Annotated in this window: 50 protein-coding genes and 1 pseudogene (2 of these 51 running past the window's edge); 27 read left to right on the plus strand and 24 right to left on the minus strand. The window is 60.3% G+C overall.

What is annotated here, in order from left to right:
• Positions 1 to 307 carry the 5' portion of a paraquat-inducible protein A gene (locus RHEC894_RS17025; RefSeq protein WP_085739026.1) on the minus strand. 161 nt of this gene lie to the left of the window's left edge, so 307 of the gene's 468 nt are visible here — the first part of the coding sequence; it begins with the start codon at positions 305 to 307; the stop codon falls past the left edge of the window.
• Between the two features lie 135 nt (positions 308 to 442).
• Here RHEC894_RS17025 and RHEC894_RS17030 point away from each other — a divergent pair, with 135 nt between their 5' ends.
• Positions 443 to 721 (plus strand): GNAT family N-acetyltransferase, encoded by a 279-nt coding sequence (locus tag RHEC894_RS17030; RefSeq protein ID WP_010067926.1) that lies wholly within the window; start codon positions 443 to 445, stop codon positions 719 to 721.
• 153 nt (positions 722 to 874) lie between these two features.
• Here RHEC894_RS17030 and RHEC894_RS17035 read toward each other — a convergent pair whose 3' ends face one another.
• Positions 875 to 1,225, minus strand: a complete 351-nt coding sequence (locus tag RHEC894_RS17035) for a flagellar export protein FliJ (RefSeq protein WP_085738151.1) — start codon at positions 1,223 to 1,225, stop codon at positions 875 to 877.
• Positions 1,226 to 1,660: 435 nt separating this feature from the next.
• On the opposite strand from RHEC894_RS17035, the gene ctrA reads away from it, so the two are divergent.
• Complete coding sequence (gene ctrA / locus RHEC894_RS17040) at positions 1,661 to 2,362, plus strand: cell cycle two-component system response regulator CtrA (RefSeq protein ID WP_007533606.1); 702 nt, start codon at positions 1,661 to 1,663, stop codon at positions 2,360 to 2,362.
• Between the two features lie 205 nt (positions 2,363 to 2,567).
• Here the strand turns inward: ctrA and RHEC894_RS17045 are convergent, their stop codons facing one another.
• Positions 2,568 to 2,930 (minus strand): response regulator, encoded by a 363-nt coding sequence (locus tag RHEC894_RS17045; RefSeq protein WP_010069020.1) that lies wholly within the window; start codon positions 2,928 to 2,930, stop codon positions 2,568 to 2,570.
• Between the two features lie 121 nt (positions 2,931 to 3,051).
• Positions 3,052 to 3,699: a histidine phosphotransferase family protein gene (locus RHEC894_RS17050; RefSeq protein WP_085739027.1), complete on the minus strand. Its 648-nt coding sequence runs from the start codon at positions 3,697 to 3,699 to the stop codon at positions 3,052 to 3,054.
• A gap of 195 nt (positions 3,700 to 3,894) precedes the next feature.
• On the opposite strand from RHEC894_RS17050, the gene RHEC894_RS17055 reads away from it, so the two are divergent.
• A complete protein-coding gene (locus RHEC894_RS17055) occupies positions 3,895 to 4,482 on the plus strand; it encodes an EipA family protein (RefSeq protein WP_085738152.1) in 588 nt (195 codons plus the stop codon).
• Positions 4,483 to 4,599: 117 nt separating this feature from the next.
• Positions 4,600 to 5,760 (plus strand): hypothetical protein, encoded by a 1,161-nt coding sequence (locus RHEC894_RS17060; protein WP_085738153.1) that lies wholly within the window; start codon positions 4,600 to 4,602, stop codon positions 5,758 to 5,760.
• 4 nt (positions 5,761 to 5,764) lie between these two features.
• Here RHEC894_RS17060 and RHEC894_RS17065 read toward each other — a convergent pair whose 3' ends face one another.
• Both RHEC894_RS17065 and RHEC894_RS17070 read right to left on the minus strand, forming a co-directional pair.
• A complete protein-coding gene (locus RHEC894_RS17065) occupies positions 5,765 to 6,589 on the minus strand; it encodes an RNA methyltransferase (protein ID WP_085738154.1) in 825 nt (274 codons plus the stop codon).
• 7 nt (positions 6,590 to 6,596) lie between these two features.
• Complete coding sequence (locus tag RHEC894_RS17070; RefSeq protein ID WP_010068103.1) at positions 6,597 to 6,983, minus strand: hypothetical protein; 387 nt, start codon at positions 6,981 to 6,983, stop codon at positions 6,597 to 6,599.
• A 42-nt stretch (positions 6,984 to 7,025) separates the two neighbouring features.
• On the opposite strand from RHEC894_RS17070, the gene RHEC894_RS17075 reads away from it, so the two are divergent.
• Together RHEC894_RS17075 and rpoH are read left to right on the plus strand one after the other, a co-directional pair.
• Complete coding sequence (locus RHEC894_RS17075; RefSeq protein ID WP_085738155.1) at positions 7,026 to 8,051, plus strand: RluA family pseudouridine synthase; 1,026 nt, start codon at positions 7,026 to 7,028, stop codon at positions 8,049 to 8,051.
• A 179-nt stretch (positions 8,052 to 8,230) separates the two neighbouring features.
• Entirely contained in the window at positions 8,231 to 9,139 is a 909-nt protein-coding gene (gene rpoH, locus RHEC894_RS17080) for an RNA polymerase sigma factor RpoH (protein WP_003566040.1), read from the plus strand.
• A gap of 220 nt (positions 9,140 to 9,359) precedes the next feature.
• Here rpoH and RHEC894_RS17085 read toward each other — a convergent pair whose 3' ends face one another.
• Together RHEC894_RS17085 and RHEC894_RS17090 are read right to left on the minus strand one after the other, a co-directional pair.
• Positions 9,360 to 11,855 (minus strand): hypothetical protein, encoded by a 2,496-nt coding sequence (locus RHEC894_RS17085; RefSeq protein WP_085738156.1) that lies wholly within the window; start codon positions 11,853 to 11,855, stop codon positions 9,360 to 9,362.
• A gap of 60 nt (positions 11,856 to 11,915) precedes the next feature.
• On the minus strand, positions 11,916 to 13,214 hold the full coding sequence (locus RHEC894_RS17090) for an adenylosuccinate synthase (RefSeq protein WP_085738157.1): 1,299 nt from the start codon (positions 13,212 to 13,214) through the stop codon (positions 11,916 to 11,918).
• 191 nt (positions 13,215 to 13,405) lie between these two features.
• Here RHEC894_RS17090 and RHEC894_RS17095 point away from each other — a divergent pair, with 191 nt between their 5' ends.
• The gene (locus tag RHEC894_RS17095; protein WP_085738158.1) at positions 13,406 to 14,323 is read left to right on the plus strand and encodes a DMT family transporter; all 918 of its coding nucleotides are present in this window, start codon (positions 13,406 to 13,408) and stop codon (positions 14,321 to 14,323) included.
• A gap of 167 nt (positions 14,324 to 14,490) precedes the next feature.
• Here RHEC894_RS17095 and RHEC894_RS17100 read toward each other — a convergent pair whose 3' ends face one another.
• The 7 genes from RHEC894_RS17100 to RHEC894_RS17130 all read right to left on the minus strand — a co-directional run bounded on the left by RHEC894_RS17100 (position 14,491) and on the right by RHEC894_RS17130 (position 25,834).
• Positions 14,491 to 15,339, minus strand: a complete 849-nt coding sequence (locus RHEC894_RS17100) for a GNAT family N-acetyltransferase (RefSeq protein ID WP_085738159.1) — start codon at positions 15,337 to 15,339, stop codon at positions 14,491 to 14,493.
• A gap of 297 nt (positions 15,340 to 15,636) precedes the next feature.
• Entirely contained in the window at positions 15,637 to 17,427 is a 1,791-nt protein-coding gene (locus RHEC894_RS17105) for a GGDEF domain-containing phosphodiesterase (RefSeq protein WP_085738160.1), read from the minus strand.
• Positions 17,428 to 17,583: 156 nt separating this feature from the next.
• Positions 17,584 to 19,368, minus strand: a complete 1,785-nt coding sequence (locus tag RHEC894_RS17110) for an IlvD/Edd family dehydratase (protein WP_085738161.1) — start codon at positions 19,366 to 19,368, stop codon at positions 17,584 to 17,586.
• On the minus strand, positions 19,365 to 20,276 hold the full coding sequence (locus RHEC894_RS17115; RefSeq protein WP_010069214.1) for an NAD(P)-dependent oxidoreductase: 912 nt from the start codon (positions 20,274 to 20,276) through the stop codon (positions 19,365 to 19,367). Before RHEC894_RS17115 ends, RHEC894_RS17110 begins: the two co-directional genes overlap by 4 nt.
• A 168-nt stretch (positions 20,277 to 20,444) precedes the next feature.
• Complete coding sequence (locus RHEC894_RS17120) at positions 20,445 to 23,645, minus strand: efflux RND transporter permease subunit (RefSeq protein WP_085738162.1); 3,201 nt, start codon at positions 23,643 to 23,645, stop codon at positions 20,445 to 20,447.
• Between the two features lie 137 nt (positions 23,646 to 23,782).
• Positions 23,783 to 24,973, minus strand: coding sequence for an efflux RND transporter periplasmic adaptor subunit (locus tag RHEC894_RS17125; RefSeq protein WP_085738163.1), 1,191 nt, complete (start codon positions 24,971 to 24,973; stop codon positions 23,783 to 23,785).
• Positions 24,974 to 25,021: 48 nt separating this feature from the next.
• Entirely contained in the window at positions 25,022 to 25,834 is an 813-nt protein-coding gene (locus tag RHEC894_RS17130; RefSeq protein ID WP_085738164.1) for an alpha/beta hydrolase fold domain-containing protein, read from the minus strand.
• 165 nt (positions 25,835 to 25,999) lie between these two features.
• On the opposite strand from RHEC894_RS17130, the gene RHEC894_RS17135 reads away from it, so the two are divergent.
• From RHEC894_RS17135 to RHEC894_RS17185, 12 genes and pseudogenes are all read left to right on the plus strand, one after another.
• Positions 26,000 to 26,911, plus strand: coding sequence for a LysR family transcriptional regulator (locus RHEC894_RS17135; RefSeq protein ID WP_085738165.1), 912 nt, complete (start codon positions 26,000 to 26,002; stop codon positions 26,909 to 26,911).
• Positions 26,912 to 27,490: 579 nt separating this feature from the next.
• Complete coding sequence (locus RHEC894_RS17140; protein ID WP_010066662.1) at positions 27,491 to 28,066, plus strand: hypothetical protein; 576 nt, start codon at positions 27,491 to 27,493, stop codon at positions 28,064 to 28,066.
• A gap of 203 nt (positions 28,067 to 28,269) precedes the next feature.
• Positions 28,270 to 30,045 carry a di-heme-cytochrome C peroxidase gene (locus RHEC894_RS17145; RefSeq protein WP_245339478.1) on the plus strand — a complete coding sequence of 592 codons (1,776 nt, stop codon included), beginning with the start codon at positions 28,270 to 28,272 and terminating at the stop codon, positions 30,043 to 30,045.
• Positions 30,046 to 30,495: 450 nt separating this feature from the next.
• Positions 30,496 to 31,497 carry a DUF3616 domain-containing protein gene (locus RHEC894_RS17150; protein ID WP_164517694.1) on the plus strand — a complete coding sequence of 334 codons (1,002 nt, stop codon included), beginning with the start codon at positions 30,496 to 30,498 and terminating at the stop codon, positions 31,495 to 31,497.
• 226 nt (positions 31,498 to 31,723) lie between these two features.
• Positions 31,724 to 31,909, plus strand: a pseudogene (locus RHEC894_RS33415) (IS66 family transposase); the annotation flags it as partial.
• A gap of 222 nt (positions 31,910 to 32,131) precedes the next feature.
• A complete protein-coding gene (locus RHEC894_RS32510) occupies positions 32,132 to 32,485 on the plus strand; it encodes a hypothetical protein (protein ID WP_125460975.1) in 354 nt (117 codons plus the stop codon).
• A gap of 14 nt (positions 32,486 to 32,499) precedes the next feature.
• A complete protein-coding gene (locus RHEC894_RS17160; RefSeq protein WP_085738169.1) occupies positions 32,500 to 33,168 on the plus strand; it encodes a hypothetical protein in 669 nt (222 codons plus the stop codon).
• A complete protein-coding gene (locus RHEC894_RS17165; protein WP_085738170.1) occupies positions 33,168 to 34,664 on the plus strand; it encodes a M23 family metallopeptidase in 1,497 nt (498 codons plus the stop codon). Before RHEC894_RS17160 ends, RHEC894_RS17165 begins: the two co-directional genes overlap by 1 nt.
• A 19-nt stretch (positions 34,665 to 34,683) precedes the next feature.
• Complete coding sequence (locus tag RHEC894_RS17170; protein ID WP_125460976.1) at positions 34,684 to 35,559, plus strand: hypothetical protein; 876 nt, start codon at positions 34,684 to 34,686, stop codon at positions 35,557 to 35,559.
• 11 nt (positions 35,560 to 35,570) lie between these two features.
• Positions 35,571 to 37,661, plus strand: a complete 2,091-nt coding sequence (locus RHEC894_RS17175) for a S8 family serine peptidase (RefSeq protein ID WP_085738172.1) — start codon at positions 35,571 to 35,573, stop codon at positions 37,659 to 37,661.
• Positions 37,652 to 38,851: a serine protease gene (locus RHEC894_RS17180; RefSeq protein ID WP_085738173.1), complete on the plus strand. Its 1,200-nt coding sequence runs from the start codon at positions 37,652 to 37,654 to the stop codon at positions 38,849 to 38,851. The genes RHEC894_RS17175 and RHEC894_RS17180 overlap by 10 nt, the downstream gene beginning before the upstream one ends.
• 332 nt (positions 38,852 to 39,183) lie before the next feature.
• Entirely contained in the window at positions 39,184 to 39,759 is a 576-nt protein-coding gene (locus RHEC894_RS17185) for a dual specificity protein phosphatase family protein (RefSeq protein ID WP_085738174.1), read from the plus strand.
• A gap of 267 nt (positions 39,760 to 40,026) precedes the next feature.
• Here the strand turns inward: RHEC894_RS17185 and RHEC894_RS17190 are convergent, their stop codons facing one another.
• A complete protein-coding gene (locus tag RHEC894_RS17190; protein WP_085738175.1) occupies positions 40,027 to 40,980 on the minus strand; it encodes an IS630 family transposase in 954 nt (317 codons plus the stop codon).
• A 103-nt stretch (positions 40,981 to 41,083) separates the two neighbouring features.
• Entirely contained in the window at positions 41,084 to 41,827 is a 744-nt protein-coding gene (locus RHEC894_RS17195; RefSeq protein WP_010067644.1) for an SDR family oxidoreductase, read from the minus strand.
• Positions 41,828 to 41,933: 106 nt separating this feature from the next.
• Between RHEC894_RS17195 and RHEC894_RS17200 the strand changes: the two genes are divergently transcribed.
• Genes RHEC894_RS17200 through RHEC894_RS17210 form a run of 3 tightly spaced genes read left to right on the plus strand, consistent with a single transcriptional unit; the run spans position 41,934 to position 43,852 of the window.
• The gene (locus RHEC894_RS17200; protein WP_085738176.1) at positions 41,934 to 42,842 is read left to right on the plus strand and encodes a LysR family transcriptional regulator; all 909 of its coding nucleotides are present in this window, start codon (positions 41,934 to 41,936) and stop codon (positions 42,840 to 42,842) included.
• Positions 42,843 to 42,866: 24 nt separating this feature from the next.
• Positions 42,867 to 43,181 (plus strand): hypothetical protein, encoded by a 315-nt coding sequence (locus RHEC894_RS17205; protein ID WP_085738177.1) that lies wholly within the window; start codon positions 42,867 to 42,869, stop codon positions 43,179 to 43,181.
• 53 nt (positions 43,182 to 43,234) lie between these two features.
• Positions 43,235 to 43,852 carry a DNA-3-methyladenine glycosylase gene (locus RHEC894_RS17210; RefSeq protein WP_085739028.1) on the plus strand — a complete coding sequence of 206 codons (618 nt, stop codon included), beginning with the start codon at positions 43,235 to 43,237 and terminating at the stop codon, positions 43,850 to 43,852.
• Between the two features lie 57 nt (positions 43,853 to 43,909).
• Here RHEC894_RS17210 and RHEC894_RS17215 read toward each other — a convergent pair whose 3' ends face one another.
• Genes RHEC894_RS17215 through RHEC894_RS17225 form a run of 3 tightly spaced genes read right to left on the minus strand, consistent with a single transcriptional unit; the run spans position 43,910 to position 47,124 of the window.
• On the minus strand, positions 43,910 to 45,451 hold the full coding sequence (locus tag RHEC894_RS17215) for a DHA2 family efflux MFS transporter permease subunit (RefSeq protein WP_085738178.1): 1,542 nt from the start codon (positions 45,449 to 45,451) through the stop codon (positions 43,910 to 43,912).
• Positions 45,444 to 46,667 (minus strand): HlyD family secretion protein, encoded by a 1,224-nt coding sequence (locus RHEC894_RS17220; RefSeq protein WP_085738179.1) that lies wholly within the window; start codon positions 46,665 to 46,667, stop codon positions 45,444 to 45,446. Before RHEC894_RS17220 ends, RHEC894_RS17215 begins: the two co-directional genes overlap by 8 nt.
• Positions 46,660 to 47,124, minus strand: coding sequence for a MarR family transcriptional regulator (locus RHEC894_RS17225; protein WP_085738180.1), 465 nt, complete (start codon positions 47,122 to 47,124; stop codon positions 46,660 to 46,662). The genes RHEC894_RS17220 and RHEC894_RS17225 overlap by 8 nt, the downstream gene beginning before the upstream one ends.
• A 525-nt stretch (positions 47,125 to 47,649) precedes the next feature.
• On the opposite strand from RHEC894_RS17225, the gene RHEC894_RS33420 reads away from it, so the two are divergent.
• From RHEC894_RS33420 to RHEC894_RS17240, 3 genes are all read left to right on the plus strand, one after another.
• Positions 47,650 to 47,943, plus strand: a complete 294-nt coding sequence (locus RHEC894_RS33420) for a hypothetical protein (protein ID WP_245339479.1) — start codon at positions 47,650 to 47,652, stop codon at positions 47,941 to 47,943.
• Between the two features lie 258 nt (positions 47,944 to 48,201).
• Positions 48,202 to 49,380, plus strand: coding sequence for an efflux RND transporter periplasmic adaptor subunit (locus tag RHEC894_RS17235; RefSeq protein ID WP_085738181.1), 1,179 nt, complete (start codon positions 48,202 to 48,204; stop codon positions 49,378 to 49,380).
• Complete coding sequence (locus tag RHEC894_RS17240; protein WP_085738182.1) at positions 49,377 to 52,562, plus strand: multidrug efflux RND transporter permease subunit; 3,186 nt, start codon at positions 49,377 to 49,379, stop codon at positions 52,560 to 52,562. Before RHEC894_RS17235 ends, RHEC894_RS17240 begins: the two co-directional genes overlap by 4 nt.
• 6 nt (positions 52,563 to 52,568) lie before the next feature.
• On the opposite strand, the gene RHEC894_RS17245 is transcribed toward RHEC894_RS17240, so the two are convergent.
• Entirely contained in the window at positions 52,569 to 53,345 is a 777-nt protein-coding gene (locus RHEC894_RS17245; protein ID WP_206427869.1) for a metallophosphoesterase family protein, read from the minus strand.
• Between the two features lie 216 nt (positions 53,346 to 53,561).
• On the opposite strand from RHEC894_RS17245, the gene RHEC894_RS17250 reads away from it, so the two are divergent.
• The gene (locus tag RHEC894_RS17250) at positions 53,562 to 54,686 is read left to right on the plus strand and encodes an acyl-CoA dehydrogenase family protein (protein WP_085738183.1); all 1,125 of its coding nucleotides are present in this window, start codon (positions 53,562 to 53,564) and stop codon (positions 54,684 to 54,686) included.
• A 1-nt stretch (position 54,687) separates the two neighbouring features.
• Here RHEC894_RS17250 and RHEC894_RS17255 read toward each other — a convergent pair whose 3' ends face one another.
• Both RHEC894_RS17255 and RHEC894_RS17260 read right to left on the minus strand, forming a co-directional pair.
• Complete coding sequence (locus RHEC894_RS17255; protein WP_085739030.1) at positions 54,688 to 55,152, minus strand: Rrf2 family transcriptional regulator; 465 nt, start codon at positions 55,150 to 55,152, stop codon at positions 54,688 to 54,690.
• Positions 55,153 to 55,327: 175 nt separating this feature from the next.
• Positions 55,328 to 56,116 carry an SDR family oxidoreductase gene (locus tag RHEC894_RS17260; RefSeq protein WP_085738184.1) on the minus strand — a complete coding sequence of 263 codons (789 nt, stop codon included), beginning with the start codon at positions 56,114 to 56,116 and terminating at the stop codon, positions 55,328 to 55,330.
• Positions 56,117 to 56,256: 140 nt separating this feature from the next.
• Here RHEC894_RS17260 and RHEC894_RS17265 point away from each other — a divergent pair, with 140 nt between their 5' ends.
• The gene (locus RHEC894_RS17265) at positions 56,257 to 57,027 is read left to right on the plus strand and encodes a TIM barrel protein (RefSeq protein ID WP_085738185.1); all 771 of its coding nucleotides are present in this window, start codon (positions 56,257 to 56,259) and stop codon (positions 57,025 to 57,027) included.
• Here the strand turns inward: RHEC894_RS17265 and RHEC894_RS17270 are convergent.
• Positions 57,024 to 57,416: the 3' portion of a hypothetical protein gene (locus RHEC894_RS17270; RefSeq protein WP_010066508.1), read on the minus strand. It continues 144 nt past the right edge of the window; only the last 393 of its 537 coding nucleotides appear in the window; its start codon lies off the right edge, out of view; it ends in the stop codon at positions 57,024 to 57,026. The genes RHEC894_RS17265 and RHEC894_RS17270 overlap by 4 nt on opposite strands.

The following is a 57,416-nucleotide window of genomic DNA, read 5'->3' on the forward strand; positions in this document are numbered from 1 at the left end:
ACCACTTGGACAGATGCGGCACGACGCGACGATAAAACAGGCTGCCGGCACCGCCGCCGGCAGCCGTCGCTTCTGCGGCAATCCCGCTCATCTTCAGAAACGGCAGCACGATCGAGACCAGCGCGACGATCGCCGCCAGCAGTCCATCGCCGCCCTTCCAGAGGGAGGCGACGATTTCGATGAGCGACGGGGTCTGATCGAAAAAATACAGCGTCTCGAAACGGACCAGCGGCAAGATGAGGCCGAGCGCCAGGAGGAAGGGCGCTGCCACGAGAAGAGCGGGGCGGATGATCGAAAGCGGGCTCATTGCTGCGAACCTCGCGCCCATCCGGCATTTTTCATGAACACTGCGTCTCCCCCGGGAATTGTTCCATCGGCTTGGCACGACGGCGCCGCCGTGTCACCGTCGGCTGTGATAAATATCTGTGCACTGGGAAAGACAATGGACATTCGAAATGAGGAAGGCGCCTCCGGCGGCCGTTATACCGCAGAAGTCGAGGGGCACCAGGCGGAGATGACCTATTCGCGCACCTCGCCGAAGCTCGTCATCATCGATCATACGGCGGTTCCCGATGCCTTGCGCGGCAAGGGCGTCGGCCAGGCATTGGCGCTTCACGCGGTGGAATCGGCCCGCGCAGGCGGTTGGAAGATCATTCCGCTCTGCCCGTTCTTCAAAGCGCAGGCGCAGCGCCATCCCGAATGGCACGATGTCGTGAACTGATCCGCCTGCCTGAGGTGTCTCGACTTCGGGACGGTGACATGCAAACGCAAAAATGAAACACCAAAAGCCATGTATGAAGGACAGCACGCCCGTCATACATGGCTTCTCTGAGGCGATCCCCGCGGCGCCGAAGCCGGCGCCCGGCGTTTTCTCTTATGCCCGTGCGCGAGCGCTGGTGTCACGCTCTTCCAGCGCCGTCGCCCTTGCATATTCCGCCTGCATTTCTTCGAGCGCCATTTCCAGCGTCTCTTCCTGCATTTTCAGTTCCTTGATCGAAACCTGCAGGTTGTCGGCCCGCTGACGCGCAGCCTTGGCGAAGGTCGGATAAGCAAAGTGATTCGGGTCTGATATTCCGGACTTCTTTTCCTCGACGACGATCTGGCTCTCCAGATCCTTCGTCATCCGTTCAAATTCGGACATCATCATCTGCAACTGCTGCAATTGACGTCGTTTTTCGTTCACCTGAAATTCCTTCAGGCGAACGAGACTCTCTCGCGACTTCATACGCATTACTCCCGTGATGCGAGACCCCGGCTCAACTTGAAACCGCCCTGCGCGCCGCTTTGACACGGTTTGCTAAAAAATTTCCGGCGATATTAACAAATACCTACCGCTGGTAACCTTTCGTTTACGGGCATCGTTAATGATAGGCCCGATGATTTAAGGGTCGGTAAATGCCGCGGCATGAAGTTCGAACCTTTTCATTGGCGAGTCGGATGAATCACTTAGCGTCTTTTCCTAATGTTAAAGTTTAGGAAAGCCTTTTTGAGATTCCTATTGGAAAACAGAGAAATGGAAAAATTATTTAATAAATTCGATACTCCTTGCCAGAGTGAATTAGAATTTGTTAACCATTTCGTGGCAGCTTCCAAATCACGTAGCGTGTTCGGTATCGTGTAGGGGCCAGACCACCTTTCGGCGGCGGTAAAGGGGATAATTATGCGGGTACTTCTCATCGAGGATGATAGCGCTACGGCGCAGAGCATCGAGTTGATGCTGAAATCAGAAAGTTTTAATGTTTATACCACCGATCTCGGTGAAGAAGGCGTCGATCTGGGCAAGCTGTATGATTATGATATCATCCTTCTCGATCTGAACCTGCCCGACATGTCCGGATATGAAGTGCTTCGCACGCTCCGGCTGTCCAAGGTCAAGACACCGATCCTCATTCTGTCGGGCATGGCCGGCATCGAAGACAAGGTTCGCGGCCTCGGTTTCGGCGCCGACGACTACATGACCAAGCCCTTCCACAAGGATGAGCTCGTCGCCCGTATCCACGCCATCGTCCGCCGCTCCAAGGGCCACGCCCAGTCGGTCATCATGACCGGCGAACTGATCGTCAACCTCGATGCCAAGACCGTCGAAGTCGGCGGCCAGCGTGTCCACCTGACGGGCAAGGAATACCAGATGCTGGAGCTGCTTTCGCTCCGCAAAGGCACCACCCTCACCAAGGAAATGTTCCTCAACCACCTTTACGGCGGCATGGACGAGCCGGAACTGAAGATCATCGACGTCTTCATCTGCAAGCTCCGCAAGAAGCTCGCCAACGCCGCCGGCGGCGCCAACTACATCGAGACCGTCTGGGGCCGCGGCTACGTGCTGCGCGAGCCGGATGGCACCGAATACGCCGAAACCGCCTGATTTTCCGATCCCCCCTTATCGGATAACGAAGATCCCGCCCTTCTGGCGGGATTTTTCGTTGGCCGGCCATCGGAAGCGGCCCCGAGATGAGGACCTCCGGCTGGATCGGTTCAAAATCCTCTCTATCTCGATCAAGGAAACAGAATATCGGCGGCCGGAAGCGCCTGCACTTTCGGCCTCATGCTGCAGGGGAAGAGAGCTGCCGTCAGGCAGCGATCGCGCGGTTTCCGAAGACGGCGGTCAGGATCTTTCGATCGAACGGCTTCAGGAGGAAATCAGTGGCACCGGCACGCTTGCCGGCCATCAGCTTCTTCAGATCCGCCTCGACAACGCAGTAGTAGATCTTGACCTCTTTGCCACCGTCCATGGCGCGGATGGCGGCGATCAGGTCGAGAGCGCCTTCCATACCGGAATCAACGATCAGATATTCCGGCAGCTCCGCCTGGCAGCGCTGCAGCGCCTCGCCGGCATTGGAGGCCTCGCTGACGAGAAAATCGAGTTCGGAGAGAATGCGCTTGCCGACCTTGCGGACGATATCCGAATTATCGGTGATCATGAACCTTTGCATGGGCGCTCCTTTGCCCCTCGCATTCGTCGCAGCGAGAGGCCTCTTACAACCCTGGAGGATAGGTCCATCTGGCTAAGGAATCGTTACCGTCCGGGCACCGAAACCCACCCAGGCTCCAAAATCAGGCAGCGGCGGCCACCGCCGTGAACACCAGCTCTTCTGCGCTGGCGCTGTGATCGAGCGTCATTCCGCATTCCTGCGCCAGCAGAACGGTATAATAGGGCTGGATCGAATGGGCATCGATCGCCTCTTCGATCGCGCCGGTCGATATCTCGACGAATTTCGGCGGCAAGCGCATCAGCTTGCCTTTGGCCGTGAGCTTGAACCTGGCATCGAACTCGGGATTCTCAAGCGTCACTTCGAGCACGCCGCCGCGCGGGATGGCGGAATAGGCGACGAGGAAGAGGTTGAGCAGCAGCTTGACGCGGTTCTTGGCGACGATGGCGCGCGGCCCGTTCCAGATCACCTCGGTCTTCTTCTCGGCGACGGCGAAATCCTTGGCGGCCCGCTCGGCCTCGCCGGTATCGATCGAAGCGCCGACGGAGCCTGAAGCGCCGAAGGCGAGGCGCGCAAATTTCAGGCGGACGGAAGCGTTGAGCGCGCTGGTGCGGATCAGGTCCATCGCATCGGCATCGGCACCACCCTCATCGAGGAGTTCCAGCCCATTATTGATCGCACCGACCGGTGAGATGACGTCGTGGCAAACGCGGCTGCAAAGAAGCGCGGCCAGATCCGGGCCGGACAAGGTGAGATTGGGATTCTTGGACATCATCGTCTCCTGAGGGGCGGCAACTTCATCGCGCCCGGGAATATGCTTCATCAAAATTGCGCGAAGTTTGCGATCGTATTCAGTGCCATAATGACACCATATTTGGTAAACCGATTGTTAAGATCATCGGCGCAAAATGCACCAATCGCCGCGAGCGCTTGCCCGCTCCCAGCCAAACGACGAACGGATGACACCATGCGCCCTCGATTTCCGCACCGATTCATCGGCTTCTGCAGGTTGCTTTCGGCCCTCGTTTTTTCCTCGCTGATGGTTGCCGGACCCGCCTCCGCCCAGGACAACGGCCAGTATACGATGCAGGAAATCGTCGATGCCGGCCATTCCTTCTTCGGCTCCGCCAGCGGCGGCCTTGCCAAAGTCGTCGAGGGTGCCTTCCAGAAATACGGCCTGCCGAACGGCTACATCCTCGGACAAGAGGGCGGCGGCGCCTTCATCGCCGGCCTGACCTACGGCGAAGGCCAGCTGAACACCAAAAACGCCGGCGAACATAATCTCTACTGGCAAGGCCCCTCGCTCGGCCTCGATTACGGCGGCCAGGGCTCGCGCGTGATGATGCTGGTCTACGACCTGCCCACCGTCAACGGTATCTATGCCCGCTTCGGCGGCGTCAGCGGCTCGGCCTATGTGATCGCCGGCTTCGGCATGACCTTGCTCAAGAATAACGACGTGCTTGTCGTGCCGATCCGCACCGGCGTCGGCGCCCGTCTCGGCATCAATGTCGGCTATCTCAAGATCACCCAGGCGCCGACCTGGAACCCCTTCTGAGGCCGCAGAGCAACGGGGAATTGGCCGCCGACCGCATCGGCGGCCTTGCCATGCGCACCATGCGTGCTTAATCATCTCGGTTGACTCCGTATTAACCTTCGAATCGATGGCCGCGCCGTGATCGAATATGCTCTCTTGTTCGGATTGGGCTTCCTGACCGCGGCCTTCCTCGTCTTTCTGATCTCGCCCGCCGTGCACCGGCGCATCGTCTGGTATACCGAGAACCGCTTGAAGGCGACCATGCCGCTGAGCCCGCAGGAGGTTCGCGCCCAGAAGGATATGGTGCGCGCGCTCTATGCCGCTGAAAATGCCCGGACCACCCAGGACCTTCTGCGTGAGCGCGAAAAATCCCTGTCGCTCCAGCTTCGCCACGACGCGCTTGCCGTCGATGCCGGCAGGCTCGCCGCCGAGATCAGCGAATTGCAGTCGCAGATCGGCGAGATGCATGTCGAGGCCGCCGAGCAGCGCTCGCATCTGCGCAAGGACGAGAATTATATCAGCCAGTTGAAGACCAACCTGCATATTGCCGAACAGTCCGTTGCCAACAAGGAGAGCGAACTGGCGCAGATGAGGACGCGGCTGAGCAAACTCGGCGAACAGACCGATGGCCTGAGGATCGACCTCGCCGCACGCGAAACCGAGGCGGAGAGCCTGAAGTTCCGCGCCAACGCGCTGCGCGACGAACGAGACACGCTGCGCCAGGACGTCAACCTGTTGCAGAAACGCGCAAGGGATGCCGAACAGAAATTGACGCAGCAGCAGCACATGGTGATCCGTCTCGAGGACAAGGCCGCGCGCGACAGCGCTTCGGCTGCCGAGAAGGAAACCCTGCTCGCCCGCCGCCAGCAGGAGATCGCCAAATTGAAGGAGCAGGTGAAGGCCGCCAACGCCGAGATCCGCAAAGTCAACCGGTTGCTGCGCGACGCAGGCCTTGCCAAAATGGCCACGGAAGTGCCGGCCGGGGATGCGGCCGAAGACACGACCGCATCCTCGCTCGATACCGCTGCCCTGACGACAGAGATGGGCGAGGATGTCCGCAGCCGCAGCGCCGCTCTTGCCGATCGCCTTCAGAAGGCAAAGACCGTTACCGGACGCGACGGCGCGATCCGCGAAGAAATCGCCTCGATCGCCGCCAACATGGTGGCGCTGACCGCGCTCAACGAAGGTCCATCGTCGCCGATCCGCTCGCTGTTGCCGGATGCGGCGGAAAAGACCTCTGGCGATCGTGTCAGCCTCGCCGACCGGGCGGCGGCGATCATCGCCGATCCCCAGCACTGAGATCTTAAAAAAGCTTCATCGCGGAAGCCATGGAAAACAATGCAATCCCCGTCGCGGTCGCAGCATTGAGGCTGTCGAGTTCCTCCGACTGCGGAATGCGCGCGCTCTGGAAACGCGCCAACAGCGCCTCCGGCAATCCCTCCCCCTCCGTGCCGACGACGAGCGCCATGCGCGCTGAAGCCGGAATGGCACGGATATCGGTCTCGCCGTGCGGCGAAAGCGTCCAGATGGCAAAACCTCGTTCGGCAAGCGCCAGCAGCACATCCAGCGCCTTGCCGCCGCGCCGGTAGGGAACGCTCAGCACCGAACCGACCGAGACACGCAGCGCCTTGCGGTAGAGCGGGTCACAGCAGGTTTCGTCGAGCAGCACCGCATCCGCCCGGAAGGCCGCCGCATTGCGGAACATCGAGCCGGCATTGTCGTGATTGGAAATGCCGCAGCCGACGAGCACCAGCGCCCGCTCCGGCAGCGCATCGAGCAGCGCCGCCTCTCCCCGATCCTCCCGCCTGCCGAGCGCGAGAACGCCGCGATGCAGATGGAAACCGACGACGCCGTTGAGAACATCGGCCTCGGCGACATAGACCGGCACATCGGCCGGCAACCGCTCCAGGATCGGCAGAACGCCGTCGACGCGGTTGCGCAGCAGCAGGATCTTCTCGGCAGAAAAGCCGCGGTCTTGCGCATGCGCATCGGCGAGCATGCGCAGCACGACGGTGCCCTCGGCGACGAACCGGTTGTCCCGTCCCGTCAGGTCACGCTCTCTGATATCGCGGAATTCAGCGATGCGCGGATCGTCGGCGCTGTCGATGGCGATCGGAACGGCGGCCATGCAGGCCTCAATTGCCCGCGACAGTGACGTCGGCGACGGTGCGGCCGGTCCTGAGGTCGAAGACCAGCGCCTTGCCCTTGCCCTCGGCCGTTTCGCCGTAGAACAGAATCTGCCCTGCCGAAAACGAGGTGGACTGCACCTTGAAGCCGGACGGCAGGGAAACGGTCGCTCCAAGCGGTGCATCCGAGGGCACGCCGGAGGCGGCAGAGATGGCCGCCGTCTCCTTCGGCTCGCTGTGCATCGCCTTGTAGACAACCGCGCCGAAGACCGCCATAAGGCTCACGAACATGATGGCGCCGGAAACGATCTGCAGGCGGACCATCTTGCGCCGGACACTTTCCATCGCCGGATCAAGGGGCTTTTCTTCCTGCTCGTCTGGCTCGATTGCTGTCATCTGTGCGTCCCGTTCTAAAAAATACGTCGGAGAAGAAGCGTCTTGAGCGACCCCTTTAAACAAGCAGCCGGCAATAGAAAAGTCCTGACCGCCGATGAAACTGCCGAAGGCCGGCTCGATGCATGGCTGACGGCGCAGGTCGGCGAGGAATTTTCGCGCAGTCGCATCAAGACGCTGATCAAGGACGGCCAGGTTTTTCTGCGCGGCGAACCCGTCACCGACCCGCAGCGCAAGGTGCGCAAGGGCGACAGTTTCGAGATCACGCTGCCCGAGCCGGAAGACCCGACGCCGCTCGGCGAGGACATCCCACTCGATATCCTCCATGAGGACGAAGACGTCATCGTCATCTCCAAGCCTTCCGGTCTCGTCGTCCATCCCGGCGCCGGCAACTGGACGGGGACGCTAGTCAACGCGCTGATCTATCATTGCGGCGATACGCTCTCCGGTATCGGCGGCGTGCGTCGCCCCGGCATCGTCCACCGTCTGGACAAGGACACGACGGGGGTCATGGTCGTCGCCAAGAACGATATTGCCCATCGCCACCTCTCGCTGCAATTTGCCGACCATGGCCGCACCATGCCGCTGGAGCGGGCCTACCAGGCAGTCGTCTGGGGCAGGCCTCGCGCGCTGACGGGCACGATCGACGCGCCGCTCGGCCGCGCCACCGGCGATCGCACGCGCCGCGCCGTCAAGCGCCCCGACAGCCATGACGCCGATGAGGCGATCACTCATTACGAGGTGATCGAGCGCTTCCAGGAGAAGCCGGATGCAACCGCGCTTGCCTCGCTGGTCGAGTGCCACCTCGAAACCGGCCGCACCCACCAGATCCGTGTCCACATGGCCCATATCGGCCATCCGCTGCTCGGCGATACGGTTTACGGCGCCGGCTTCAAGACCAAGGCCAATCGCCTGCCCGAGGACATCCGCAAGGTCGTCAACGGTTTCGGCCGCCAGGCGCTGCATGCCTTCATGCTGCAATTCGAGCATCCCCGCACTGGCGAAATCATGCATTTCGAGGTGCCTCTGCCGGATGATATGGTGGAACTGGTCGAGGCATTGCGGGGATAGAGGCGTCTCCGCCCCTCTCACACTCGCGTGAGCGGCACCTTGAACCGCCGTTTCGCCACACTTATCTGTATATGGACTTAGTGCGGGCTCGGAATAAGAGCCGCACGTCCCGGTTTGCCTTTTTTAACGCGAGGACGCGTTTCCAACGGGAACCGGAATCCACTTTAGGAGGGTGCACTATGGCCCGAAATACCTTGCCGTCCATTACCGCCGGCGAAGCCGGTCTCAATCGTTATCTCGACGAAATCCGCAAGTTTCCGATGCTTGAGCCGCAGCAGGAATACATGCTCGCCAAGCGTTATGCCGAGCATGGCGACCGCGACGCCGCCCACAAGCTGGTCACCAGCCATCTTCGCCTGGTCGCCAAGATCGCCATGGGTTATCGCGGCTACGGCCTGCCGATCGGTGAAGTCGTTTCCGAGGGCAATGTCGGCCTGATGCAGGCCGTCAAGAAATTCGACGCCGAGCGCGGCTTCCGTCTTGCCACTTACGCCATGTGGTGGATCAAGGCCTCGATCCAGGAATATATCCTGCGTTCGTGGTCGCTGGTGAAGATGGGCACGACGGCCAACCAGAAGCGCCTGTTCTTCAATCTGCGCCGGCTGAAAGGCCGCATTCAGGCGATCGACGACGGTGATCTGAAGCCGGAGCACGTCTCCGAAATCGCCACGAAGCTGAAAGTCTCGGAGGAGGAGGTCATTTCGATGAACCGCCGCCTGTCCGGAGACGCCTCGCTGAACGCGCCGATCAAGGCGGCAGAAGGTGACAGCGGCCAGTGGCAGGATTGGCTGGTGGACGACCATGACAGCCAGGAAGACGTGCTGATCGAACAGGATGAGCTCGATACCCGTCGGCGTATGCTGGCGAAAGCGATGAGCGTGCTGAACGAACGCGAACGCCGCATCTTCGAGGCTCGCCGCCTCGCCGAGGATCCGGTGACCCTGGAAGACCTGTCGACGGAATTCGACATCAGCCGCGAACGGGTCCGCCAGATCGAGGTCCGCGCCTTCGAAAAGGTTCAGGACGCTGTCCGCAAGGAAGCCCAGGAACGCGCCAAGGCCGTCCGCGTCGTCGAAGCTACGGCCTGATTGCTCAACTTGAGAATTGGAAACGCCACCTCCCGATGGGAGGTGGCGTCTTTGTTTTGTCAATTGGAGCGTACCATGCGCCCTCATCCAACCTGTCTGCAGACGTCTTGGGATGGCAGGGCGTTACAACGAATCTCTTCTCCCCAGCGGGGAGAAGAGGGAGCAAGCGGTTAACTTCGCCCCCACAACAAATGTCTCAAGAAAAACGAAGCGTCCGCCATCACTGGCTCGTAGAAACATCCCCGAGTGCAGCCCATTCCTTGATCGCCGTATTGAAGGCCTCGGTTCCCGTGTCGCCCTTTTCCATCGTCAGCAGCGCGCGGCGGCCGTTGCGGTAAGTGACGGGGATATCGATCCAGCTGCGGGTCGACATCAGGTCGAGATTGGCCTTGCGCGCATCGGGATAGTCGTTGAGGGCGATCATGTGGAAATCGTCGGTGATCTTGGCCGGGACCGCGATCAGCGCATCACCGCGGTCCTGCTCGGTGCGCTTCATCGAGATGCGCTGGACGCTGTCGATGCTGCCGCCTTCGAAATTCGGCGGCACCGAGAAGACGATCTCGACGAGATGGCTTGCCGGCAGCGACGGGTCGGAATTGCGTTTGAAGGTGACGAGAGCCGAAAGATTGCGCTCCGGCACGGTCACGTTGCCCTGCACTGTCGCCTCCTGCCGGCCGCCCTGGCCAGCCTCGTGCTGCACACTCCAGACGACTGACCCCTCAATCGCCGTCGGCGAGCTTTGGCCGATGCGCTCCTCATAGAGGAACATCTTTTGCGACGAGCCGACGGGAGCGGTCTGCTGCGGGGAAGCCGCCGGGCCGTTCGGCGTCAGCGTTTCGGCCGGTGCCGTATCACCTTGCGCGCTCGCAGGCGGCGGCGCATCGGCGGCCGCGACATTCTGTTCGGCGACCGATTTTCCTTCCGCGGTCAGCGTTCCCGGCACTGTCGCCGGTCCGCTGTCGACCTCGGTCCCATCCGTCAGCAGCCGCTGGGTGAATTTCGAATTGGCCGCAGCGCCGTCATTGTTCACTGACGCTACCTGCGGGTTCGGGTTCGGGTTCGGCTGCGCCGGCGCCGCGGGCGTATTCTGCGCTCCCGGCGTGGTCGGCTGGGCCGGTGTTGCCGCATCCGGCTGGGCAGGCGTCGCGGAGCCTGCCGACGGCGGCGTCTCGTTCCTGGTTGCCTGCGACGGCGCCGAACTGACGAGCCCGTCGACCATCGCCACCAGCGCCTCTCTGTTCATCCAGCCGGCATAGGCGCCGCCGCCGATCAGGATGAGGGCGAAGATGAGCGTGATCACCGTGCCGATGCCGAAGCGACGGCGCTTCGGCTCCATCCGGAAGCTCTTGCCCTGCAGCTTGGAAGCGACGATCTGATCGATATCCATTCCCGGATTGGCGTCATCGTCGTCAGCGGCGACTGAGCCGCGGCGATCGTAACCGCGCAACGCCTTAGCCTCGCGCCAGTCATCGCTCGGCGCGCTGCCTGGAGCCGCCGGCTTGCCGTTGTGCACTTCCGCAAAGATATCGACATCGTCGAAATGCGAGGCGACCGGCGTCTTCTTATTGCTGCTGGCCTCGATCGGCGGCAGATCGTCGAAGGCAGCGGTCTCCCAGGAGAAACTTTCCTTGGCCGTCGGCATGACAGCTGCAGGCGCCGCATTTTCGAGGCTCGATATTACCTCCTCGAAAGCACGCGCCGAGGTATCCGGGGTGGTCGGCGCCGTCTGTGAATATTGCCGGAGTTCCTCTTCCGCCCATTCGGTCTCCGCATCCTTCGGCGCCGGGGCCGGCGCTTCGGCGGCCGGCTCGGTCCAGACGGGATCGAAATGCGCAGCCGCGTCAGCCTGCAGCGGCTCCTCGCGGCTGTGCTCGACGAACTCCTGCGGACGATCGAAATTGGCGACCGGCTCCACCAGCCGGTTGGCAGCATGGTCTATGCCACGTGTGAGCGGCTGGAGCGGCTCGACGGGCTCGTAAGCGTCCTCGGCCGACGGTGCGGCCACGGTCTCCTCGGTTTCAGCGGGATGCTGATCGTCAGCGCGATGTTCGTCGGCTTCCTCGTAAGAATGCCCGGCAGGCGGCGCCCAGCCGACATGTCCGGAGGCAACGTCTTCGGCGGCAACGCCGCGCGCCTCGCCGGCATGCCATTCCTCGGCCGGCGCTTCCTCCTCATGCGAGGGATGCCAGTATGTCTCGACGGGAGTGGATGTCTCCGGCGAAACCTCTGTCTCGGCTAAAGCAGGTATTTCCGGGGAAACCAGTGTTTCCTGGGAAAGAGGCTCTTCGGCGGCGACCTCTTCCTCTGCTTCCTCAGGCGCGGCGGCTTCGACGTGATCGGTCTCGTCGGCAGCCTCGGCCGCCTGCGGTTCCGCATCGGCTTCGTAGGCCGGCTCCTCGGCGGCTGTCTCCGGCGCAGACGCCGGTTCGCCTTCGTCCTGAACCGTTTGTTCTTCCGAGGGTTCCGGCGCGGCGACGGCGGCAGCCGACGCATCGAGCGGCAGCGCTTCGGAATGCTCGCCTTCCACCTCGCGGATGGCGGCCTCGAGCTTTTCGAGCTGGCGTTGCAGCATGGCTTCCGGCGGACGCGGCTTCATGTTCTCGAGCTGCCGCTGCACTGCGCCGCGGGCACGTTCGTAGACTTTCACCCGCATTTCGGGGGTATTTTCAGCCAGGCCGTCAACAGCCCGCCGAATAACTGCAATAAAATCCGCCATCAGTACTTTCTCAAGAAGTCCGGCACGCTACCGAACTATCCTCCACAGTGACCCGTGAGCTTAGTCCTCAAACGGATCGGTCACAAGTATCGTGTCATCCCGCTCCGGGCTGGTGGAAAGGAGCGCGACAGGCGCCCCGATCAGCTCTTCGACCTGGCGAACATATTTGATCGCCTGTGCCGGCAGGTCCGCCCAACTGCGGGCGCCGACGGTCGATTCCTTCCAGCCCTCCAGCGTGATGTAGATCGGTTCGACCCTAGCTTGCGCTCCCTGGCTTGCGGGAAGATGATCAATCTGTTCGCCGTCGAGCATGTAGCCGACGCAGATCTTCAGCTCCTCGAGACCATCGAGCACGTCAAGCTTGGTGAGCGCGATGCCGGTGATGCCGTTGGTGGCGATCGATTGGCGCACGAGCGCGGCATCGAACCAGCCGCAGCGCCGCTTGCGGCCGGTCACCACGCCGAACTCATGACCTTTTTCGCCAAGGAACTCTCCGATCGCGTCCTTCAGCTCGGTCGGGAACGGGCCTTCGCCGACGCGCGTCGTATAGGCCTTGGTGATACCGAGGATATAGCCGAGCGAACCCGGGCCCATGCCGGAACCGGCCGCGGCCTGGCCGGCCACGGTGTTCGACGAGGTCACGAAAGGATAGGTGCCGTGATCGATATCGAGCAGGCTGCCCTGCGCACCTTCGAAGAGGATGCGGGAGCCCTTGCGGCGCTCCTTGTCGAGGAAGAGCCAGACGGTGTCACGGAACGGCAGCACCCGGTCGGCGATCGAGGTCAGTTCGTCCATGATCGTCTGGTGGCTGACCTCGGCCACACCGAGACCCCGGCGAAGCGCATTGTGGTGCGTCAGGATACGGTCGACCTTGCCGGAAAGGCTGTCGAGATCGGCAAGATCCATGACCCGGATGGCACGGCGGCCGACCTTGTCTTCATAGGCCGGACCGATGCCGCGGCGTGTCGTGCCGATCTTGGTGCCGCTGTTCGACGCAGCATCTTCGCGCATCGCGTCGAGTTCGCGGTGCAGGGAAAGAATGAGCGTCGCATTGTCGGCGATGCGCAGATTGTCAGGCGTAACCGTCACGCCCTGCGCCTCCAGCCGGCCGATCTCGGCGATCAGCGCATGCGGATCGACGACGACGCCGTTACCGATGACGGCCATCTTGCCCGGACGCACGACACCGGAAGGCAGGAGCGACAGCTTGTAGCTCGTGCCGTCGATGACGAGTGTATGGCCGGCATTGTGTCCACCCTGATAGCGCACAACGATATCCGCGCGCTCCGAAAGCCAGTCGACAATCTTGCCTTTGCCCTCGTCACCCCATTGCGAACCGACCACGACTACGTTCGTCATCCAACTCTTCCTGTTACCGGCGCAGAACCGCGCACCTGCTCAAACCCGCGCATCTATAAAGCTTTGTTTTTGGGAAAGCGACCCTGTTGTCACAGGTGATTGGGCTTTTTACGTGACAAATCAGCAGCCGACAGGCTATTGCCCGTGATAAAACGTCGCTCGGCGAGCGCGAAAAGACCGGAAGAACGCTCTTGCAAGCCACCGCCTATGTATGCCTCGTCGTCGCCACCCTCTGCTGGGGCGGCAACTCCGTCGCCGGAAAGCTTGCGATCGGGCATGTCAGCCCGATGATGCTGACCTTCCTGCGCTGGTTCCTCGCCGTCGCGCTGATCGCCTTGATTTCCGTACCTCAGTTGAAGAAGGACTGGCCGGTGGCCAGGAAGAACCTGCCACTGCTCCTTTGCTACGGCGCCATCGGCTATACCCTCTTCAACGCCATGCTTTACTCGGCCGTGCAATATACGACGGCCATCAACGTCGCCATCGAGCAGGCCGGCATTCCGATGCTGATCTTCCTGCTGAATTTCGTATTTTTCCGCACCGGCATCTCGTTGGCGCAATGCCTCGGCTTCGGCATGACGCTGGTCGGCGTGGCGCTGACGGCCGCCCATGGCGACCTCGCCACGCTGTGGCAGTTGCAGCTCAACCGCGGCGACGGATTGATGCTGATCGCCATCGCCGCCTATTCGCTCTACACGATCTTCCTGCGCTGGAAACCGCCGGTTGACTGGCGCACGCTGATGGCCTTTCCGGCCTTCGCCGCCATGTTGACGTCGGTGCCGCTGCTCCTCTGGGAGCTTGGCCGAGGTGCGGCGCAATGGCCGGACCAGGCCGGCTGGGGCATCACCCTCTACACGGCGATATTCCCGTCGCTGCTGGCACAGATCTTCTATATCAAGGGTGTCGAGGCGATCGGCGCCAACCGGGCCGGCCTCTTCATCAATCTGGTGCCAGTGTTCGGCACGTTGCTATCCGTCGCCCTGATCGGCGAGACGCTTCAGTCCTTTCACGCAATCGCGCTGGCGCTGACGCTCGGCGGCATCGCGATTGCCGAAAAGGGCCGGCCAAAAGCGTCCGCCCCGACCGTACCGGCCTCGCCGGTGGATTAGAGCATGTCGCGCAAAAGTGTGCAGCGGTTTTGGGGCAACGACATGCGAAAACAAAGACCTAAAGCGCGAAGAGCGAAGAGCGAAGAGCGAATCTGAAAGATCGCGACGCGCTTTAGAACAATTCCAGCAAAAGTGTGCCGCGGTTTCGCGTCCGGAATTGCTCTGGACTAACCGAGCTCCAGCGTCGTCACCCCGAAGACATGCTTGATCTGGATGGCCGGCGCCGGCCCGCGATACATGCGCATCGTCTCGAACACCGGTTGCAGGCCGAGGCCTTCGGCAAGCGCGACCGCCTCCTGGTTCTCCGCGGGGATATCGATGAAGATTGCAGCCCCTTTTGCCTCAGGGATCAATTCGGCAAGCAGTGCTGCGGCGCTGTCGGCGTCGTTGGCAAAAAGCGGGCCGATCTTGTAGCCCTCATAGCAGCGGCGGATCGTGCCGTAACCGCGGATCTTGCCGCTTTTGCGTACCACAGCCGAGCGACGGCCCTTGCGGCCGGTACACCAGGCGGCGAGGAAAGCATCCCGCGGCTGCGGAAAGATCGCCGAATCATAACGCTGCAGGCCTTCGAGGCGCGAATCCAGCACCGGCTGCGCAACAAGCGTCGAGACCGGCAAGGAGGCGGCGACGCCGCCGTAGCGAATGGTGGAATAGGCGGGTTCGAAGCCGGCCTTGCGGTAGTTGTCCTGCTGTGCGGCCACACCGTCGAGGCCGATGGTCCGGTCTTGCGCGCTTGATATGCCCGCCTCCCAGATCGCCTTGCCGTAACCCTTGCCGCGGAAATCGGGATGGACGATGTAGAGGCCGAGGAAAGCGAAACTCTCGCCATATTTGACGACCGAGATCGAACCGACCGGGACTTCACCCATGGCGCCGACGAAGAATCCGGACGAATCGGCCTCGAGAAATGCAAGCGAATCGTCGAGGCCCGGATTCCAGCCCTCTTGGCGCGCCCATTCGAGCACGAGTTCCAGTTCGCCGGGCCGCATCGAACGAACGGCAAATTCCGAATTCATGCGACCTTCCCAGATTGAATGTCCCGCAAGTTCATCCCGGCAACGGCAAAGCAATTGCCGGGTCCCCGGCTCCCCGATTGCAGCCGAAAATGACGAAGAACCACGCGCTCATGGTCTTGGCGACGCGTATAGTCATTTTCGATGCAATGCAGAAAGCTTCGTTTCCGCATTACCATGAAACAGGACCGTTGCAAGCTCAAGAAAATTACTTGCGCGTCAATTCTCCTCCCGCCGATGGGAGCAAAACGCCGCACCGAAGAGATATCGCACGCCCGTCTTCAAAAGCGGGGAAACATCTTAACCGCCAATCACGGCCTTTTGCTTTTGGCTTCCGCTCTTCGTCGATGAAAAAAGCCGGTCCATCTCGGCCGCCGGAGCGGGATAACCGAACGCATAACCCTGCAAGCCGTCGCAGCCGAGTTCAGCCATCACGACGGCATGGGCTTCAGTCTCTATGCCTTCGGCGATCACCTCGACATCGAGTGCCTTGGCGATCTCCACGATCGAACCCACCACGCGCCGCTGTTCGGCGGCACCGACGACCTCGGCGATGAGCTGCCGGTCGATCTTCAGCCGCTTCGGCCGCAGCTTGACGAGACCGATGAGCGAGGCGTGGCCGGATCCGAAATCGTCGATCTCGATGTCGATGCCCATCTGTTTGATATCGCCGATATGATCGAGCAGTTTTTCGTCGCTGTCGTCGAGGAAAATCGTCTCGACCAGTTCGAAGACGATCACGCCGGGCGGGATATCGAGTTTCCTCAGCTTGCCGAGCAAGGTCGGGTCGGCAAGGCGGGACGCCGAGATATTGACGGCGATGCGCGGAACAGCGAGGCCCCGCAACATCCAGAACAGTCTGTCTTCCAGGACGCTTTTGAGGATCGCCGCGTCGATCTCCGCCGCCAGCCCGTGCTCGTCGGCGATCTTGAGGAATACCCCCGGGGCGAGCACGCCCTTCTCGGGATGTTTCCAGCGCGCCAGCGCCTCGAAGCCGATGACATCACGCGTCCGGGCGTCGAGCTGCACCTGATAATAGGGAACGATCTCGCCACGCTCCAGCCCGAGCTTCAGCTCTTCGACGAGGCGACGCTTGGCGCGCAGATCCTCCTGCAGCTGCCGCGTGAAGAATTCGACGCGGTTGCGCCCGAGCTTCTTGGCCTGGTAGAGCGCCAGATCGGATTCGGCAAGCAGGCTGCGCGCCCGCCGATCGCCGCTCCAGGAAACGCCGATCGAGGCGCCGGATTGCAGCATCTCCTGACCGAAGCGGATCTTTTTCCGCAGCCGGCGCTGAACGTCCTCGGTAATCAGCTTCAGCTCAGCGAGATCGCTGAAATTGATCAACACGATAACGAATTCGTCGCCGCCGACGCGGGCGACCATACCGTTTGCAGGAATGGCGGCAGTGATGCGAAGGGCTGCGGCCTTGAGAACGGCGTCGCCGGCCGCATGACCGTGACTGTCGTTGATCTGCTTGAACTGGTCGAGGTCGAGATGCAAGACGCCGAGCGTCGTAATGCTTCTGTCGGCCGGCAGCTCCGTCAGCCGCTTGTCGAGAAGGCGACGGTTCGGCAAGCCGGTGAGATAATCGTGATCGGCGACGTGCTCGATGCGGGCATTACTTTCCTCCAGCGCCAACGCCCTCGCCTCTGCCACCACCTTCTGCCGCGCGAGTTCCGCATTGAGCAGTACGTCGGCAGTCACATCCCATTCAGCGCCGATGAAGGAGGGCAGCCCCTCCGCATCCACGTAGAAATGCGCGCGTGAGCGCAGATGGCGGATTTCGCCGCTCGGCAGGACGATCCGAAATTGTGAATTATAGGCGCCCCGTGTTGCAATCGCCTCATCGAAGTCGCGTTCGGCCTGCTCGCGATCGTCGGGATGGATCGCGTTCGACCAAAGCGATGCCGGCACCAGACGGAAGCTCTCCCCAGTCTCATAAAGGCGGTGCATCTGCGCATCCCACAAGATCCCGTCCTGCTCGATGCTGTGCTCCCAGACACCGATCTGAGAGGCATCGAGAGCAAGTTCGAGCCGACGCAGAAGATCCTGAAACTCTCGTTCGGATCGTGTGGCTTTGTTCTCTGGCACGCGGTTTCAGCCTTAGCTGCTTTGCATAACTGTAATATGGTCTCAAGCCGGCATTAATGAAGCCTTGTTCCAATAACCGAATTCGTGACGAGGTGAACCGTTCGTTACGGCTTCCTCTTTTGGATCAAAGAAATTGCAGCTCCCAGCACATCACGATCAGTGGTTGTGTCTCGGCGGATTTTTCGCGATCCTGCGGAAATCCGTCGCCCCCTCCAGCACCGCACCGTCCGACAATTGCGTGACCGAGCGGCGGTAGATCTGCTGCCACGGCGTCGCATCCGCCGGCACCGGCGGAATACCTTCGCCCTTGCGCCGCTCGATCTCGGTCTCGTCGACCAGCATGTTGCAGCGTCCCTGATTGAAGTCGATGCGGATGACGTCGCCGGTGCGAAGCCAGGCGAGGCCGCCGCCGGCAGCACTTTCCGGCGAAGCGTTGAGGATCGAGGGGCTGTCGGCCGTGCCCGATTGGCGGCCATCGCCGATCGTCGGCAGGCTGCTTATGCCGCGTTTCAGCAGGTGATCCGGCGGCTGCATGTTGACGACCTCAGCCGAGCCCGGCCAGCCGAGCGGCCCGGCGCCGCGGATAACGAGGATAGTATTTTCGTCGATGCCGAGTTCAGGATCGTTGATACGCCGATGATAATCCTCCGACCCGTCGAAAACCACTGCCCGGCCCTCGAACACGCCCTCGCGCCCAGGCTCCTGGAGGTAGCGCCGGCGGAAATCCTCCGACACGACACTCATCTTCATGATCGCGAAATCGAACAGATTGCCCTTGAGGACGAGGAAGCCGGCTCGCTCCTTCAGCGGCGTCTGGAATGGCCGTATAACCTCGCGGTCGCGCGCTTCCTTGCCCTCCAGGTTCTCGGCCATCGACCGGCCCGTCACGGTGCGACAGTCGCCATCGAGCTTTCCGGCCTGCAGCAATTCCCACATGACCGCCGGCGTGCCGCCGGCACGATGAAAGCGCTCACCGAGATAGGCGCCCGCCGGCTGGACATTGGCCAGCAGCGGAATATCGAAGCCATGCACCTGCCAGTCGTCGGGATGAAGTTCGACGCCGGCGTGCCTGGCCATCGCAGCCAGATGCGGTTGCGCATTAGTCGAGCCGCCGATCGCCGAATTGGTGCGGATGGCGTTGAGGAATGCCGCGCGCGTCAGGATATCGGACGGCTTCAGATCCTCGGAGACGATCTCGACGGCACGCCGCCCGGTCCGATAAGCCATCTGGCCGCGCTCACGGTAGGCGGCCGGAATGGCGCTGCAGCCGGTCAGCGACAGGCCGAGCGCTTCGGCAAGGGCGTTCATCGTCGAAGCCGTGCCCATCGTATTGCAATGGCCGACGGATGGAGCCGAATCGAGCGCTGCCTGCAGGAATTCTTCCCGATCGATCTCGCCAGCCGCATATTTCCGCCGCATCCGCCAGATCACCGTGCCGGAGCCCGCCAGTTCCCCCTCATGCCAACCGTCGAGCATCGGGCCGCCGGAAAGCACGATCGCCGGAATATCGACGGTCGAAGCCGCCATGATCGCCGAAGGCGTGGTCTTGTCGCAGCCGGTGGTCAGCACCACGCCGTCGAGCGGATAGCCGTAGAGGATTTCGACGAGGCCGAGATAGGCGAGATTACGGTCGAGGGCGGCCGTCGGGCGCTTGCAGTTCTCGAAGATCGGATGGGTGGGAAATTCGATTGGAATGCCGCCGGCATCGCGAATGCCGTCGCGCACGCGTTTGGCAAGTTCGACATGCACCCTGTTGCAGGGTGTCAGATCGCTGCCGCTCTGGGCAATCCCGATGATCGGCTTGCCCGAGCGCAGCTCTTCCGGCGTGATGCCGTAATTCATGAAACGCTCGAGATAGAGCGCCGCCATGTCGATGTGGTCGGGATTGTCGAACCAGTCCTGCGAACGCAGACGCCGCTTCGGAGAATGGCTGTCCGTCACTGTTTTCCTCCCGGCCGACCATTCTTCTCTTCGAGATGGAGGAGCAGACCGCTGTGGTCCTTCTCACCATTGCCGTTGGCGACGAATTCACTGAATTCGGCGTGCACGGCCGCCGTCAGCGGCAGGGTCAACGACAGGGACTTCGCCGTCTCCATGGCGGCGTTCAGATCCTTCAGCTGGTTGCTGGACGAACCGCCTGGAGTAAACTGCCGCTCGACCATGCGCTTGCCGTGGAGTTCGAGGATGCGGCTCTCGGCGAAGCCGCCGCGAATGGCGTCCCGGAAAGCGGCCGGCGAACCGCCGCCGGCCGTGATCAGCATCATCGCTTCGGCAACGGCGCCGATCGTCACTGCGACAATCTGCTGGTTGGCAAGCTTGGCAAGCTGGCCCGATCCGCTTGGGCCGACGCGGGTGACACGCCCCATCGGCGCAAAAACGTCCTGAAGCTTTTCGATCACCGCCTCGTCGCCGCCCGCCATGATCGCCAGCGTACCGGCCTCCGCTCCAACGACGCCGCCGGAAACCGGCGCATCGACATGAGCGATGCCGCGCTCAGCAAGCCGCGCCGCATGATCACGGGCAAAATGTGGGGCGATTGAACTCATGTCGATAACGATAGCGCCGGACGCCACCGCATCGGCCACGCCGCGGTCGAACAAAACGTTTCCGACGGCTTCGGCGTTGGTCAGCATGGTGATGACGACATCAGCCCCCGAAACGGCATCCCCGGGCGTTTCCGCAAGGACCGCACCGTCCGCTGCCAGCGCCTTAGCCTTGCCGGGATCGCGATTCCAGACGGTGACGGCAAAGCCCGCACCCAGCAGCCGGCGGGCCATCGGCGCGCCCATCAGGCCGGTGCCGAGGAAGGCGATCCGCCTGCCGTCATGACCTCTGCTCGAACCTGTCATTCAGTCCTCCCAACTGTTGTCAGTCTTTGATAGTCCCCTCGCCCACCGATGCAAATCGTTTTAATCGGCGGAGCGCATTTTGTCGGATGCCGAAGCATGCGCAAAACGATACGGGCGAGAACCGAAGTTCCCGCCCGATTTACTCGACAAAGGAAGGTTGAATTCCGTTTATTCGGCCGCGAGCCGGATGACCTCGGCCTCTTCTTCCTTGTGTTCGTCCGGCTTGTGCTGGACGAGCGGACGATTGCCCGCCAGCCGCCGCAGCAGCACGTAGAAGACAGGCGTCATGAAGATGCCGAAGAACGTCACCCCGATCATGCCCGAGAAGACCGCGACACCCATGGCCGCGCGCATTTCGGCGCCGGCGCCGGTGGAGACGACAAGCGGCACGACACCCATGATGAAGGCGAGCGAGGTCATCAGGATCGGGCGAAGGCGAAGGCGGCTGGCCTCGATCGCGGCTTCCCGCGGCGTCCTGCCCTCGAACTCCAGTTCGCGGGCGAATTCCACGATCAGGATCGCGTTCTTCGCCGATAGACCGACAAGCACCACAAGACCGATCTGGGTGAAGATATTGTTGTCTCCACCGGTGAGCCAGACGCCCGTCAGCGCGGCCAGCACACCCATCGGCACGATCATGATGATCGCCAGCGGCAAGGTCAGGCTTTCATACTGGGCAGCCAGCACCAGGAAGACGAGCAGCAGGGCCAGAGGGAAGACGACGATGCTCGAATTGCCGGCGAGGATCTGCTGGTAGGTCAGATCCGTCCATTCGAAGTCGATGCCCGCAGGCAGGGTCTCGTGCAGGATCTTCTCGATTGCCGCCTGCGCCTGGCCGGACGAGAAGCCCGGGGCCGGGCCGCCGTTGATATCGGCGGCGAGGAAACCGTTATAACGGTTCGCGCGCTCCGGACCAGTGCTCGGCTCGACTTTCAAAAGGGCCGACAGCGGGATCATCTCACCCGATGCCGAACGGACCTTCAACTGGCCGATATCTTCCGGCTGGGCGCGGAACTTCGCATCGGCCTGCACCCGGACGCTGTATGTGCGGCCGAAGGCGTTGAAGTCGTTGACGTAAAGCGAACCGAGATAGATCTGCAGCGTCTGGAAGACATCGGTGACGGAAACCCCGAGCTGCTCGGCCTTGGCGCGGTCGAGATCGGCATAGAGCTGCGGCACGTTGATCTGGAAGCTGGAGAACAGGCCGGCAAGCTCAGGCGTCTGATAGGCCTTGCCGAGTACCGCCTTGGTCGCCTCGTCGAGCGCCTGGTTGCCCAAGCCAGCGCGATCCTCGATCTGCAGCTTGAAGCCGCCCGTCGTGCCGAGGCCGTTGACCGGCGGCGGCGGGAACATGGCGATGAAGGCATCCTGGATGGCGCCGAATTTCTGGTTCAGCGCCATGGCGATGGCGCCGCCGGAAAGATCCGGCGTCTTGCGCTCCTCGAAATCCTTCAGCGTCACGAAAACGATGCCGGCATTCGAGGAATTGGTGAAACCGTTGATCGACAGTCCCGGGAAGGCGATCGCATTGGCAACGCCCGGCTGGGCGAGCGCAATGTCGGTCATGCGCTTGATGACGTCTTCCGTGCGGTCGAGGCTTGCAGCGTCCGGCAATTGAGCGAAGCCGATCAGATATTGCTTGTCCTGGGAGGGCACGAAGCCGCCGGGAACCGTCGTGAACAGGCTGTAGGTCGCGCCGACCAGCGCCAGATAGATCACCATGACGATGCTCTTGCGCGACAGCAGACCGCCGACACCCTTGCCATAGGCATTCGAGCCCGCGCCGAAAACACGGTTGAAGCCGCGGAAGAACCAGCCGAAGATCGCATCCATGAACCGCGTCAGCCAGTCCTTCGGCGCATGGTGGCCCTTCAGCAGAAGGGCCGCGAGCGCCGGAGACAGGGTGAGCGAGTTGAAGGCCGAGATGACGGTCGAGATTGCGATCGTCAGGGCGAACTGGCGATAGAACTGTCCCGACAGGCCGGAGATGAAGGCGAGCGGCACGAAGACCGCAACGAGCACCAGCGCGATCGCGACGATCGGACCGGAGACTTCCTTCATCGCCTTGTAGGTGGCAGCCCGCGGCGAGAGCCCGTGTTCGATGTTGCGCTCGACGTTTTCGACCACGACGATCGCGTCATCAACGACGATACCGATCGCCAGCACTAGACCGAACAGGCTGAGCGCGTTGATCGAGAAGCCGAAGACATACATGACCGCGAAGGTGCCGATGATCGAGACCGGAACCGCGATCAGCGGGATGATCGACGCGCGCCATGTCTGCAGGAACAGGATGACGACGAGCACGACGAGCGCAATGGCCTCGAGCAACGTGTCGATCACCTTCTCGATCGAGGCACGCACGAATTTCGTCGTATCGTAGACGATCTCGTATTTGACGCCCTCGGGCATGGCGAGCTGCAGCTGATCCATGGTCGCGCGCACATTGTCGGCGATCTCGATCGCGTTCGATCCGGGCGCCTGAAGTACGGCGACGGCAACGGCCGGCTTGCCGTCGAGCAGCGAGCGCAGCGTATAGTCGGCAGCGCCGAGCTCGATGCGGGCGACATCGCGAAGGCGGGTGATCTCGCCATTGGCGCCCGTCTTGACGATGATGCTGCCGAACTCCTCGGGCGTGCGCAGGCGGCCCTGGGCATTGACGTTGAGCTGCAGATCCACACCCGGCTGGCTTGGCGATGCGCCGATAATGCCGGCGGCGGCCTGAACGTTCTGGGAACTGATGGCGTTGCTGATGTCGCTGGCGGCGAGATCATGCTCTGCAGCCTTCTGCGGGTCGATCCAGACACGCATCGAATAGTCGCCGGCGCCGAAGACCTGCACCTGACCGACGCCGGCGATGCGGGCGAGCCGATCCTTGATATTCAGCGTCGCGTAATTGCGAAGATAGGTAATGTCGTGATTGTCGCCGTCGGAGACGAGGTTGACGACCATGATGAAGTCGGGCGAACTCTTGACCGTGGTGATCCCGAGCGCACGGACTTCCGCCGGCAGCCGCGGTTCGGCCTGGCTGACCCGGTTCTGCACGAGCTGCTGCGCCTTGTCGGCGTCGGTGCCGAGCTTGAAGGTGACGGTCACGTTGAGCACGCCGTCGGATGTCGCCTGGCTGGACATGTAGAGCATGCCCTCGACGCCGTTGATCTGCTCTTCGAGCGGTGTGGCCACCGTTTCGGCGATGACCGACGGGTTGGCGCCGGGATAGGTGGCGCGCACGACGATCGACGGCGGCACGACTTCCGGATATTCGGAAATCGGCAGCGCGCGCAGGCCGATCAGGCCGGCAACCACGATGAGGACCGATAGAACGCCGGCAAAGACCGGACGGTCGACAAAGAATCTGGAGATGTTCATATCAAAGCCCTCTCCGGGGTGAACATGGATGCAAAATCCCTCTCCGGCAGCCTGGGAGCCGCCGGCGGGTCATATCATTTCGGGTATCAGCCCTCCCCGGGCGAGGCATTGCCTTGCCCCCCGGGAAGGCGAAGTCCTTACTGCGCGGTCGCGACCTTCTCTTCCATCTGCGGGACGACGACGGCGCCCGGACGGATGCGCTGCAGGCCGTTGACGACGATCTTCTCACCGGCAGTCAGGCCGCTTTCGACCACCCGCTGACCGTCGGCCAGCGTCCCGAGCTGGACCTGCCGGTAGGCGACCTTGTTCTCACCGTCGACGACGAAGACGAATTTCTTGTCCTGGTCGGTGCCGACGGCACGGTCGCTGATGACGATCTTGTTCTCGGCCTTCGGCTGACCCATGCGGACCCGAACGAACTGGCCGGGGATGAGACGCCCGCCCGGATTGTCGAACACGGCGCGTACGGCGATCGTGCCGCTTGATGCATCGACCTCGTTGTCGATCAGCTGCAGCTTGCCCTTGATCGGCGTGCCTTCGTCTGCGAGCGTGCCGACCTGAACCGGGATCTCTTCGACGGCAGGCAAGGCGCCGTCCGTCTGCGGAAGCTGGGCAAGTGCGCGCGTCACCATCTCTTCGCTGGCATTGAAGCTCGCATAGATCGGATCGACCGAAACGAGCGTTGTCAGTTCAGGCGAGGCCGAGCCGGCGGCGACGAGGTTGCCGGCGGTCACCTCGATCTTGCCGATGCGGCCGGACACCGGAGCCCGCACCTGCGTATAATCGAGATCGAGCTGGGCCGACTGCAGTGCGGCCTGCGCCGAACGCAGCCCCGCCTGGGCCTCGGCCAGCGTGCTCTGCCGCTGGTCGAGATCGCTCTGGGAGATGGTACGATTGTCGGAAAGCCGGCGGCCGCGATCGAGCTCGGTCTGAGCCAGGCTGACCTTGGCATCGGCCGAAGCGACCTGGCCTTGCGCCTGCGCCACGCTCGCCTGATAGGGAGCCGGGTCGATGGTAAAGAGCAGGTCGCCCTGCTTGACCAGCGCTCCTTCGCGGAAAGCCACCGCCAGGATGGCGCCGGCAACGCGCGAACGCACCTGCACCCGGTCGACCGCTTCGAGACGGCCGGAGAAATTTTCCCAGGCCGTCACGTCGCGCGCCGCGACGACGGCAACCGTCACCGGCACGGCGGGAGGCTGCGCAGGGGCGGAAGCGGCCGTGGCTGTCGTGCTCATCGGCAATTCGAAAAACAATGCGGCGCCGGAAACGGACGCAACAAGGCCTAAGCCGGCGCCCACCAGGGCCCAGCGTTTACTTCTGGACGTCATCAGTGCTCTCCTTGCGGCCCCCAAGGCCGCCGAAATATCAGGTCTTCTTCAATGCAATTGCGGTTGGACGCTTACATCCCGAAGGAAGCTTCCGAAATGGCGGCTGACGTGCTCCTGCCAGTCGAGTGTTCCCTCGGATTTCCCACCATAAATCGAGGGCCAGCCCGTCCCGGCGGGAAGAACATGCTGGCGCACACCGACACCGGCCGTTTTCAGGCGGGCGCCGTAACCAAGCGTTTCATCATGCAGAGGATCGTCCTCGGCGGTGAATATCAGCGCTGGCGCGACGCCAGAAAGACGCGAACAGAGGCAGGGCGCCGCATAGGGATGGCAACCGCCGCCGCTCAGATAGTGGCTCCAGCCGTCCGTCCAGCGCTGCCGCATGCCGATGGCTTCCGCCTTGCGGATCGAGGAGGTGCCCATGAACGGATCGAGCAGCGGCGAAATCAGCACCTGGCCGTCGAGCGCATCCGGCATCTGGTCGCGCGCCTTGAGCGCCACGCCGGCGGCGACATTGCCGCCCGCTTCTTCACCGGCGACGAAGAGCAGCGATTTGCGGTCGCCGAGGCCGGCGCGTTTGTTGGCGAGATAGGTGAGAACGGAAAAGGAAACTTCGAACGCCTGCGGAAACAGGTTGCCGGACAGGCTGCTGTAATCGACTGCGGCAACGATGGCGCCTGATTTGGCCAGACTCATTGCCACCGGCCGATCGACGTTCGTTTCGCTGTCGAGAAACGCGCCGCCATGCAGGTAAAGCACGATCGGCGGGCCCTTTCCGTAATCGGCGCCCTGGTAGACACGCGCGGAAACGGGGCCGATGGCCACCTTATCCAGCATCATATCTTTCCATTCCACCGTCATCGATTCCGGTCTCTTTTCACATCGCTATAGACAGACAACGCCTGTCGCTTGCAATTTGCACAAAAAAGATATTGTTATTCAGAACAGGGAATAAGAAGCGATATCGCGATTACACTGTTCCAATTCTCGAACAATGGTGCAACGCAAACTGCGGATTTGAAACCGATGGATCAGCTTTCGGCAATGCGCGTCTTCATCCGCGTGGTGGAGACGGGCAATTTCACCCGTGCCGCCGACATGCTCGCCATGCCCAAGGCGACGGTAACCAATCTCATCCAGGGTTTGGAGGCGCATCTGCGCACCAAGCTTCTCAACCGTACCACGCGCCGGGTCATGGTAACCACCGACGGCGCGCTTTATTACGAACGCGCCGCCCAGATCATTTCGGAGCTGGAGGAACTCGACGGCAGCCTCTCCAATTCGCAGAGCCTGCCGAGCGGGCGGCTGCGCGTCGAGATGGCCGGCGCTTTTGCCGATTGGATCGTCGTTCCCGCACTCTGCGACTTTTATCAGCGTTATCCCGATATCCGCATCGACCTCGGTGTCGGCGATCGCACGGTCGATTATCTTGCGGAAAACGTCGACTGTGCGCTGCGGGCCGGCACGCCGGCCGACCAGTCGCTGATCGCGCGACGGGTCTCCGAAGTCGAGATGATCACCTGCGCTTCGCCGAGCTATATCCAGAAATTCGGCGTGCCAGAGCGGCCGGAGGATCTGGAGGCCGATCATTACTCGGTCAACTATTTCCGCGCCCAGAACAACCGAACGATGCCCTTCGAATTCCGTCGGCACGACGAGGTGATTGAAAGCAGTCCGCGCTACATCGCTTCGGTCAACGATAGCCGCACCTATCTGACGGCTGCGCTGACGGGTCTCGGCATCGCGCAGGTGCCGATTTTCATGGCGCGCGAACCGATAGCGAGAGGTGAACTCGTCCGCGTGCTCCCAGATTGGCGCCGCGATCCGCTGCCGCTCTATGTCGTCTACCCCCCGAACCGCCACCTCAGCAACAAAGTCCGCGTCTTTGTCGACTGGCTGGTAAAACTTCTGGTAGAGGCGAGACTGAACGACGGCTGAGCACCAAAACAAATACGGCCCGGAAGGCAGGGGAAACCTTCAACGGGCCGGAATGTGCAACTTTGAACATCAAGCCTGTCGCACCGCAGGAAGGGCACGGCAGGCTCTGGAGGTCGGAAGAGGGCGGCAGGGAATTCCACTCTCTTGCGATAGAACAAATATACGCACTCCCCGCAGGATTGTAAGGGGAAATTCCGCAACCCCGTTCACATAATCGCGATGACGGCGCTAACTAGACGTGCCGAAGTGTTCGGATCTTTACATTGATCAACTCAAGCTGAAAAGCCACAACTTTATTAGATCGAATGCTGGGCCTATCACGATCGAGCATTCCTATTGTATGGCATTACGCCGTCATGAGCGGAAATCTGCGCGATTTACATATTTACGTTACTGGTCAATTGAGTACTGTCTTGATATATATCCATACGCGAGTAATATTTATGATTAATGGGAGGCGACCGTGGTCAGAGTAATTACATTCAGCTTCCTGATGATTGGGCTTTTGACCACTCTATCAGCTCCTGCTGATGCGGACATCATTTACAATAACTGCCAAAGAACGGGAGCTTGCTAACGATGACGGAGCAGGCACCATTTTCCAGCTGGGACTTACCTTTTTGGTATCGAAAACTATCTCGTTTCTCCAAGCTTATTGGCGCTGCCGGGGCTACCATCGCCGTTGCCGGCTTCGTCGTCGCTGCAGTTAATTTAGCGTTTGGGGTTTCGATATGGCAGAATCCAAGTGAACGCTATCGGGTAGAACTGGCAGATCACGCGAAGCCTATCATCGATGCATCGTATTCGCTTTTAGCGAAACCGGGCGTCACAGAGAGGCTTCTCGGCATCGAGGATATTCCACAGCGACGAGCCGCTATGGAGGCCATTTTCACAAGCTATATTGAAGATGGCGGGCTGGAAGGAACTCTTGAACAGGCGGTCGATACCTACGATCGCATTGTCAGGTGTCACGCCAGCTGGTTCTGTCGCTTCGACGACTACGATTCTCTTAATGATCAAATGATCAACATCTGGTTTTCATACGCTGGGAAAATTCAGCAGATGCGTGGCAAGGTGACTGCGTCAGATTTCGGTGTGCCTTTGGAGCACGAAGCGGAACGCCTAAGGGCCGAGCAAAAAGCCAGGGTTGGCTAATTCGGTACAATTTCAAGAGCACTGCTGAGCTTTTCATAACATAGTCAGCCACGGTAGCGGACAATGCCCGGGTGATCTTCCCTAAAGCCACGCTGGTAGCATTGGCGGCCGCGGAAACCACCAAGGATTGCCAAAGTCCGCAACCATTGAATAGCATTTTGGTCGGTCGAGTGCGGATTTCGGTCCGCCGTGAGGGGGATTCTATGTCAGTCAGGACTTTGGCCGCATCGTTGATAGCGGCGGCAGTAATTGCATCCGGGGCAAGCGCTCACGCGGACGAAACAAGCTCTCAGGGGTGGACGACCGCCCAGCGTGAAGGGTGGTATTGGGGCAGTCAGGGGTCACGTCTGTTGCCAGAGAAGTGGTTCCGAGCGCTTGAACGTGCGGGAAGCACGGAGAAACTGTCGGACGTGAAGTTTCTTGCATCGTTCGGCTACCTACCGCCACCTACTGGTAAAAGCCGTTACCCTGTGGGTTTTGGCATCGACAAGCAGCCCGACAAGGATTTCGAGGTCACCAGACTTCGGTGGTACGCGAACCAGTCGGGTGGAAGCCATGCCGAGCCTTGGATCGGGATGAATTGTTCCGCCTGCCACACTGCGCAGCTTAGCTACCAAGGCTCGTCGATAAGGATCGATGGCGCGCCAAGCCTGACGGACTTCCAGTCCTTCGTCGAGGCCGTCGACGCATCCATGAAGGAAACCAGGGAAGACAGCGCCAAATGGACCAGGTTTGCGAAGAATGTTCTCGGCCCTCAGAATAGCCCAGCCAACAGGAAGCTTCTTGGCGCAGCCTTTGATAAGATGCTGACCTGGCAGCAAGATACTGCGAACCTGAACGCTACACCCCTCCGATACGGCTACGGGCGCGTGGACGCCTTCGGGCACATCTTCAACAAAGTCGTGATGTTCGCGGGTTCGGGAAAACTCGTCAACAATCCTTCGGACGCTCCGGTGAGCTTCCCATTCCTTTGGAACATCCACCGACAGACGCACGTGCAATGGAACGGCATCGCAGAAAACAGCAAGCTCAAGGTCGGTGCAGACTACGTCGATTACGGAGCGATGGGACGCAATGCCGGCGAGGCGATCGGCGTCTTCGGTGAAGTGGTGATCAAGCCGCAGAATAGCTTGATAGGAAACCTCGAGGGCTACACATCGAGCGTCCAGCTGGCAAACCAAGACAAGATGGAGTCGCTGGTGGAAATCCTCCAGCCTCCGAAGTGGCCAGCGGCCTTCCCGCCGATCGACAAGGAGCTCGCCAAAACAGGCCGTCGCCTGTTCGTGGAAAAATGCTCGAGCTGCCACTTCGACACGACAAAGCCCGAAGCGACCGAAACGCTCCACATTCTGTCGGCGATGGACCCCAAGGACAGAACGGATATCTGGATGGCATGCAATGCCTTTTCCTCTACGATGCCATCCGGAATGTTGTCGCCATCGCAGCCGAATTCTTACGTCTTCGTCCGCGACGGCCTCAGCGACACAGTCAAAGGCGCTCTTATTGGCAAAAAGACCGAGCTGGCCAAGGTTGCGCTCGGGAAGGTATTCGGCGGCGAGCCGGTTCCGCCGATCATCGTCGACAAGACCTGGATGAATGCACTGCTGAGCCCCAAAGATCAGCGCCGCAAGTTCTGCGAGGCGTCGAAGGACAAGCTTATCCGTTACAAGGCACGTCCGCTCGACGGTATCTGGGCCACGGCTCCCTATCTCCATAATGGGTCCGTCCCGACGCTTTATGATCTGCTTCTTCCTGCAAAGGACAGGCCAGCGAACTTCAGCATGGGAGGTAGGGAATACGATCCCAAAATGGTCGGGTTCGCAAAGGGCCAGACCGACGGAAACACCTTCCTCTACGAGACCAAGGACGGCGACGGAAAGGCTATTGATGGTAATAGCAACGCCGGTCACGAGTACGGCGCGGCCGCGCTCAAGGACCCAGACCGATGGGCATTGGTGGAATACCTTAAGACGCTTTGAGGAAAGGGAAGAGATTTGGTTCCTAAGAGGAACCCTGGCGGCTTCCGCGCTGGCGGGTTCGCTACTATTACGGTGCTCGCCCGCGCCGCCTCCCACGATGCGGAGCGAGCTGCGCCACCGCGTATTAAGTATTGTCTTTCAAAATGGAAAATATTAAGCATATTTACAGACGAGTATTTTCAGTGTTTACTAAATCTATGCTGGAATCCGCTTGCCTGCCAATTACATTCTAGCTCTTTGCTCAAAGTCACTCTGGTTTTTGAACCTCGCGTAAGTGCGTTGTTGTAGCCCGCCACGCTGGCGGATGAAATCTATGTCGCCGTCGTCACCGTTGCATCAGGAATACTGCCTGTCCCCTTGATTTAAGTTGCGGACTTTCTGCGCCAGATGGAGAAATCTGATATGTCGACACGGGATGATCGTCGGGACGGGAATGCTAAGGAGGAGAGCATGAGAAGAGCGCTAATCCATCTCACGGTGCTGCCGTTTCTGATTGCCGTACCGGGCGCTTTCCCGGCGTCTGCAAACGCTATCCAACCGGAAAACCAACTCACTCCGCAGACTTCGCCGCCAATCGCGCCGGATGAAGCTACTAAGGTGAGCGGAGCGGCCTGTTCGAACGATGGGAAGACATGTCTGCTCGTCGGCGACGAGTACAGTTACGCGTTGACCTTCGATGTGGACGACAACAATGTCGCTATAAAGGATCGAGTATTCCTGCTCCCCAAGAAGGCTCAAGACGGACACAAATACAAGGAAACGGATGCTGAAGGCGTCTCCTTCAGCGACGGTTTCTTTTACATCGTCGGCTCCCACGGGCGTGACAAGGAAGGCGAAAAGCAAGACTCGCGCTATTTCGCATATCGGATTCCTGCCGAAGCGCTGTCGGGCGGCGATATAGGAGAAGAAAACAAGGTCTCACCAGCTGTTGAAAAAAGCGATCGTTTAGCCGCGCTGCTCAACCAGAGCGAAGCTTTGAAGAAAGCGAACGCGTTGCCTCCCGAAAAAGACGGTACGAATATCGAGGGGCTCGCCGTCACAGGAGACAAGTTGTTCGTCGGGTTCCGGGGCCCGCTTCCGGATGGCAAGGCCGTCATCGGTGAAACTTCGGTGAAACATGTGTTCGGCGCTGGGGCAGGCGGGCTGCAACTGCACCCGGTGGATTTGGGAAAGGGCCAGGCAGTCCGCGATCTTGCGGCATATCACGGCGATAGCTTGTTGATCTTGGCCGGTCCGCAAGACAGGAAGGGTGGCAAGGCCGCGGTCTATATTTGGAGTTCGGAAAACGGGCTTCTTGAACTGGCGGAGCTCGGTCCGGCTGGTTCAAAAGATCGGCAACCCGAGACGTTAATGGTGCTTTCTGAGGCGAACGGTTTGATACGCTGCCTTGTGTTCGACGACGGTGGCCTACCGTTCAATCCTCGGATATTCGAGATCCCTTCAAACCAATGAAGCCGAGCTGGGAGCACACATCTTCAAGAATGGTAACGCTCAGGAGAGGGAACACCAGAGGCGGTCGTTCGTGTAATAGGTCATGTGTTGGCTGAGTTCTCGTCGGATAAATATTCTTGGTGCTTGCGGCATCTGTCCCGGTGGCCGCTCAAAGCGTCTGGCCTGCTGATCGGGTGATGTCCCAAAGCCTAGCCTGCCCTTAGGTGCATCGAATACCTCGGAGGCTAACGCTCTCTTCAAAATGGACCATATTTCTAGTCCGCTGAGACAAGCTCTGTTCTGGGCGCATTCGCGTCGCAAATTTTTCGTGCTTGCCGACATCTCCACGAACGCCAAAAGGGAAAGAACGCCGGGCCGATCGCCAGTGGCGCTCAAGGCCGCGAAATGGATCGATGCCCTATTCGATACCGAGCCTGATCAACCTCGCTGCAAGTGAGAGATGGCGCGACGTCACAAGGGCAGCCGTCGTCTTGTCGAAGAGTCTGCCTCACCTTCGCCGGGTAATATCAGATTCGTATTTAAAATTAGAAATTTGTCTAAACTCAAATAAATCTATGTATACGATCGCAACTTATTCTTGTAAATCCGTATTATTGTGATAATGTTTGATATGGGTGGAGTTGTGGAGGGGGAAATGTCGCGAAAAACAGCGAATGCATTGGCATTCCTACTAATAATGACTTCTTGTCATACTCCTAGCACGTCCCCTCGTGGTCCGGCTTTGGGCGATAGTACAGAAGACAAGATAAAGAGCCGAATATTAGTCGGAGCGGCGGCTTGTCATTTCGTTCCGACACTGCAAACGATCGAAAGCCTGATCGTACTCTTTGGCGGATATAAAATTCCCGTGATTGACATGGTGGTAGACGCGATTTGTTCGACAGTGGACAAATCGAAGGCTGCTGGCTTTGTTGTCGCCCCCTCCGCGGCAGTCCGTTCGTTTGGCAGCTACAAGGGTGTGGCCATCCAAGGACGTATCAAACCCTAAACAACAGGTGTGCTATGCTCGATGTACGCCTTCGTCTTATTGTTTCGGTCGCATGCTTTGCCACCATTTTTCATGTCGCTGCCGCGCAGGAAACATTGCTGCAGCCAATCTGGTCGGCTCCGGTGTCTGCCCGATACTTGGCAGCGGTTGACAACAGCGCGGGGTTTGCCGCGCAAAGCAACGAATTCGGGAGACTGGATAGCTTTTCCCTGCCTGTAATCGGTTTGCAGGATGGTTTTGCGAGCGGAACACCGGACCCGGCATTGACCGACGCGTTCATCGGTAAAGCGTCGCAGGCAGCTCCAGACGAAAAATGGTGGCCATCCTGCGCAGGGCCTGTGCCGAAACCCCAACTCGCGCGCGATGACACGGGCACATGGTATGCCGGTACCTACGATTTCGGATGTGTTCAGGTTACGATTATGGGCGATCGTAGCACCTCGAAGCCGACTTCGACGCAGTTTTCGGACGAGTTGAGCGAGCCAAGGGTAGATCCTTCGTCTCCTGCAGACGAAAGCGGTGATCCCGACGACGTCTATTCGGTCGTGCTCGACAGCCTCCAGTTCGGAGTCCCTTACACGCTGACAATCGACTGCGACGACAGCAGCAAGGACCTGTGCCGAAACCGGCAGGATCAACTCACGCTATTGTCGAGGTTCACTATTCGCGCAGGAAAACCGTGATGTTCAGGACCCTATCTATTTTGTCGACCTTACTGCTTTTAGGATCTACTGCGACCGCGGCGGACTCGTTTCGTTATCACGCGCCCGGCATTCTTGCCAAAGGATTGGGCCGTACAGGCGATCGGACGGTTTACTTCGAGCAGTTCGGCTTTCCGCTGCAGGCTGGACCAAAATACGGGGACGCCAGAGCATTTGCGAACAGCCAGGTTTACAGCACTGCGGGTGGCAATAGTGTTCTGAACTATGCCTATCCGTGGAAGGATACGTATTGTGAAGCCCGCTCATGGACGATGCCGCTTTGCCCGGGGAAAACGGGGCATCAAGGCGTCGATATTCGGCCCAATGCACCACCGGCCAAGGGTCTTGTGCATCCAGTGCTTGCGGTGGCGGATGGGGTGATAATCGCCGCCACTCCCTTCACGCGCGTGGAAATACGTTCGATGGACAGCGAGGGACCATTCACGTGCCGATACTTGCATATGAGCAAAGAGAGCATTGTAGGCTTGAAGGTCGGCGCGACCGTCAAAAAGGGCGATACGCTCGGTGACGTATCCAACATCATGGGCGCGAAGCCGGACACAACTTATCACCTCCATTTCGACTGCATGCGCAATATCGATGGAGTTGCAATCAGACCTCCGGTTTATACCTCGCTTGTGGCGGCCTATCGGAGAGCATGGCAGCTCGACGATCTTGTGAGCGACGGAAAGCTTGGTGTCGATCAACAGCGAGAAATCTCCGAGGTCGTCAATGACCAGCCATCCGGCGAAGTGAATACGTCACCGAAAACTTGGCAGACCAAAAACTATGGAGCAATCACTCCCCAAACCGAGCCAGATGGCTGGCCGCAGTACATAAAGACGTGGCCCGGTCTGGATCTCGCCAAGCAGGTTCGCGACAGCAAGGGCAAGATTATCCCCACGCTTTCCAATGATCAAAGCGGCGTTGGGCTCTGGTGGTATTGGTTGGTTGTTCGGGCAGGCTTTAATACCAGCGGTAAAATGACATTCCGGAATCTTGCGATGAAATATTCCGGTGCTCAGACTACCGCCGATCCATCCGTCATAAATTATCTCACTAATTACGTTGGAGCGGGGGAGGGCGGAGGAGGAATAGCCAAGCTGTATTTTCCGACACCACCCAAGGCGGATGATGAACTCTCCTTGAACGACGCCGAAACCCGATGGCGTATCGCTCAGACCGTTTTCCATTTCGAAGCTGGCCGAGCCGTTCCATTCGGCAGGTCTGCCTTCGATGAAGGAGTTGCGCTTGGCGATCGATTGATCGCCGGTGTGGCCGATTCGGGTGTAACGGTCCCCTTGGTATCATCTCCTGCGGAACCCGCCGGGACTGGTTCGCCTTCAGAAAATGGAAAACTTCCAGCGTCGGCTTCCTGTGCTGCCAGCAATATCGAGATCACGAGACAACAAACGAGCGTAAAGCTCTCGGGATGTCTTTCGGAGAAACTGATCCTGGAAATTGTCGGCTTGAATTAACCGGAAATTGGAGCTGAAGATGCGCCCGACTATTGTCTTGATGAGACTTCTCTCTGTGTTGGCCGCCTGCAGCGTCGCGGCCACGCCAATCTTCGCACAGGATCAGTTGGCCAACGCTATCGAACATCCTGACGATGCCGATGCTGTTAATCGCTATATCGAAACCCTCCCGGAGATACCGCCCGGATCTGGTCATTTCATGATCGAAGGAGATTTGTATCTCGACCGCCCCTCCGTCGTGGCATTTCTGAAGTCAAAAATAGAGACCAAGCCACTGCCTGCCGGCGAGTTGATAGTAGATACGGTCAACGGGCAACCGAGCTATCTGAAGTCGATTCCCAGCCGACAGATGACGTACTCCTTGGTGGCATCGAGCTTTCCAAATGACCAACTTGCGCAACGCACCGACAGCGAACTCAAGCAGGCTGCTCAAGACTGGATCGACGCGTGCGCGAACTGCAACATCTCACTCAAGGAAATACCAATCGAGCAGGCCGGGAAATTCTACGAAAAGGTATCTTTCGTGCTGACCTACCTCGATGTCCAGGGCGGCCCGATCGCTCGATCGTTTTTTCCAAGCTCGCCGCCTGATGACCGGCAGATCGTGATCTTTCCCGATTTCTTTTCCAAAGACATGACCTTCGACCGGAGGGGCGTTTTGAGGCACGAGTTTGGACATATCCTCGGCTACAGGCATGAGCAGCTCGAACAGGCATCCGGATGTAACACGGCCGAGCCGAACAACTGGAAACCGCTGACGCCCTATAATCCGCACTCGGTGATGCACTATATGTGCGGAAAGGGTGGTTCCTTCTCTCTCGCCCTGACGGGGAGCGACATCAAGGGACATCGGTGCCTTTATTTGACGGGGGCTGCATGCCCTCCGGGTAATTGAGGGAAAATGCCATGTTGCGCGCCGCCACAACCTTTCTGCTTCTTCTTCTAACCGGGACAATCTTTGCCGAAGCTCAAGATAAACCGGGCAGCACGGTAAAGGAGCCCGCTCCGGTAACTGATCCGGTAGCTGATGAAGTGTTTGATGCTGCGTCGAAGGTCGAATTGCGAGGTCGAAACGTTCCCGACGACTGGGCGGTTTTAGTCGATTCCCTCTCAAAGACTCCAGGTGCCCTCAAAACCCGTGAGGTTGTTGTTGGCCACGGCGACACGCTTTGTTCGATTTTGAAGAGCAATTTGCAACTTCCGGGGTGCTCTCAAAAAGCGGTTGAGGTGACCGCCAAGCTGAACGACAACGACAGCGTAGCCCGAGAGGGGAAGCGTCTCGTAATACCAGACTACGCCCTTGTGCCTAGCAGTTGGACGGTAACGTTCGACACCGCTGTTACCGAAGATCAATTTCGACTGGCCGACTTCGAGCATCGCTGGGGGGGATCGATCGCTGAAAAGACGATGAAGGACACGCGCGTCCAGCTGAAGCTCACCTCTTATGACGTGTTCGTCGACGCGCCTTTGGATTCGCGTTCGGCCGCTAAAGTTGACAGGGCGGTGCCCGAAAATCCGGTTGTGAAATCCTTGTCATCGCCTGCAACTGTTGCACCGTGGATCAAGAAACTTTTTTCTGTGAGCAATGACCTCGAAAAGAGGGCCGCCGCTTGCCAGCAACCAGGTTTCAAGATCGTCGATTCCATTTCCTACTATCAACTGTTCGGGGATGACACCCCGCCCACCTGCGTCACTCAATGCTTGAGAGGAGAATGTCCAGAGATAACACTGCTGGATACCGGCGTCTTCCGTCATGAGGTTCTCAAGGACGCACTGGAAGTCGGAGGCATCGACGGCCCCTTAGGCTCGACGAGCGGCCCCCAGTGTCCCTTCATTGCCTGGCCGGGCGACGTCTCGCATGGAACGATGTTGGCGTCGATCATGGCCGCTAGGAAGACTGCAAACTCGGCGTTTACGGGTCTCGCTCCTTCGGCACTCATCAGATCCCACAACTACGTGGATATTCCCAATCCAGGCGCTGTCGCTACTATTGTCGACGATCGCGCCAACCATGTGTTCGACCGACCTCAACTTTTCGTTTTCGCATCCTCGATGCGCTATCCGCAGTCAAGCCTTGTGACGAGTGGTCAACTTCAGGATGAACATCGCCGTACGACAGATATCCCGGCTCTTGTCTCGGTGATCGCCAACAACTTGACCTGGGTGACCGCGGTTGGACAATCTGAAGGCGGTATCCCGCCGCACCAGATAACAAAGATCTCGCCGGAGACACCGATGAATCTTGGTGACCAGCGGAGTATAATCGTCGTGACATCCTGCGATCCCTGCTCAGGACCAGCCGCAAAGGTCTGGTCACAAGCGAACTATTCAAATGAGCAGGAAGGTCTCGTTTCGATCGCGGCTCCGGGCGGGACCGAAACGCATCCAATCCCGGGTGTAGCGAACCAGACGGAATACAGTGCGACCTGGGGAACCTCACAGGCTGCAAGCGTCGTCGGAGGCGTTTCAGCCGCCCTGATGAGCTGTTATCCGGAGTTCGATCGGGATGGCCGTTTCTTGAAATCGCGCCTACTTCAAACATCGCAGCCATTCCCCAATCCCGGGCCCCGGGAAAAAGGGCTCGGCATTCTCGATGCGAAGAGAGCGTTTCTGGACCCTTCGAAGAGTTGGTTGGACACGGGTGCAGGATTTGAGGCCCTAGACAGCTACAAGGTCTGTTCAGGCTCCTCGATAAACTTGATGGATGATCAAAACACGCCAATCGCCGTTGATACTCCGAGGGACTTTAGACTTGGCCAAATCCTGAATGTTGAACCCAACGCAGCTGGCACTCCGGAATGGGTGGTCACATACATGAATTTGATGACCGCCCAACGGCGCGAGGTTGGCCCCGGAACATGGGCAGACGGTGCCTCGCTTTTGCAGGTTAAGAAAGAGGGGAACCCCCCCGAAGTTATTAACGGACTACAGATTAAAGCGTTCGTTCCGGCATTGACATCGATCGGTTCGGATCCGGAGGTGGTTAAGTGTTTGTAAAGATCTGCGTCGTTATCGCGGCAGTCATAGGACTGGTAGGTGAATGTTACGGCGCGGAGCTTTGCGCAGTCGAAAAACTACCGCTAACGACGTTTGGGGAGCACGCCACGCTTAGCTATACCCTAAATGGTACTTCGCCCGAAAAGACATTTCCAGTCAAGCTCACGGGGGCGGAAATACGATACACGCGGCTGCTTATTTCCGCTCCGTCACAGGGTTCCTATGACATCGAGATCAGGGATTTTACCGGCAAAGTACTGCAATCCATTGGACCAAACTCCGTCGTCCATTCACAGAGCAATCCAACGCCAGGCGCAGTTGCCTTTTGGTCAAACCGCTTACCTGCGGCTATTTTGAAAGTCGAGGTGGCGGGTCTCAGCGCGAATCAGGACGTTAAGCTTTTAGAATATGAAGCAATGCCCGCAGGAGCCAAAGCCCCTTTCTACTCGGTCAAAGGCAACGAACCTTATTGGTTTGACGCGTACAGCAGCTCGTTCGATGACGCCATCAAAGCCGAAGCCGATTCGGTGGGGATGTTGGTGACATCGGAGGGAAGCTCCTATAGCGGCTTCCGGAATTGGTGCTGCTCAGGTTCGATTGTTTCAACAAAGCCCAGATTGCTCTTCATGACCAATTTCCACTGTGGAGGAACCGCCGGGGCAGTGGAAGACTATTGGAGTGATGACGTGTGCCATCACACGATCGTCGACTTTTCCTGGGATGGCGATACCGTCGGTAGAGAATACCAGTGTGTTAACGTTCCCGTGAAGGAGAAGAGCTTGGATCTGGCTGTTCTGGAACTTGCCCCTCTCGTGCCGGGCACTCCACCTCCGCCGGCAGTATTCTTTACCGCTGCCGAAATTAGGGATGGACAGAATATTCACGTGATCCACCACCCACAATGTTTGCAGAAACAGGTTAGCGTGGCATGTACGGTTACGAAATCGAAGGCTGACGACTGGCTGAATGCCGGCCTGATGAGCGATTTCGAACACGACTGCAATACTGAAGGCGGCAGCTCGGGAGCACCGGTCTTTGACGATGACGGCGAAGTTATCGGACTTCACCACCTGCCATATCACGAGACATCCCCTGGACTCTGCCAGCGCGCCAATGCGGCAGTATCGATCAATCCTGTAATTTCGGTGCTCAAATCGATATCTCCCACCCCGGTGTTGGATGTGAGGTAATTGTACCAAGAGTGTCCACCGGACTGTGTCAATCTTATGCCGCGTGCGAGCGCCATCCGTGCGGATTGCTGGCAAAACAATGATTACCGGTGCTGGGATTGCATGCTTCCAGCAGCAGAAAAGGCCCGGATCGGGACAAATTGTTATGTCACGGCCTGAAGCCGACGATTTGCTCAAGGTTATGGCGAGCGCTTAGCAGCGTGCTGACGGCGCTCGTGGCCTGATCCCCGCCGCCAAATGCCTTAACCGCTCGCGCGGATGCGATATGCCAGTTATGCTGAAAGTTCGCGCAAGTCGCCGTTCAGCATGAACTCACAGCGTTGGAAGTCACGATGAACCATTTCAGGCAGAACTCGCTACTTACAGCGCTTACCCTCGGGCTTTTGCTTCCGCTGACCTCCGCCGGATTTGCGAAGGAAACGGTGCGAAACGGTGATTGGGCGATGTCGGTTGTGCCGTCGGCCAATTTATATCGCATAACTCCGACCTTTTTTCGCAGCGCGCAGATCCGCAAGGACGATGTGAGAGCCATTCGCTCGCTTGGCATTAAGACGATCGTCAGCCTTCGCGCATTGCATTCCGATCGCAACTTGCCAGGGCTTGAGAAAATCAAACTTGTCGGCATTCCGATGAACACTTGGCATATCGAGGATGAGGACATTATCGCGGCGCTGCGCGCGATCAGGAACGCCGAGAAACTCGGCCCAGTACTTTTGCATTGCCAACACGGGGCCGATCGCACTGGAGTCGTGACGGCTATGTACAGGATAATTTTCCAGAAATGGAGCAAGGAAAAAGCTTTGGACGAACTCCAGAGCGGTGGCTTCGGCTACCACGCAATTTGGGCGAACATCCCACGGTACCTACGTACGGTCGATGTAGATAAGATCAGACAAGCAGTGAACTAATTGCTTCAAGGGATGATCTGGCGAACGCGGGCAAAGCCTCTATTGTAAGGTGGGTGGCGGGTCTCGCAGATCAGCGGAATAGGCTACGCAATGCAGGGCATTACCGGCATGACAAAGCCGGCTCCGGGGAAGGACGCGCGATGCCCCTTAGCACTGGAGGAACCGTCGACGGTTGCACCTCTTGTCGGGACACCGGCCGCGGGCTATCTTGCGCGGAAGCTGAGAATCGATTTTACCCTAATCGGCGTCACTTAAAGCGTGTCGCACTTATTCAGCCTCATATCCGGCTGCTCTGAAGAAATTCAGGCATTCGTCGACCGAGAAGAGGCCGACAATTTCACCGAGGGCTTTTGTTATTGCATCGAAGCTTCGTGCGGCGCGTTTTCGTAGTAAGGTTTTGAGCTTGGAGAATGCCATCTCGATGGGGTTGAGGTCGGGTGAATAGCACGGCAAGAACAGCAGCCACGCTCCCCGCTCCTTGACCAGTTGTGCGGCACGCTCGCTCTTGTGGAAGCCAACATTGTCGAGAATTACGACATCTCCCCTCGACAATGTCGGAGCGAGTTGAGTTTCGATCCAGGCTTCGAAGATCCGTCCGTTCATCCGTGCATCGACGATGAACGGCGCAGTCAAGCTGTGACATCGCAGTCCGGCGATGAAGGTTTGAGTTCTCCATTTGCCGAATGGCGCATGGGTCCGATAGCGCTGGCCTTTGGGACACCGTCCGGTGCGCTTGGTCAGCTTGGTATTGGTCGATGTTTCATCGATAAAAATCAGCCGGGCCAATGCTTTGTTGAAGAAGCGCCGACGTCGCTTGATCCACAGGTCACGAGCCTGCGCGATCTCCGGTCGCAGTTGTTCGCTGGCCATGAGGCTTCTTTTATTGCTCAACCCAAGCCGTTGGAGAAACCGACCGATCGTGGCGCAATGGACCATCACACCGCGTCCGGCCAGTTCGAAACACAATTCGTCCAGCGTCACATCGCCATCGACGGCAACACGCGCGACAATCCATTGGCTATGCGCCGCCAATTTACCGCCGCCTGCTGCATGGCCCTGCCTGGCCGGCGCCACCGAGCCCTGCGACCGGTGCAAGATCATCATATTGTTGACGAACCGCGGCGATACCCGGAAATGACGGGCGGCTTCGCGATGGCTATTGCCTTCCTCTACAAACGCAACCACTCGCACACGCAACTCTAACGGATGCGGCTTGCCCATGGTCGATCTCCTTCCATGCACAAGTGAACCACAAAGCAAGCTTCAATGGAATCCTGAATCACGTAAGCTGCGACACGCTCTAGGAACAGCCGTCGGTTCGTTGTCAGACCATCCCGCCATTGGCGCGCAGCGTCTGGCCGTTGATCCAGCCGCCGTCCGGGCCGGCGAGGAAGGCCACCGCTGCGGCAATGTCTTCAGGCGTGCCGAGGCGCTCCAGTGGGTTCATCTTCGCCATGCGGGCGATAAGCTCTTCCGATTTGCCGTTGAGAAAGAGGTCCGTGGCGACAGGACCGGGTGCGATGGCGTTGACGGTGATATTGCGGCCACGCATCTCCTTCGCCATGATCGCCGTCAGCGTTTCCACAGCAGCCTTGGTGGCGGCGTAGACGCCGTAGGTTTCGAGCTTCACCCCGACGACCGAGGTTGAGAAGTTGATGACCCGGCCACCGTCGCGCAGTCGCTTGGCCGCTTCCCTCAACGTATTGAACGTACCCTTGAGGTTGACGCCGATCTGGCGGTCGAAATGGGCATCATCGGCCTCGGCAAGCGAGGAAAGCATCATGATGCCGGCATTGTTGACGAGAACGTCGACACCGCCGAAGGCGGCTTCCGCGGCATCGAACATGCGGCGGACGGCTTGCGCATCGCTGACATCGGCTTTCTCAGTCAGCGCCGTGCCGCCGGCCTGCTCGATCTCCCGGGCGAGTTCCTCTCCCGGAGCCGCATTGCCGGAGTAATTGATGACGACGGTGAAACCGTCCTTGGCGAGGCGTTTGGCGACCGCCGCGCCGATGCCGCGGGAAGCGCCGGTGACCAGTGCGACCTTGCCGTTTTCGTTGGGAGCCATTGCCGTTCTCCTTCATCGCGTTTCGATGAGGGAAAGATGCGCCTTTTCCTTCGACGGATAATCATGCATATTTCGGCATTACTATCCGGGAATGGCGAACAAATAGATGGACAGATTCGATGCCATGCGGGTGTTTTGCCGAGTCGTGGAGCGTCGCAGCTTCACCCTTGCCGCCGAAGACACCGGCCTGCCGCGCTCGACCGTCACCGATGCGGTGAAGCAGCTCGAGGCGCGTCTCGGCGTGCGCCTGCTACAGCGCACGACACGCCATGTCAGCCCGACGCTGGATGGCGAAGCCTATTATCAGCGCTGCCTGTCGATCCTTGCCGATATCGAGGATGCCGAAGGCGCCTTTGCCGGCGCCAGGCCGAAGGGCCTGCTGCGCGTCGATGTGCACGGCACCCTCGCCCGCCATTTCGTGCTGCCGAGCCTGCCGTCTTTTCTCCAAACCTATCCCGAGATCGAATTCTACATGAGCGAGGGCGACCGGCTGGTCGATCTCGTGCGCGAAGGCATCGACTGCGTGCTGCGCGCCGGCACGCCCGGCGATAGCGACATGATCATCAGACGTGTCGCCATGCTCGACGAGATCACCCTCGCCTCGCCTGATTATATCGCCGCCCATGGACTGCCGCAGCATCCAGGCCGGCTTGCCGGCCACCGCATGGTCGGCTTCCGCTCCAGCGGCACCGGCAGCCAGTTGCCGCTCGAATTCACCGTCGACGGCGTGTTGCATGAGATCCGCATTCCCGCCACCGTCGCCGTCAACGCCGCCGAAAGCTACATTTCAGCGGCGAGGATGGGCCTCGGCCTGATCCAAATCCCGCGCTATCACGCTGAAAAAGATCTTGCCGAGGGAACGCTGATCCATGTGCTCAAGGATTTTCCGCCGACCCCGACACCGGTCTCCCTGCTCTACCCGCGCAACCGCCAGCTTTCACCGCGCGTACGCGTCTTCATCGACTGGCTGGTGAAGGTCTTCGCTCGACAAAATTCGCAAAACGCGCTTTGCTAATATGAGCGTTTCCGGGGAGCGGCCATGGCACTCAACGATATCACCGTCTACCAGACGGAAGACGGCTTCGTTGTCGAGTTCGGCGGCGAAGGTGAAGACAGCATTGCCGTGACGCTGCGGAGCAAGCCTGAACTGACCGCGGATAACGCCGTCTCGCGGGCCAAAACCCTGCTTGCGGCAGCCATCGAACCTGTCCATGGCGACGGCGCACGTGGCAAGGATCCCGCTTTGCTCGAAGAAGAGCTGGAGGAAGGCCTGGAAGATTCCTTCCCGGCGAGCGACCCGGTCTCAGTCACATCATCCTCGATCCCGATGCGCGATCCGAATGCCGGCCGCTGACGCGGGTGGGCCCAAAGCATGAAGCGATTTCGGGATGACGGCGGATGCACTGGATGTTATCTGCGTCGGCCATGACCGAGAGTGGAATGATATCGGGCGCGACCGGCGCCGGCGCGCTCACCGGCGAAAGCCTCAGGGCGTTTTTCGAGCGCGACGCGATCGCCGTTGCCCGTGATCTGCTCGGCTGCCATCTCACGGTCGACGGCGCCGGCGGCCGGATCACCGAGACGGAAGCCTATTTCCCCGATGACGAGGCCTCGCACAGCTTCCGCGGCCCGACCCAGCGCAACGGCGCCATGTACGGCCGGCCCGGTAACGTCTATATTTACCGCATTTACGGCATGTACTGGTGCCTGAACTTCGTCTGCCATCCGGGCTCGGCCGTGCTCATCCGCGCCCTTGAGCCGGAAATCGGAATCCCTCAGATGATGGAGCGACGCGGCACCGACATGCTGACGGCGCTCTGCAGCGGCCCGGGCAAACTCTGCCAGGCGCTCGGCATCGATATCGAGATCAACGACAGGCTGCTCGACCGCCTACCCTATGCGCTGACGCCGTCCATGCCGGCCCCGATCATCTCGGGAAAACGCATCGGTATCACCAAAAATGCCGAGGTGCCATGGCGCTTCGGCATTCAGGGGTCGCGTTATCTCAGCAAGCCGTTCCGTTAAGCAATTCCAGCAAAGTGTGCAGCGGTTTGCGTCCGGAATTGCGTGAAAGGCCAGAGCCTATTCCATGACGGCGCTGTGATCGACGGCGGGCGCCGCCTTCGGCTTGCGCAGCAAGAGCACCAGCGGAATGACCGCGAGCGACATCAGCATCAACAGCTTGAAATCGTCCATATAGGCGATGATCGTCGATTGCAGCGTGATGAGTTCGTTGAGCGAAGCGCGCCCGGCTGCTGTCACCGGACTGAGCCCCTGCGCCGCCACGGCATTGAAGGCATGGTTGAACGGCGTCACATAGGCCGCGATCGATTCATGATTGCTCTGCGTATTCTCCACGATCAGCGCCGAGACGATCGAGATGCCGACCGCCGAGCCGATGTTGCGCGACAGATTGTAGAGGCCGGTGCCGTCGCCGCGCATATGGGCGGGCAGCGTCGCGAAAGCGATCGTCGTCAGCGGCACGAAGAGAAAGCCCAGGCCGGCGCCCTGGATGAAGCCGACCGAGACGATCGTCCATTGCGAAACATCCGGCGTCCAGCCGGTCATGTCGTACATCGCCCAGGCAGTCAGGCCGAGACCGAGCACCAGCAGCACGCGCGTATCGACCTTGCCGATCAGCCGCCCGACAATGAACATGCAGAGCATGGTGCCGAGCCCGCGCGGCCCCATGACGATGCCGGCGGTAATGACGGGATAGCCCATCAGCGTCTGCAGATAGGGGGTCATCAGCGCCAGCGAGGCGAGATAGGTAACGCCGACCACGAAGATGAAGATCATGCTGACCGTGAAATTCTGGTCGAGGAACAGCTTCGGATTGACGAAGGATTTCTCTGCCGTCAGCGTATGCGCCAGCAGCAGATAGAAGGCGGCAGCGCAGACAATCGCTTCGAGCATGATCTCGCCGGAGGAGAACCAGTCGAGCTGCTCGCCCCGGTCAAGGAAGAGCTGCAGCGAGGCGATGAACAGGCTCATCATCCCGAAGCCGAACCAGTCCAGCTTGGCGAGCGCATCCCTCTTCGTTTCCGAAACGAAGATGACGATACCGGCGAAAGCAAGCGCGCCGATCGGCACGTTGATGTAGAACACCCAGCGCCAGCTGATATTGTCGGTCAGCCAGCCGCCGATAACAGGCCCGAGGACCGGCCCGACCATCACCGAGACGCCGAAAAGCGCCATGGCAGAGCCGCGCTCCTCCACCGTATAGATATCGAGAAGAATGCCCTGGGAAAGCGGCACCAGCGATGCGCCGAACAGTCCCTGCAGCAGGCGGAAGGCGACAATCTGGTTCAGCGATTGCGCCAGGCCGCAGAGCACCGAAGCAACCACGAAACCGGCGATGGCGACGAGCAGCACGCGCTTGCGGCCGAACTTGGCGGCGAGGAAACCGGAGGGCGGCGTCATGATCGCCGCCGCGACGATGTAGGAGGTCAGCACCCAGTTGATCTGGTCGGCGGAGGCCGACACGCTGCCCTGGATATAGGGCAGCGCCACATTGGCGATCGTTGTGTCCAACGCTTGCATGATGACGGCGAGGATGACGCAGGCCGTGATCGCGCCGCGATTGGCGACCGGGCTCGCCGAAGATGCGGAGGCGTTACTCATGATCCTTGACCTGAGACCGCCCCAGGAGCTTGTTGACGAAGTCGGGCAGGCCTCTGATATGGCCGGTATCGACATCGACCACCGTGCTCATGCCGACGCGAAGTGGCGGCTTGCCTTGTGCATCCTCGATGCTGACGCGCATCGGAATGCGCTGGACGACCTTCACCCAGTTGCCGGTGGTGTTCTGCGCCGGCAGCAGCGAGAAGCTGGAGCCGGAGGCCGGGCTGATGCTCTCGACCTTGCCCTTCCACGTCACACCGGGATAGGTGTCGACGTAGATCTCGACGGTCTGGCCTGCTTTGACATAGGTCAGCTCGGTTTCCTTCGGGCTGGCGGCGATCCACAGGTGATCGGTGGCGACAAGCGAGAAGGCCTGCTGCGAAGCCTGCAGGTAGGAGCCGACCTGGAGCGCGTTGACATTGGTGACGATGCCGTCAAACGGCGCCTTGACGACGCTGTGGTCGAGTTCGCGCTGGGCGTTGTCGACCTGCGATTTGGCCTGCAGATAGAGCGGATTTTCCTCGACCGGCTGGTCGGCGCTGCCGCCGAGCTGGGCGAGTGTCGTTGCGGCTTCCGCCTTGGCGACGGCAACCTTCTGCTGCGCAGCCTCGAGATTGTGCTTGGCCTCGTCATAGGCCGATTGCGTCGCGCTGCCATTGTTGACGAGGTTCTGCTGCCGGTCGAACTGATCCTGGTAATAGGGAATGTCGGCTTGGGCCTGCGTGATCTCGGCGAGCGACTGCTGGTAGCTGGCCTTGAGGTTCATGATCTGGTTGCGCTGCACGCCGAGCTGCGCCTTGGCGCCGTCGAGCGCGATCTTGAAGGAATCGGCCTTCAGGCTGAAGAGCACCTGCCCCGCCTTGACCGCCTCGTTCTCATGCACGTCGATCTTCTCGACGATGCCCGAGACGTCGGTGGTGAGCCCAACCATGTCGGCCTGGAGATAGGCATTGTCGGTCGACATCACCTGGCCGCCATTGACGTAATAGTAGCCGCCGACGACCAGCGCCACCGGTAGCAGGGCGAAAAGGACGGGGCGCGTGAGACTGCGCCGGCGGCGGACCTTGTTGCCGCCAGGCGCAGCCACGGCGGCAGCCGGCGCTGAATTGGATGAAGGCGCTTCGGCTACCGTTTCCTGCTGTTTGGCTTGGTTTTCTTCGACAGATGTCTTGGCATCGGCGTCGGCAACGACGCGGAGGGAGGGTTTATCAGCCATCGTTCATCTCATTTTCTTCGACCGGTGTTCGGCAAGCCTGCACCAGGTTCGTCTTCATTACGGACAGAATTTGATAAAGCTGCTCACGCTGCTCGGCCGACACGCTTTGCAACGCTTCTGCGCGGGTGGTGTCGCCGAGCTCGCGCATTTCAGCGAGCAGCGGGTGCGCCTCATCGCGCATATAGAGCAGCCAGATGCGCCGGTCGGTCGGGTGCTGGCGGCGCTCGATCAACCCGCGCTCGGCGAGCTTGTCGAGGATGCGCACCAGCGTGATCGGCTCGACTTCGAGGATTTCCGCAAGGCCGCTCTGGTGGATGCCTTCATTGTTCGAGAGATAGGCCAGCGTCTGCCATTGCGACCGGGTCAGCCCCAGACACTTCGCGCGTTGCTCGAACCGCTTGCGCAGCAGCCGTGCGACGTCGTGGAGAAGGAAGCCGAGGGTTGGCGTGGCGCTCATGGAGACCTGCGATCGTCAATTTATAAGCATACTTATGATATCGGTAGATATATTGAGCATGCCGACCGCGCAAGGGTGCGGCCGAAGGATTTCGAAGGCACAGCCAAAATGCCGCAGCTGCGGCCAGGACGCTCGCAATCGTCGTCTCTCTCCGGGATGCAAGACTTCCGTCCAGTGGTCGCAGCCGGGCTTCGGCCCTAATTTCGGGTAGCGATTGCCTCCGCCGGAGGTGCGCAGGAGGGCTGGCATTCTTCGAAAGCATGCTGACGCTGCTCCTGGTGGCGATCGTCTTCCTGCAATTCTCCAGGAAATTCCGCGTCCCTTATCCCACGATGCTGGCGATCGCCGGCATCATCGTTGCAGCCGTACCCTGGGGGCCCGGGGTCGCCATCGATCCTCAGCTAGCGCTGGCGCTGTTGATCGCGCCGGTGCTTTTCGACGCCGCCTCTGGGGCCGCTGATCCGTTTCCGGAAATTCAACCCCGACACCTCCCTGGAGCGCGATCTCACCAGGACCCGAGTCATCTTGATCGACGCAGCACTGGCAGAGCTCGCCGGCGGCGAGGACAAATCCACCCGCATCCTGCGCGAAGTCTATACTTCCGAGCGTGAGATCGCCGCCGACGGGAAACACCCGCGCAAAGTCAGCAGGCTCGACAGGCAGAGCCGCAGCGTCATCACCGCCAAACGCCGTAAACTGGCAGCCATGCGCCATGCCGGCGAGATCGACGACGATGTTTTCCACATGCTGGAACAGGAGCTCGATTGGGCCGAGCTTGCCGTCCTGCCGCCCGGCCGCGACGAGATCGTCGAGAGCTGACGTGCCCCATGAAGTTTGAACGGATTCTGCAACCGCAGCCAATTGGCATTTGCTATTTTTCGCCGCTGCCGTTTATATCCAGTTCCATAGCGTTACGATTTTTCCGATGTGCATTGCGTGCCGGCCTTCCTTTCCAAGGATTGGACACCGGGGGAAATCGCGGGGGCCGAGGCCTTCGTCCAAAGCAAAGACCTGACTAGCATCACTTCATCTTAGCTTCGTCGGCAGTCGATCGGCCGTCGAGATTGGAGGACCGGTATGACTTACGTGCTTCGACAGATGTTGGCGCTTGGCTGCATCGCCACGTTCATGCCTCTGGCCGCGATGGCGCAGGGCGCACCGGCTGCTCCTCCTCCCGTCACCGTCGCAAAACCGGTGGTGCGCGATGTCGTTGATAACGACGAATTCATCGGCCGGTTCCAACCGGTCGACGAAGTCTCCGTCCGCTCGCGCGTCGGCGGATACCTGCAGGAAGTTCATTTCGAGGACGGCGCCTTGGTCAAACAGGGCGACTTGCTCTTCGTCATCGACCAGCGGCCGTTCATCACCGCGCTCAACCAGGCAAAGGCCACGCTCGAAGCCTCGCAGTCCACCCTTGTCTTCGCCGATGCTCAGTACAAGCGCGCCCAGTCGCTCGCTTCGAGCGGCAGCCAATCCGCGCAGACGCTGGACGATCGTCGCCGCGAATTCGATTCCGCCCAGGCCAATGTCCGCGGCGCTCAGGCCGCCGCCGATCGCGCCGCTCTCGACCTCGAATATACCGAGATCAAGGCGCCGCTCAGCGGCCGTATCGACCGCCGCCTGCTCTCGACCGGCAATCTCGTGCAGGCCGACCAGACGGTACTCACCACGATCGTCTCCCTCGATCCGATCGATTTTTACTTCGATGTCGACGAGCGCCGCCTGCTGAATTTCGCCGACACCGCGCGCAAGCAGGGCAAAGATCTGCAGCTCGGCGGCGGCGGCGTCGACGTATCCGTCACGATTTCCGACCCCACGGCCAAACCTTTCATGGGGAAACTCGATTTCGCCGAGAACCGGGTCGACAACGAGAGCGGCACCATCCGCATCCGCGCCCGGCTTGCAAATCCCGATCTCGTGCTGCAGCCGGGCTTGTTCGGCCGTGTGCAGGTCGCCGCTTCCAATACCTACAAGGCCATTCTCGTCCCGGACGAGGCGATCGGCTCGGACCAGAATGAACGCGTCGTTTATGTCGTCGATGCGCAAGGCAAGGTTTCGACCAAGCCGGTACGGCCCGGACCTCGGCTCTACGGCTATCGCGTCATCCGTGAAGGCCTCGACGGCAGCGAGACGATCATCGTCAACGGCCTGATGCGGGCGCGACCGGGTTCGACCATCACGCCGCAGATGAGCGAACTGCCGCAGGAGCGGCAGGACACTCCGCCCGAATCCGCAAACGCGGAGAGCGGACAATGAGATTCGCCCATTTCTTCGTGGACCGGCCGATCTTTGCGGCCGTCATCTCGATCCTCTTTCTCGTCGTCGGCGGCATCGCCTATACGCAGCTGCCGGTCTCCCAATATCCGGAGATCGCGCCGCCGACCATCGTCGTGCGCACCTCCTATCCGGGCGCCGACCCGCAGACCATCGCCGACACCGTTTCGACCCCGCTCGAGCAGCAGATCAACGGCGTCGAAGACATGCTGTACATGTCGTCCTATTCCAGCGCCGACGGCGCCATGTCGCTGACGATCACCTTCAAGCTCGGCACCGATCTCGACAAGGTGCAGGTGCTTGTCCAGAACCGCGTTTCGATCGCGCTGCCCCGTCTTCCTGAGGAGGTTCAGCGGCTCGGCGTCACCACCGACAAGAGCTCACCTGACCTGATGATGGTGGTGCACCTCCTGTCGCCCTCGCACCGTTATGATCAGCTTTATGTCTCGAACTATGCCCGCAACCGCATCCGCGACGTGCTCGTGCGCCTGGACGGTGTCGGCGACGTGCAGATCTTCGGCGAGCGGCAGTATTCGATGCGCATCTGGCTGGATCCGGAAAAGCTCTCCGCCTACGGCATGACGTCCGACGACGTCGTCTCCGCTTTGAGGGATCAGAACGTCCAGGTATCGGGCGGCAAGATCGGCGCGCCGCCGGTGACCGGTAGGAACGCCTTCGAATATACGGTGCGAACGGACGGGCGCTTCTCCGATGCGCGCGAATTCCGCTATGTCATCGTCAAATCGACGGGAGCGGGCAGGCTGGTGCAGTTGCAGGATGTCGCCCGAATCGAGCTCGGCGCGCAGGACTACGTCACCAACAGTTACCTCAACAACGACCCTGCGGTCGCTCTCGGCATTTTCGCCCGGCCGGGAACCAACGCTCTCGATACGGCCCACCAGGTCCAGACGCTGATGAAGGATATCTCCCAGACCTTCCCTGAGGGACTGGAGTATCGCATCGTCTACGACACGACCGAATTCATCTCGGATTCGATCGACGAGGTCTACAGAACCATCGCCGAAGCGGCCATCCTGGTGGCGATCGTCGTTCTCGTCTTCCTGCAATCCTGGAGGACCGCGATCATCCCGATCGTCGCCATTCCCGTCTCGCTCATCGGCACCTTCGCCATCCTGCTCGCCTTCGGTTTCTCGCTCAATATGCTGACGCTGTTCGGCCTGGTGCTGGCGATCGGCATCGTCGTTGATGACGCGATCGTGGTGGTGGAAAACGTCGAACGCAATCTGGCGCGCGGCATGTCGCCGAAGCAGGCCTCCCACGTGACGATGGATGAAGTCGGCACCGCTGTTGTGGCGATCTCGCTGGTGCTGATCGCGGTCTTCGTGCCGACGGCCTTCATCCCCGGTATCTCGGGCCAGTTCTACAGGCAGTTCGCGGTGACGATCTCCGTCACGACAGCAATCTCGGCATTGAACTCTCTGACGCTTTCGCCGGCACTTGCAGGCATATTGCTGAAAGCCCATGATCACGAGACCAAGCGCAAGAGCATCGCGTCACGCTTGGGATCAGGTCTTGCAAACGGCTTCAATCGCGGCTTCGATCGGATGAGCTCGGGCTATTCCTGGATTGTCCGGCACCTTGTCAGAAGCTGGGTGGGCCTGACCTGCTCCATGCTCGCCTTCGCCGCCCTTCTCGGCGCGACCTGGTACATGAGCACCAGGGTGCCCTCGGGTTTCATCCCGACCATGGACCAGGGTTACGCGATCGTCGTGGTGCAGCTTCCCGACGGCGCCTCGCTTGCGCGGACCGATGCCGTCGTCAAACAGGTGGGCGACATCGCCCGAACCGTGCCCGGTGTCGGCAACGCCGTGCAGTTTGCCGGTTTCAGCGGGGCGACCTTCACCAATGCCTCGAATGCGGGCGTGGTCTTCGTTCCGTTCAAATCCTTCGCCGAACGCGAGGAAGGCGGAGAAAACGCCAACAAGATCATCGGCGACCTCTTCGGCAAGCTGCAGAGCATCCAGGAAGCCTTCATCATCGCCATCCCGCCGCCATCCGTGCGCGGCGTCGGCAATTCCGGCGGCTTCAAGATGCAGATCTCCGACCTTGAAAACCCCGATATGACACGCGTGCTGGGTCTTGCCCGCCAGATGATGGGGGCGGCGGCAACGACCGAGGGGTTGACCGGCGTCTTTACGACATTCTCCGATGCCAGCCCGCAATATTTCCTGTCGATCGACCGCGACAAGGCGCGCTTCCTGAACGTGCCGATCCCAAATATCTTCAATGCGCTTTCGATCAACCTCGGCGTCGCCTACGTGAACGACTTCAACGCGTTCGGCCGGGTTTACCAGGTTCGCGCCCAGGCCGACCGGCAATACCGCATGGACAGGGAAGATATCCTTGCGCTGAAGGTACGCTCGGCAACCGGTGCGCTGGTGCCTCTCGGCACTCTGATGGACATTCAGGATTCCAGCGGCCCGGCGCTCGTCCAGCGCTACAACATGTATGTTTCGGTGCCGCTTCAAGGCAATCCGACGCCCGGCACTTCGACGGGCGATGCCCTGAAGAAGATGGAGGCACTGGCGGCCAAAATTCTGCCGCCCGGAACGACCTTCGAATGGACGGAACTTGCCTATCAGGAAACCCATACCGGCAACACCGCCGTCTACATCTTCGCCCTCTCCGTCATTTTCGTCTTCCTGGCGCTGGCGGCCCAATATGAAAGCTGGGTTCTGCCGCTCGCGATCATTCTCATCGTCCCGCTGGCCGTGCTCGCCGCACTGATCGGGGTCTCGCTGAGAGGCATGGACAACAACGTCCTGACGCAGATAGGCCTGATCGTCCTGATCGGCTTGGCGGCGAAAAACGCCATTCTGATCGTCGAGTTCGCCAGGCAGGCGGAAGAGGAAGGCAAGTCACCGGTGGAGGCCGCCATCGAGGCCAGCCACCTTCGCCTGCGCCCGATCCTGATGACGGCATTCGCCTTCATCTTCGGTGTCCTGCCGCTCGCCATCGCCACCGGCCCCGGCGCCGAAATGCGCCAGTCGCTCGGCACCGCCGTGTTTTCGGGCATGCTCGGCGTGACGATCTTCGGCCTGTTCCTGACGCCGGTCTTCTACGTCGTGCTGCGCGGCTGGCGCCGCAAGCAACCGGTTGAAAAGACGGTCGAGGCTGCACCAGTCGAGAGAGAAACGGTTTAAGCCTGGTCAGGTGGAAAATAGATGCACCTGGCCCTGCCACAGACGGGCGACGGTGAGTTTGCCGCTGCGAAAAGCGCGTGTGTCGAGATTGAGACGCCGGGTCCGAATGTCCGGCGCGTCGTTCGGGGTATGACCGTGCACGACGAGTTTCGGCAGCGGCACCCGGCTTTCCAGAAAACGGTGGCGGATGAGCACCAGATCCTCGTCGGTCTGCGCCGCAAGCGGCCGTGCCGGATCGATGCCGGCATGCACGAACAATACGCTCGGCGTGTCCAGCATGATGGGCATCGCCCGCATGAAATCGACATGCGTATGCGGCAACGAATGGCGGATGAAAGCATCGAGCTGGACGCCGGAAGGGAAGACCAGCGGCAGATGCTCCGGATCGAGGCCATAGGATTTAAGCGATTGCGCCGACCCCATCCGCATCCAGTCGTCATAGGACGCCCAGCCATCGATATAATCGAGCATGGCGATCTCATGATTGCCGGCCAGACAGATGCGGTCGAAACCATCAGGCGGCGGCTCCATCAGGTGGTCGATCACCTGCGCCGATTGCGGGCCGCGGTCGATATAGTCGCCGAGCGTCACGATCAGCTTGCGCCCCGGCAGCCGTGCGCCATCGCGCAAAATCGCCTCCTCGGCTTCAACAAGCAGGTCGTAACGGCCGTGAATGTCACCGATCGCGTAGGTGGGAACTGCGGCAATATCCAGCGTCAGACGTGGTCTCTGCTGGCGTGCCATTTTCCAAACCTCGCTGTTGCGCGCAAGGGAGTCGCTCATCATGTTTCTCGATCAAGAAGGCCCCAGCTGACCGTAAATAGCGCGAAGGACAAGGCGATCAAGCTGGTAGGAAAATTCAAACCACTCGGCTTTTGTAGAAAAACCGGCCTTATCATGCGTGGGGCAATCCCTCACTGCTGTATCGATCGCATCGGCCGCGAAAACGGATCGGTTGGAAAGCACTATGCGTGGAGTCGCTGTAGGAAAGGGTGATCGGTGGGAACGGTATCGCAGTTTCATCACAGCCTCAGGCCTCCCGCGCACCGCATCGAAAGCGAAGAAGAGGCAATATCCACGGCCCGCAACCTCGCCGCCGCATTCCGGCATCAGGCGAGCGAACGCGATATCAACCGCAGCCTGCCTCACGCCGAGCTCGACGCGCTGTCGATATCGGGGCTGACGGCGATCACCGTTCCGCCCGACTATGAAGGGCTCGATATGTCGAATGCCCTGCTCGCCGAAATCGTTGCGATCATTGCCGAGGGCGACGCCTCGATCGGCGAAGCGCTGGAAAGCCATTTTTGCGTGCTGGAGACGCTCCGCACCCAGGCGACCGAGGATCTGCAGGCATCGCTGTTTGCCCGCGTACTGCAAGGCGACCGTTTCGCGGGCGCTATTTTCGCCGACGGCACCGAACTGACGGCCGAAGGCCCGGGTTATCGCCTGAGCGGGCGTACCCGGCAGGCGCCCGGCATTCTTTTCGCCGACTGGATCGCCGCTGCCGCCACCGTGCCGCCCAGCCGTCCGGTGACGCTCTACCTCGCAAGCGGCGACGAAGGCGTGCAGGTGGTCGACGATTGGGATGGCTTCGGTCAGCGCACCAACGGATCGGCGACGGCGATCGTCGGCACGCTTCACGTCAATGCCGATACCATTGCGCCCGCCCCCTCCTCCGGATCTTCGACCGGCATCTCGCTGGGCCTGCTGCTGAAGGCCGGCGTCAGCCTGGGCATTGCGCGGGCCGCTTGGACCGACCTTACGGCTGCGGTCGGCGACAACGCCGACATACTTCCCCGGCTGGGCGAACGCGCCCTCCGTATCGAAACGGCAGCAGCGACCTTGGAACGGGCCGGCCGCAAACTCGATATCGCTCAGGTCAATCCTGTGGAGGCCGCGATGGCGGATGCACATTTCTCCGCCTCGGCGGCCGCCATTCTGGCCGCGGAAATGGCGCTCGACACGGCAACCGCACTGTTCGAACTGGCGGGAGAAACGTCGGCCGGCATCGGTCTTAATCTCGACCGGCATTGGCGCAACGCCCGCATTCACACGCTCTCGCTGCCGCGCGATAGACTGTTGCGCGCCGCAGGCGAATTTAGCTCGAAAGTCGGCAGCGCCTAATTCAGCTGGCGGCCGAGACCGGGAATTCTTCCTTGTCGCCGTCGATGCGGCCACCGTCGGAAACGAATTGTTCGAGGCTCATATTGTCGAGAATGGCGGCGATCGCGTCCCGGACATCGGTCATCGAGCGCCGCACCTGACAGGTTGCCGGATCGGCGCAGTCGTCGCAGGCCTCATAGGCCGTGCGGCTGGCGCAGCGGATCGGCGCCAACGGCCCGTCGAGCGTGCGGATGACATGGCCGATGCGGATTTCCGAGGCCGGCCGCGACAGGGAATAGCCCCCGCCCGGGCCCTTCTTCGAACGCAGGATGCCGACATTGCGCAGTTCGAGCAGGATCGTATCGAGGAACTTCTTCGGGATATTGTTGCGTGACGCGATGTCGTTGATGAAGGCGGTTTCTCCCGGCGCCAGCCGCGCCAGATCGACCAGCGCCTTCAGCCCGTATTTTCCCTTTTTCGTCAGCATCGTCGTCGCCTTGTGGAAATCGCAGTATTTATCCTGCCAATAGCAGGCAAATAGCGTCAAAAGCGTGAACATACAACAAAATAGCTATTATTTATAGCTTATCTCGGCAACATCCACAGGACTGCGGCAGCCTCGATAAGGATCGGCCTGCCGCGCCCTTTGCCGGCAATCTCGCTCAGATCGTCTTCAGCATGCCACCGTCGACGAAATAGGTCGAGCCGATGCAATAACTCGCGCGCTCCGAACTCAGGAAGACGAAGACGTTTGCCAGCTCCTCCGGCGTACCGAAGCGTTTGGAGGCGGCGTGCTCATCGGCGACACTCTGCAGGTAGCCCTCCCAGTTGCCACCGGTTTCGGCCGTCAATTGCTTGGCGGTCTTGATCCAGTCAGGCGTCAGGATCAGGCCGGCATTGACGCAGTTGACACGGATATCGTCCTTGATGAGCTCGGTCGAGAGCGTCTTCGAAAACATCATCAGCGCCGACTTGCTGACATTGTAAATCGGCTCGTACCAGAGCGGCTGGACCGCGCAGATCGAGGCATTGTGCAGGATCACGCCGCCGCCGCGTCGCTTCATCTGCGGGGCGATGCCGCGCGCCAGCCGTACGGCGGCCATCACATGCAGCTCCCAATAGGCCTGCCACTTCTCGTCTGGGGCCTCCATGACCGTTTCGTTCGAGCCGGTGCCGGCATTGTTGATGAGGATATCGGCACCGCCTTTTTCGGCCGCCGCCGCAATGATCGCCTCGGTTCCGGCAACGGTCGCTACATCGGCGGCGACAGCGGCGGCACTGACCCCATATTTCTCCGCGATGCGGGCAGCCTCTGCTTCCAGCCGTTCACCGCCGCGTGCCGCCAAGACGAGATTGGCGCCCTCAGCCGCCAGCCCCTCGGCGATTGCCAGCCCAATGCCGATCGACGCACCCGTTATGACGGCGATCTTTCCCTTCAATCCGAGATCCATGTCTTCCTCCGCTGGCAGCCGGTGGTCCGGCCCGAAAGGCCGAGTGTTTCGCCAATGAATTCCGGCGTCAAGCGTCCGAACGCCTATTGCGGCAGGCTCCGATCTATCGCAGCCTGCATCAACACCAAGGAGGAGTTTGCATGCGCCGTTATTCCGCCTGCATAGAGTGGCTGTTTGCCGAAGAGGACGCCAGCTTTCCCGATCGCATCCGCCGCGCCCGGGCCGGCGGCCTGACCGCGGTCGAATTCTGGCGGTGGACCGACAAGGATCTGGACGCGATCGAAGCCGCGCTCGATGAAACCGGCCTTGCCGTCACCAGCCTCGTCGCCGAGCCGATGATCGCTCTGACCGACGCCGGCAACCGGCAGGCCTGGCTGAAGGGCCTCGCCGATTCCGTCACCGTCGCCCAGCGCCTCGGCGTGCCGGTACTGATCGCCCAGGCCGGCAACGACCTTGCGGGCTTGAGCCGCGCAGAACAGCGCCTGGCACTTACCGAAACGCTGAAAGCCGGCGCCGATATTCTTGCTGGCAGTGGTGTCCGTCTCGGCGTCGAGCCGCTCAACATCCGCATCGACCATATCGGCTATTTCCTCGACTCGACCCGCGAAGGTCTCGACATCATCGACGACGTAGCCCGCACCGAGATCGGCATCGTCTACGACATCTACCATTCCGCCGTCATGGACGAACGCACCGAAGAGGTGCTCGACAGCCGTCTCGACCGTGTTTTCCACGTTCATGTCGCCGATCATCCCGGCCGCAACGAACCGGGCTCCGGCGGCATCGACCTTGCCCACCGCCTCGGCTGGATCTTCGCCAACGGCTATGACGGCGCCGTCGGCCTGGAATACCGGCCGACCAGACCCGGCGCCGACGCCGTCAGGGCGGCGATCGCTTCGCTCGGCGGTTAGGCCGAACCGGCGCCTTCGGCAAAGGCTTCAAGCTCGGCGTCGAACTCGACCTCGACGACATTGTTGAAAACGGCGGTCGCCAGCATGATGCCGGCAAAGGCGACGAGATCGACGAGCACCTTGGTTTCGTAGCGCTGCTTCAGCCTCGCCCAGAGTTCCGCCGGCACGGCGTTGGAATCGGCAACGATCGCCCTGCCGAAGGCTTCGAGCAGCGCCTCATTGTCGGAAAAATCAAGCGCATCGGGATCAAAGCCCTTATTGATCAGCGCCCGGCGAAAGAAGGTAATGGCGATCTTCGATTTCGCCGCCTTCGAGATCGCAAGCGAGAAGATCCAGATCTCCCGGTCGCTGACGGCAGGATCGAGCTCGGCCCGCAGCGTGAACCATTC

The organism is Rhizobium sp. CIAT894, from assembly GCF_000172795.2.
GTDB lineage: Bacteria > Pseudomonadota > Alphaproteobacteria > Rhizobiales > Rhizobiaceae > Rhizobium.

Excerpts from the sequence above, each read along its gene's own strand:
- RHEC894_RS17030 (WP_010067926.1), top strand. The coding sequence starts at position 443 with ATGGACATTCGAAATGAGGAAGGCGCCTCCGGCGGCCGTTATACCGCA.
- RHEC894_RS17035 (WP_085738151.1), bottom strand. The coding sequence starts at position 1,225 with ATGAAGTCGCGAGAGAGTCTCGTTCGCCTGAAGGAATTTCAGGTGAAC.
- ctrA (WP_007533606.1), top strand. The coding sequence starts at position 1,661 with ATGCGGGTACTTCTCATCGAGGATGATAGCGCTACGGCGCAGAGCATC.
- RHEC894_RS17045 (WP_010069020.1), bottom strand. The coding sequence starts at position 2,930 with ATGCAAAGGTTCATGATCACCGATAATTCGGATATCGTCCGCAAGGTC.
- RHEC894_RS17050 (WP_085739027.1), bottom strand. The coding sequence starts at position 3,699 with ATGTCCAAGAATCCCAATCTCACCTTGTCCGGCCCGGATCTGGCCGCG.
- RHEC894_RS17055 (WP_085738152.1), top strand. The coding sequence starts at position 3,895 with ATGCGCCCTCGATTTCCGCACCGATTCATCGGCTTCTGCAGGTTGCTT.
- RHEC894_RS17065 (WP_085738154.1), bottom strand. The coding sequence starts at position 6,589 with ATGGCCGCCGTTCCGATCGCCATCGACAGCGCCGACGATCCGCGCATC.
- RHEC894_RS17070 (WP_010068103.1), bottom strand. The coding sequence starts at position 6,983 with ATGACAGCAATCGAGCCAGACGAGCAGGAAGAAAAGCCCCTTGATCCG.
- rpoH (WP_003566040.1), top strand. The coding sequence starts at position 8,231 with ATGGCCCGAAATACCTTGCCGTCCATTACCGCCGGCGAAGCCGGTCTC.
- RHEC894_RS17085 (WP_085738156.1), bottom strand. The coding sequence starts at position 11,855 with ATGGCGGATTTTATTGCAGTTATTCGGCGGGCTGTTGACGGCCTGGCT.
- RHEC894_RS17090 (WP_085738157.1), bottom strand. The coding sequence starts at position 13,214 with ATGACGAACGTAGTCGTGGTCGGTTCGCAATGGGGTGACGAGGGCAAA.
- RHEC894_RS17100 (WP_085738159.1), bottom strand. The coding sequence starts at position 15,339 with ATGAATTCGGAATTTGCCGTTCGTTCGATGCGGCCCGGCGAACTGGAA.
- RHEC894_RS17115 (WP_010069214.1), bottom strand. The coding sequence starts at position 20,276 with ATGACAGGTTCGAGCAGAGGTCATGACGGCAGGCGGATCGCCTTCCTC.
- RHEC894_RS17120 (WP_085738162.1), bottom strand. The coding sequence starts at position 23,645 with ATGAACATCTCCAGATTCTTTGTCGACCGTCCGGTCTTTGCCGGCGTT.
- RHEC894_RS17125 (WP_085738163.1), bottom strand. The coding sequence starts at position 24,973 with ATGACGTCCAGAAGTAAACGCTGGGCCCTGGTGGGCGCCGGCTTAGGC.
- RHEC894_RS17130 (WP_085738164.1), bottom strand. The coding sequence starts at position 25,834 with ATGACGGTGGAATGGAAAGATATGATGCTGGATAAGGTGGCCATCGGC.
- RHEC894_RS17135 (WP_085738165.1), top strand. The coding sequence starts at position 26,000 with ATGGATCAGCTTTCGGCAATGCGCGTCTTCATCCGCGTGGTGGAGACG.
- RHEC894_RS17140 (WP_010066662.1), top strand. The coding sequence starts at position 27,491 with ATGACGGAGCAGGCACCATTTTCCAGCTGGGACTTACCTTTTTGGTAT.
- RHEC894_RS17145 (WP_245339478.1), top strand. The coding sequence starts at position 28,270 with ATGTCAGTCAGGACTTTGGCCGCATCGTTGATAGCGGCGGCAGTAATT.
- RHEC894_RS17150 (WP_164517694.1), top strand. The coding sequence starts at position 30,496 with ATGAGAAGAGCGCTAATCCATCTCACGGTGCTGCCGTTTCTGATTGCC.
- RHEC894_RS32510 (WP_125460975.1), top strand. The coding sequence starts at position 32,132 with ATGTCGCGAAAAACAGCGAATGCATTGGCATTCCTACTAATAATGACT.
- RHEC894_RS17160 (WP_085738169.1), top strand. The coding sequence starts at position 32,500 with ATGCTCGATGTACGCCTTCGTCTTATTGTTTCGGTCGCATGCTTTGCC.
- RHEC894_RS17165 (WP_085738170.1), top strand. The coding sequence starts at position 33,168 with ATGTTCAGGACCCTATCTATTTTGTCGACCTTACTGCTTTTAGGATCT.
- RHEC894_RS17170 (WP_125460976.1), top strand. The coding sequence starts at position 34,684 with ATGCGCCCGACTATTGTCTTGATGAGACTTCTCTCTGTGTTGGCCGCC.
- RHEC894_RS17175 (WP_085738172.1), top strand. The coding sequence starts at position 35,571 with ATGTTGCGCGCCGCCACAACCTTTCTGCTTCTTCTTCTAACCGGGACA.
- RHEC894_RS17185 (WP_085738174.1), top strand. The coding sequence starts at position 39,184 with ATGAACCATTTCAGGCAGAACTCGCTACTTACAGCGCTTACCCTCGGG.
- RHEC894_RS17190 (WP_085738175.1), bottom strand. The coding sequence starts at position 40,980 with ATGGGCAAGCCGCATCCGTTAGAGTTGCGTGTGCGAGTGGTTGCGTTT.
- RHEC894_RS17195 (WP_010067644.1), bottom strand. The coding sequence starts at position 41,827 with ATGGCTCCCAACGAAAACGGCAAGGTCGCACTGGTCACCGGCGCTTCC.
- RHEC894_RS17200 (WP_085738176.1), top strand. The coding sequence starts at position 41,934 with ATGGACAGATTCGATGCCATGCGGGTGTTTTGCCGAGTCGTGGAGCGT.
- RHEC894_RS17205 (WP_085738177.1), top strand. The coding sequence starts at position 42,867 with ATGGCACTCAACGATATCACCGTCTACCAGACGGAAGACGGCTTCGTT.
- RHEC894_RS17210 (WP_085739028.1), top strand. The coding sequence starts at position 43,235 with ATGTTATCTGCGTCGGCCATGACCGAGAGTGGAATGATATCGGGCGCG.
- RHEC894_RS17215 (WP_085738178.1), bottom strand. The coding sequence starts at position 45,451 with ATGAGTAACGCCTCCGCATCTTCGGCGAGCCCGGTCGCCAATCGCGGC.
- RHEC894_RS17220 (WP_085738179.1), bottom strand. The coding sequence starts at position 46,667 with ATGGCTGATAAACCCTCCCTCCGCGTCGTTGCCGACGCCGATGCCAAG.
- RHEC894_RS17225 (WP_085738180.1), bottom strand. The coding sequence starts at position 47,124 with ATGAGCGCCACGCCAACCCTCGGCTTCCTTCTCCACGACGTCGCACGG.
- RHEC894_RS17235 (WP_085738181.1), top strand. The coding sequence starts at position 48,202 with ATGACTTACGTGCTTCGACAGATGTTGGCGCTTGGCTGCATCGCCACG.
- RHEC894_RS17240 (WP_085738182.1), top strand. The coding sequence starts at position 49,377 with ATGAGATTCGCCCATTTCTTCGTGGACCGGCCGATCTTTGCGGCCGTC.
- RHEC894_RS17245 (WP_206427869.1), bottom strand. The coding sequence starts at position 53,345 with ATGAGCGACTCCCTTGCGCGCAACAGCGAGGTTTGGAAAATGGCACGC.
- RHEC894_RS17255 (WP_085739030.1), bottom strand. The coding sequence starts at position 55,152 with ATGCTGACGAAAAAGGGAAAATACGGGCTGAAGGCGCTGGTCGATCTG.
- RHEC894_RS17260 (WP_085738184.1), bottom strand. The coding sequence starts at position 56,116 with ATGGATCTCGGATTGAAGGGAAAGATCGCCGTCATAACGGGTGCGTCG.
- RHEC894_RS17265 (WP_085738185.1), top strand. The coding sequence starts at position 56,257 with ATGCGCCGTTATTCCGCCTGCATAGAGTGGCTGTTTGCCGAAGAGGAC.